This window comes from Tautonia marina (genome assembly GCF_009177065.1).
GTDB classification, from domain to species: Bacteria; Planctomycetota; Planctomycetia; order Isosphaerales; family Isosphaeraceae; genus Tautonia; species Tautonia marina.
Window position 1 is genome coordinate 115,344 of sequence record NZ_WEZF01000011.1, and the last position, 57,671, is coordinate 173,014.

Below are 57,671 nucleotides of genomic sequence, written 5' to 3' on the forward strand. Positions count from 1 at the left end.
CCCGGCGGTCGGGCCCAGGGCCACATCCGCCACCTCCAGGAGCTCGGCGACGAGGCGAACGTCAAGATCGCCGCCGTCTGCGACGTCTGGGACGGCAACAAGGACGTCGGCCGCGGCCTCTACCCCTCGGCCGAGAAGTGCGGCCTGAACGTCGACGACAAGAAGAACGTCACCAAGAACTACCGCACGCTGCTCGACCGCGACGACATCGACGTCGTCCTCGTCGCCACTCCCGACCACTGGCACGCCAAGCAGTGCATCGACTTCATGGAGGCCGGCAAGGACGTCTACTGCGAAAAGCCGATGACCCACACGATCGACGAAGCCCGTCGTGTGGCCGAGACCGTGAAGAAGACCGGCCAGGTCTTCACCGTCGGCGTCCAGTCCACCGCCCACCCGCAGTGGAAGATGGCCCACGACCGCATCACCGGCGGCCAGATCGGCAAGATCGTCCAGGCCCAGACCCAGTACTACCGCAACAGCGCCATGGGCCAGTGGCGGTACTACCCCCTGACCGAGGACATGAACCCGAACACGGTCGACTGGAAGATGTTCCTCGGCACCGAGTTCGGCCTCGCCAAGGACCAGCCGTTCAACCGCGCCCGCTACGCCCAGTGGCGCTGCTACTGGGACTTCGGCGGCGGCATGTACACCGACCTGTTCGTCCACCAGCTCACTCACATGCTGATTGCGCTGGGCCTGAAGTTCCCCCGCCGGGTCGTCGGCGGCGGCGGCCTGTACCTCGAATATGACGGCCGAGACGTGCCCGATGTCGCCACCGTCGTGGCCGACTACGATGAAGGCGCCCAGGTCATCATCACCGCCACCATGGTCAACGACACCCCGATCGACGAGGTGATCCGCGGCCACACCGGCACCATCAAGTTCACCTACAACGGCTTCGAGATCACCCCGCAGGTCCTCCGCGGCGCCCCGGCCCCGCCGACCCGCGAGGCCGCCGGCGAAGGCGGTGTCGAGGTTGTTGACGCCGGCTTCGACGCCCGCGGCGACGCCGACACCCGCGCCCTCTGGCGCCACTTCTTCGAGTGCGTCCGCTCGCGCAACCAGGACACCCTCTGCCCCGCCGACCTCGGCTACGCTGCCATCGCCACCGTCAACCTCGGCGTCGACAGCTACCGCAACGGCAAGGCCTACTTCTTCGACAAGGAGTCCGGCCAGGTCTCCGAGGCCGACGAATCCTGGGCCAAGAAGTGGGAAAAGGTCTCCCACCAGCGCGGCAAGCCCAACCACGTCGCCGGCTGGGAAGCCGGGGACGAAGGCTCCCTCCTCTACCCCCCCGACTACCAGAAGCTCGAAGGCGACTGGGTCAACGGCCAGGACCCCGCCAAGCGCTCCTGAGCCCCTCGGGTTCCACGGGCACTCTCTGCCGGGAGGCTGGGGTCATCCTCTTGACCCCAGCCGTTCCGCCTTAGCATTCCGGATTGCACTGAGGTCGACACGACCCAGCCCCTCCCTGACGTCACCACGCCTAGCCCGATCGACTACCTGCGGGGGGACCACTTGCTCTACTTCAGGGTCTCGCCCAGCCTGGAAGCGACTGTCATAACCTTGCACTAACGCTACTTGCCGAAGCCGCCACAATCCTAGTTATCTCAAAGATTTGCTGACAATCCACTGGAGGACAAACCATGCCAAATCTCATATGCCCGATTTGTGGTCGTCCCTCAAATAGATACGGGAATTCAACTTGCTGGCATCCTCCCGGTTCGGATCAACCGTCTTCGTTTTGCAAAGAAAAAAATCACCAATCTCGAAAAACTGACAAACAAACAAGCACAAATTACGCAGATATCGCCTACATGATAATGTTTCTAATTTGCACGCCTGCCGTTGTTTTCGCAGTTATTCATATTACTGATAACCATTTAACGAAACCGATGAATTTCTCTGGCGATTTTTACACGACAGAGAGGACAGTGAATGATAATCAAGAAACAAAAGATCAAAACATTAATTCCAAAGAAATTATAGAATACATTGCTGTTGGCGAAAGAGACTTAAATGGCGACCAAGTTTATTATACGAGACATAAGAGCAAGGAAGGATACACAGAGATGATCGTCATCATGAACAGAAATGGGACTGTAAAAAAAATGGAAGTCATAGATCAATATTAAAACTTCAATCCACCTTGGGTGACGCTTGCACACCTTCGTCATTGTCCCGTCCGCTCATCCCCAACCATCCCCTTCGATTCACCGGCTGATGTCACCACACCTGGCCCGATCGACTACTTGTGCGAGGACCGCTTGCTCCATCTCAGGACCACACCCAGCCTGGCAACTTCTGCCATTGCTTTTACTGGTGAAGTCGCCTATGCCACCCATCGTTCCAGGTTCACAATAGAGGACTTTTGAATTGTCGCAAAGAACACCTGAGTTTTTGCAAAAGTTACGTTCATGGATCAGCTGGTATGGATGGAGGATTAATCCCTTGACTGACAACGATTACAAAGAAATTGCGAACCAATTGAGTTCAATCAAAGACAGCGATTGGTCACTGAGCCAAGAGAGAGAATTCATGGAAAACCTTGTAAGCCAACGATTTTACTTTTATTTCGTAATCTATTCTTTTGTGATTATTGGCGCATTTGCAGCAGATACAAAATGGAAGGCCTTATCTATTCTGATTTCTGGATTTATCTTCACGTACTTCGTGCTCGTTACTATTGCTAGAGCGGACTATAAGTTGGACCAGATTTTAAGGCTGCTTCATCGCACTCCCAATCATCCTGTAAGAGTGTCGGGACTTCTTGCTGAAGGGATCAAGCCGAGCGCGGACAATTCTGAGCAACTTTCAGGTCATGTCTGTTCGAACGAGAATCGGAGCACGGGCAACTTTGACGTCCTTTCGCCTAAAGATTTTATCGGATGGCTCGTCCCCATGCTTGCATGGATCGTTCTTGGGCTTCTTTGCATGCTAGTCGTACAAGACGTGCTCAAATTCAAGGACGATTCGGATTGTCAAATTGATAGCACCTATTCCCCTGAGCAACCTTTAGGTGGACGACGGTTGGCCGGGGCAAGTTCAGTCCCAAATCTCGACCTTCATTGAGTGACGACGAGCAACGACAAACGCCGTGTGGCCGGGGCAAAGCGCAGCGTGCCCCGGTGTCGGACGCCCCTGATCCCGGGGCACGCTGCGCTTTGCCCCGACCACCCAAGCCGAGAAATCAGCCTTTGATGAGGCGGAGGCTTTGTCGGAATCCTTAATCTGCAATATTGGGGACATTCTACTTTTTCACGTCACCGTGAGCCCCTCGACCATGTTCACCATCGAATTCGCCGAAGGAGTCACCAGCGACCTGAAGGCCCTGAAACCGTTCGATCGGAAACAAATCCTGGACCGCATCGACGAGCAATTAACGCATCAGCCCACGCAGGAAACCCGGAACAAGAAGATCCTCGTCGGCCTGGTCCCACCCTGGGAACACATGGAACCCATCCGGGAATTGAGGATCGGCGAATACCGGGTGTTCTACGACGTCGACGAGGCACAGGCCCGAGTCATCGTCCGAGCCATCCGACACAAACCGCCCCACGCCACGACGGAGGACATCGTATGAAGACCATCCGCATCGAGCAGACCTCTCTCGACTCCTGCGTCCGAGACGCCCAGCACGAGCGGGTCATCCTCACGAAAGACGGGATCCCCATCGCCCTGGTCGTCGGCCTTGAAGGGTTCGACGCGGAACAGTTGGAACAAAGCAGCAGCGCAGCCTTCTGGAAACTCATCTCCGAGCGGCGAGCGCAACCGACGATGAGTCGGGCCGAACTGGAGCGATCGTTTGAGGACTGATCGAGGAATCATCGATCCGTCACCGTCGGCAGACACCCTCATCGTCGTGACGGCGTCTCCTCTCGATTGAGACCACCTCACTCATGGTCATTCCCCACCCATGTCCCAGCGATCCCTCGAAGTGACCTCCCGGCGTGGCAAGCCCCTGGCAGCCTACCTGTATCTTCCCCGGCGACCGGGAGACACCAGCGCTCGCGTCGAGCCTCACGGCCCCGGATACCTCGTCGATCGGGCTGAGGATGGTCGGCCCATCGGCATCGAGATGCCCTCGCCGTCGCTCGTCACCGTCGACGGCCTCAATCAGGTCCTCGACGCCTTGCACCTCGAACCCGTCGCCCCCGAGAAGGTCGCCCCCGTCGGCGCGGCCTGAGCGGGGTGTGGTGTTCGGGCAACGAAACCGCGGGGAAAGGCGATTCCGGGAAACATCCACTCACGGAGGGAGTGGGCCGCACGTAATCCTGGTGGCACCACCGCTCCTCGAAGGTTCGGGGAGCGGGGCCGCCGATGTGAGCAGAATCGACGGGCATCACAAGACGATGCGGGCCGATGATCGAGTGTCCGCTCCCTCGACCAATCACGGGGTCACTCCCCCCCGGGGTCGAGTGCGATACCGACGCAGGCGGAGCGGTCGGCGCGAGGGTGGACGGTGACTTGATCCCGTCGACACGTCGGCCGCAATCGCCGGGAGGTTGCCATGCGCTCCCTTCTCCTGGCCGTTGTGCTGGTTCCGGGGATTGCGATTTCCCCAGCTCAGGCGGGATTGATCACATCCTTCCGCACGACCAAAGATGGCATGAACGCCATCCGTTATCACGGTTCTACCTATACGTTCAATGACCTGACGGATCGACGCAACCTCAATCCCACACGTTTCGACCATAATCATCACCGGCTCGGATACGCGCTGTCCCTCGGTCGGGACGGGCTCCAGGCCCGTCGGGATCTGAACCCGCGCCGGTTCGACACGTATCATCCCATCCTCGCGTACTTGCTCGACGGCAGCGGTTTCACCGGGCGAGGCGACCCTGTCGACACGCTGCCCCCCTCGCTCCCTGGCCCGTCGCTTGATCCCATCCCGATCACCCCCATCGACCCGGTCCCTCCCATCACCCCCCCCGATCTGATTCCCCCCCCTGGGCCGACTCCGCCGCTCGACACGATCATCCCCCCCATCGACCCCCTCACGCCGCTTGACCCGGCCGTGCCGATCGACCCGGTCGACCCAACCGACTCCGAGGAGTCCATCGACTCGGACCCCTGGCCCGAACCCGATCTGGTGGCGGTTCCCGAGCCGTCGAGCCTGATTCTGGCCCTGACCAGTCTCCTGATTCTGGGAGGATCTGGCCTGATCTCCCGAGTCGTTCCACGCCTCCGCCGGAGAGCAGGAGGCGTCCCCCGAGTTCGATCTGCGTGACCCGGACAACGCTCCCCACTCCTTCGCCGACGCGACCAGACCGCGCGTGACGGTCTGGTTCGTCCCACCCAAGGGCAGGGGATGAACGTCACAAAACGCCCGAAACCTCATGAAATTCCAATGTTCCGGCGAGGTCGCCCAGGTCACCTGACATCGGGTTTTCCGGGCATCCAGTGATCCACCATCGCGGAATGGTCTGCGTTCATTCACGCATTCCAGGGCGATTGCCCGTTCCATCCAATCCATTCCTTCATTCACGAATCGACATTCTCAAATTTTTTATCATTCGGGTGTCCCAAAGCGACGGCGGATTCCGTAGGATCGGGCGACCGGGGGGGAACGCGTGGTGCGATCCGGTCCGGCGGCAGTCTTGAATGAGGCCAGGTGACCGCATCGCGTTCGCGAAACACGGATCGGACGGCCCGTTCTCTCCCGAGCAGGGTGTTGTGAGGAGTCCAGGGACGACGAGGGCCCGCTCCGGCGGTGGGACCGCCGAAGGGTGATCATCATGAGCAACGGCGTGAAGGGTCCGATCACCACACACCGTGTTCGCTGGGGAGAGCACGACGATCTCTTGAAATCCTGGCGGAAGCGGCCGCCCACCCATCCCGAGAACCCACGCTACCAGGCCTGCGAGTTCCGGGTTGATGGCCGCTACTCGCTCTTCGAAACCATCGTCAACATCTTCCGCGACCGCGGTTGGCTCGACCCCCCGCCCCCCGAATACAAGTGGGCGGTCGTCACCGTCGCCTACCGCGCCGAGGAAGACTCGATGGACCGGTTCGCCCTGGAGGAGGAGGAGGAAGAGGAGGAGGACTCCCTCGACCCGGCTCACTCCCCTCTGAGCGGGCGTGCCAGCCCCCTGCCGGGTTGATTGCCCAGCGTCGCGCAGCAACCATCACGCAATTTCCGGGAGCGTTTGTGACTGGCGCGGGGGATTTTCTCGATGGTAAAGGATGAAGGCCCGTCGCCGCTCCCGATCGCTTCCCGTCCGTGCTTCGGAGGAGGAGGAGGCCGGAACGCGGGCCCGCAGCGCTCTTTGACAACCCGATCCGAATGAAACCGGTCACACGACACGACACAACACGATCCGGCCCCACGCCTCGCCTTGCTTCCCATGACACCAACACTTCCGCGCGAAACGAACCCAATCGCTCTCGGCCTCCGAAACCTGCATCACGGGGATGACGGCCCTCTCGATCGCGTCTCGCTGACGAAACGAAGGGGAGGCTTTCGCTCCAAGTCCTTGCAGTGAATCGCTCAACGTCGAATCCCTCTCCCAACGGAGGGCGCACCAAGAGCGCACCGCAAGGCGCACCAGGAGGCGCACCGGATCGCCCCTGACCGCCCGGCTCGTTCGACTCCCCACCTCTGCCGGCCCCCATCATCTCCCGACGAAACGAACCCAATCGGGGCAGATCGTTCCGACGAAACGAACTGCCCCGATCATCGGAAGTCATGACTTCATCTCAGGTTACACCCCACCCTCCCAGCGCACCGACCGGCGCACCGGGAGACACGGCCAGCGCCTCCCGCACGCCTTACGAGGCATCGTCCTCCTGCGCTTCGATCGCCTGGGTGAGCCGGTACAGGTGGACCTGATACCCCTCGAAGCGGTCGTTCCAGGTCCCCTCGGGAGCGTCAATCGAGCGATCCTCGCCGAGGACCTCGACCCGGACATCGCCGGCGTCGGGCAGGGTGAAGGTGCCGGTCGTGCCACCATCTCGCATCGAGACGGCGAAGAGGTAGGTCGCCCCGTCGTGCTGCTTGACGGAAACGGCAATCGGCACGGCGTCGTTGGAGGAGGAGACGCGGGCCAGCTCGGGCCGATCGGGGGAGTGGAGCACGGGGGCAAGGTCCTGAATCTGCCGGTTCAGGGCGGCGACCTCCCGGCTCATGGCGTCGTCGGCGAGGAGCCCGGCCTCAATGAAGTTCGGCTCGAACTGGTGGCAGAAGTAGATGATCCCCCGGGCGCCCTGGATCAGGGCCATCCAGACCTCAACCCGAGTGTCGCGCGGCGAGGGGGTGTAGTCCGCGTTGTTGATTCGAGTCGTCTCGATGCAGCACCAGACCGGCTTGCGGTCCTCGGTCCACTGGCGGAGCCGCTCGACCCCCAGAGGCACGTACCAGAGGTTCCCCGCGATGTCCGGGTGCTCGTGGCAGGCCGGATAGATGTCGAACGAGGCGATGTCGCAGCCTTCGACATAGTCGGGGTAATCCTCGGGGTGGTTCGTGCGGACCCCTCGACCCCGCCAACCGTCCCAGGCAACCCCCTGGCCGAGGTTCAGCAGCACGGGACGGTCGGGGTCGGCCTGCTTGATGGCCCGGTACTGATCCACAATCGTTTGCGGAGCGATCGGAGGACCGTAGCCACCCCCTTCAGGCAAGCGCTGGGCGTTGTCGGGCTCGTCGCCATGCATCCAGCCGATAATCGTCGCGCGATCCTTGAACTGAAGCGACCGCTCATTCTGCCCGCAGATCAGGCGCATCCTGGCGGCATCGAGGGCGTCAAGCTGCTCCTCGGTCGGTCCTCGCCAGAGCCCGACATACGTGTTGATCCCGATGCTTCGATACCGCTCCGCATTGCCGGGAGCCTGCAGCCAGACGGCAATCGGGAAGGTCTCGGGATCGTCGAGCGGGTTCGAGGCCGGCGCTTCTTTGGCCGACACACCCACCGTCAGAGCGAGCACCAGCGAGGCAACCCGGATATCTCGAAATCCAAGCATGACGATTCAACCCCACCCTGAAGGATCAATCACGAGTTCGAGGAAAACGAGCATGCCGCTTGAGCCGTCAACCGAACTCCGGTCCAGCATCCTCACGCTCCCCCTGATCGGCAGTTCCCAACCTGAGCGTCGGCCGGAGGAACGACCAGCCGAGCAGCACCAGAGCCAGGACCAGCCCGATCGTCGAGCCAAGCAGGCCGAGACGGAAGGAATCGGGCTCGTAGGTATACACAAGCTCATGGGTCCCGCTCGGCACGGCGGCCCCTCGCATCATGCGGTTGGTGCGGATGATGGGGGCGGGCTCGCCGTCGATGGTCAATTGCCAGCCGGGGTAAAACGTGTCGGCCAGCACGACCAGGCCGGGGCGTTCCAGCGTCGCTCTCAGCTCGACGCGCTGGGGCTCATGAGCGATCACCTCCACCCGCTCGCCCATCCCCGGAGGGCCGCCGGTCGCAAACCCCTGAAGCACGCTCGGGTCGTCCGGCTCAACCCAGGCGAGGCGTCGAGGGTCGAACACATTCAGGTCCGGATTCGACCAGAACGGATCGCCGGGGCCAGGATGCAGGATCTCGTTCATGACCCCGAGCCGAGCCTCGCGGTCAAGCCCCGTAATCGGTGTAAGAACCTTCAACTCATGCACGATCCAGGCCCGAGGATAAGCCGCTTCATTCCTCAGAATCTGCACATCATTCTCGAGCGTAATGCGATTCTGTTCCTCGATTGGCAAGGCCGCGAATGCCTCTCGGTCAGGGTCGATCGTCGTGGTTTCGGGCAGGAAGGCGGCATAGCTGCGGAACTCGCTCACCCAGTCGGCGGAGACCATCGGCACGACGAAGTATCGGGTATTCCAGAGATCGAACCCCCGGCGCGGGAAGACGACGATCTCCTTGCCCGCCTCGTCGTTCAGCATCCGGGCCGCCTCGGGCCGAAGCCGACGCTGAAAGGGAGCAAAGAAGAACATCATATCATAAAGTTCTGCTGTCCCTTCGGTGTGAGTGTATTCAACTCCCGAGAGCAGGCCGTACTTCGGCTGGATCGTGTCGCGTTCCCATCGCACCAGTTCCCGAACGCGGTTCGGGTCGCTCGTAACGGTCCAGTTCAGCGGGCTCCAGACGGGCATCCGGTGGATCCGGTAGGGGCCTTCGGTCGGCTGTTCAGCCTCGGCCTCGGCGATCAGGTCCAGCACCCTCGGCGTATTCTCGACGTCGAGCATCTCCTGCGGCACGGTGAGGACGAACCGGGAGTTGGCCACGATCAGATCGGCGGTCAGGGTGAGCAGCATCAAGGCCGCGCCCAGCTTTGGACGACGAGCGGCGAGGGGGGCGATGACGAGCATCAGCGTCATCACGACGGCGGCATGACCGAGCGCCCGGGCCGTCTCGAACCGGGCCGCTTCGGGCTGGATCGGGCCGAAAGTCCCGCCCTGCGTGGCCATCTGATCGGAGGCGATCCAGGCCACAAACCGCTCCGATCCGACCGCCAGCGCCGCTCCCGCAACGATCGTCGCCACCAGGGCCACCGCGGCCGTCACCACGACGCGACGGGTCCGACCGCCGACGAGCCGGTCCCATCCGAAACCGCTCAGCCCGGCAATCCCCAACGCGGCGAAGGTCATGAACTTCGCCGGATAGCGAAAGCCGTCGAACCCTGGCAACACAACGGCCAGGAACCAGTAGAAGCTGCCGTCGCCGTCGCGGAGCATCCCATCCAACCGCACCGGTCCGGTCATCGCGGGATCGTGCGGCCCGATCTGCTCGGCCAGGCCCGGCACGAACCGGGCGAACCAGAGCGGACTGGTATACATCCCCAATCCGGCCAGCACCCCGAGCAGCGCAACGGCCGACATCAACCCCCGGCCCGGCGTCCGACCTCGAAAGCCGAAGGCCGTCAGCGCCAGCACCAGCACCGGCCCGCCGAGGTAATGCGACGGCACCCAGACCTTCTGCGATCCCCCGGGCGGCAGCAAGTACATCCAGGTCGATTCCACCCCGAAGCTCATGCCGAAGACGTTCGGCCAGAGCAACTCGGCCAGGCGGTACGGCTCGACACTGAAGGCGTAGATCTCGTGCGAGCCCTCGCGGGCAACCCGGCTCGACAGGCTGTTGAACTCGCTCGATGGCAAGAGCTGCGCGGCCGCGAGCAAACCGGCCAAGGCCGCCGAGCCGAGCAGCAGGGCGAGCATCCCCATTCTGGCCCGACCTTTTGGGCTCCGCTTCCAGACGACGGCGATCAGGACCGCTGCGACCGCCCAGCCGCCCAGGACGAGCTTCGAGGCGAACGGCGTCCACGGGAAGACGGGCATCGGCTGGGTCTGCGTCGGCCTCGGGCGCAGTTCCGGCAGCCAGATCCCCGCCACGAGCGTCAGACCGACCCAGGCAATCAGCCCTCCGATCGCCACCAGCGACCAGACGAGCCATCGGGACGAGCGGGGCCGGTCGCCGTCGTTGGGCGATCGCCGGGCCGCGCCGACGATCGCCAAGGCATAGCCGGCGGCAATCAGGCCGGTGACGTAGGTCGCCTGTGGATCGCCGCCGAGGGTCTGCATTGTCAGGACGGCCGCCAGCTCGACAATCGCCCGACGCATACGGAGCCGGACCAGGCGATCCACCGCCAGCAAGCCGAGCGGCATCCAGGCCGCCCCGACAAGAAAGATGATGTTGCAGTATTGAAACAACACCGGCACGCCGAACCCGTAGCCGAGCGAGGCCAGCAGCGATCCCGTGCGGCTGACCTGCCAGTGCCTCATCAGCGCGAACATCGCGCCGAGGGCCAGCAGCACATGGGCGATGGTGTAGAGCCGCGCCCCCCAGGCATACGGGACGCCGGCATACAGCAGCTTCCCGGGATAGAGGACTGCCGAGGTCGGCTGCCCGAGCAAGGGCATGCCGCCGTTTTCCCAGGGGTTCCAAAGGGGCACCCGGCCGGCATCCCACTCTTCCTGCACGACCTTGTAGAGCGGGTAGTAGAAGTGCCCCGCGTCTCGATAGGCGAACTGCTCTCCCCGGAACAGCGCCGGGCCAAAGCAAACGAGCAGCAAGGTCAGCAGACAGGCCAAGCCGAGCAGCGGAACGAGGAATCGGCGATGGTTCATCTCAACCCAGGTCACCCCGCGGGCCGCTCGACTCGTCTCAATGGCACGACGAGGCAAGGTCCAGGCGATCGGCGGGAACAATACGCAAGGCCCGCGATCGTCACGCCCGCGACCCCCATTCTAGGGCAGAGCCGGGCCGGTGGGCAGGCTCGACCGTGGCGATTCGACCAATTCGGCCTTCGATCCATCGAGCAACGGGAGCCGAGCGATCCGATCGGGCCTCGGCTCCCGTCGCGTCAAGCATCAACGTCGTCGCAGAGGTTACTGAACCCGACGGGCCGCCTGGATCAGGACCGGCTCGACAGGAACGTCGTCGAAGGTGGCCCGCTCAAGCTGAGGGCCGCGGCCCTTGGCCATGGCCGGGGCTCGACCGGTTTCGACCCGGGCGATCTGGTCGACCACATCCATCCCCTCGACCACCTTGCCGAAGACGGCGTAGCCCCAGCCCTGCGGGGTCTTGCCGCGATGGTTCAGGAAGTCGTTATCGGACAGGTTGATGAAGAACTGGGCCGAGGCCGAGTCGGGGTCGGGCGTGCGGGCCATCGCGAGGGTGCCTCGCTCGTTCGTCAGGCCGTTGTCGGCCTCGTTCTTGATTGGGGCCCGGGTTTCCTTTTCCTGGATCGGCTGGCCGGCGGCGAAGCCTCCCCCCTGGATCATGAAGCCCTGCGGCTGCTGCGGGTTCGGGCCGATGACCCGGTGGAAGACCGTGTTGTTGTAGTGGCCGGCATCGACGTACTGGAGGAAGTTTTCGACCGTCTTGGGCGCTTCCTTTTGGAAAAGCTCCACGACGACCGTCCCCTTGCTCGTCTCCAGGGCGACGCGGGGGTTGGCGTCCTGGGCCTGGCCGGTGGCGGCCCCGGCGGCGAACGTGGCGAAGATCATGGAAACCATCAACCGGTGTGAGATGCTCATGGTAAGGTCGTTCATCCCTTGGGCCAGGCCCCACTTCCACCCTTGGAACAGCAGCCGGCGCGGCCCGACCGAATCCGGTCGGAGGCATCGGCCATCGAAGGGTTCGGGGCAAGCGCGAATCGATCCGTCGGGTCGAAGGCCCGCCGCGGCGACGGGCCACGGGGGTTCCAGTGTAGTGACTCGGCCCTCGATGTTCGAGGCCGAGCCCTCCCGATCCGCCCCGGCCCCTCCCTCGGCCACCGCGCTTCGTCCGAGGCTCGCCGACAGCCCCCTCCTTCGGCTATGCTGTTCCCTGCTGGCAAAGGAGCCGGGGCCGAGCCGACCGACCGGACCTGGCATGGTCCGATCTCGCACCGGCTCCGCCTGATGCGAGCTCCGATGATCCCAACCCAAAGGTGAGTGGACCTGATGACTCGTCGCACCGTGCCTGCGATCGTCTGGACCGTGGTGATCGTGGTCATCTGCCTGACCCCGGCCTCGTGGCTCGGCTCGGGGTCAGGGGGGGACGGCCCGTCGTTCCTGGCTCGCCTGCTTGGCGCGATCTTCGGTCCGCTGCCGTACGACAAGGCCATTCACTTCGGCATGTTTTTTGTCTTCGGACTGCTCTGGCGATGGGCCGGAGCGGGCCTCGTGCCGACCTTCCTCGGGGGGGCCGTGCTCGCCATGGCGACCGAACTGGGCCAGTCGATCCCGTTCCTGGAGCGCACGACCGACCTGGACGACCTGTTCGCCAACGTGGCGGGAATCGCCGCGGCCTTCGTCGTCGTTCAGTTCTGGAAACCTCGGGCCTTCAACCCTGCGCCAGCCCCGCACCAGGACCCGGACCCGACGGTTTGACGCTCCTCCTTCGCCACGGAACCGACGCCATGAATGGGTCTTCTCCGGAGAACTCGGTGACGATCCGAGCCGAGCCGATCGACGCCATCCGCTGCCGGTTCCTCGTCAACCGGGCACTCGATCCCGGCCGATGGGCCTATTTCGGCGATCGCGGGGCGGCGGCAGGCTCGCCGCTGGCCGAGCGCTTGCTGGCGATCGAAGGGGTGACGGCGGTCCTGATCGCGCACGACAGCGCGACCATCACCCGAGAGCGTCCGAGCGGCATTCCCGTGATCGGCCCGGCACTGTTCCGGCTCCGCCGCCTGATGGGAGATGCTCGGGCCGGTGCCGATTCCTGGCCGAGGCTCGGCAAACAGGTGGGCGAAGCGATCCGGGCCCACCTGGCCACCGGCGATCCCGCCGTTTCCGAGGCCGCTCATGCCGCGATGCCCTCATCGAGCGTTCTGGCCGATCGGGTCCGCCAGGTGCTCGACGAGCACGTCAACCCGGTCGTCGCCGGGCACGGCGGTAGGGTCGAGCTGCTTGAGATGAAGGACAACGTCGCCTACCTTCGCATGGGAGGCGGCTGCCAGGGGTGCGGCCTGGCCGATGTGACCCTGCGGCACGGCGTCGAGGCGATCCTCCGCGACCTCGTGCCCGAGCTTGGCCCCATCTTCGACCTGACCAATCACGCCGCCGGCACCGCTCCCTATGCGCCGGGCCGCTCGGGCCGGTCGCCGCTGGCGAATCGGGGATAACCGAACCGGCCAGGCGTCCTTGCTCCCGTCGCTCACCCCCAACGAGAGGGAACCGCATCATGACGTTCACCCCCTGGCTTGCCGCCCCGTTGATCCTTGCCGCGAGCCTCAACCCCGGGGCCGAAACGCGCCAGGCGACCGGCGTGAAGGTGGGGGAAGTGACGCCGCACTCGGCGATTGTCTGGATGCGCCTGACCGAACGCTCGGCCCGCAACCCCGAAGGTGCCGAACTCGTCGGCCGACCGACCGACGACGATCCGACCCCGACCGACGACGAGGTGCCCACCCTCCGCCACGCCAGCCCCGGCGCTCCGGGACGGGTGCGTCTGCGCTTCGGCACCGATCCCGACCTGAGCAACGCCCGATCGACCGATTGGGTCGAGGTGGACGCCTCGACCGACTTCACCCATCAGTTTCCGCTCGACGGCCTTGAGGCGGACACCGTCTACCACTACGCCGCCGAGACGACCGGCCCCGGAGGCGAACCGAAGCACGCCCCCCTGATCGGGCGGTTCCGCACGGCCCCCCTGGCCGACCAACCAAGCCCCGTCACCTTCACCGTTGTCACCGGAATGATGTACAAAGATCTGGATCATCCCGATGGCTTCACCATCTACGAGTCGATGGGCAGGCTCGAACCCCATTTCCTCGTCCCGACCGGCGACACGGTGTACTACGACAACGAACGGCCCCGGGCAAAGACCATTCCGCTGGCTCGCTACCACTGGCAGCGGATGTACGGCTGCCCGCGTCATATCGACTTCCACCGGCATGTGCCCGCCTACTGGGAGAAGGACGATCACGACACCCTGAGCGACGACTGCTGGCCCGGCATGACCCCCGAGTTCATGCTCCCGATGACCTTCGCCGACGGCCTTCGCCTGTTCCGCGAACAGGTGCCGATGGGCGACGGCCCGACCTACCGGACCTATCGCTGGGGTAAGGATCTGCAGGTCTGGCTCGTCGAGGGGCGTGACTTCCGAACCCCCAACCCCGAGCCCGACGGCCCCGACAAATCGATCTGGGGCGCCGAGCAAAAGGCCTGGCTCAAGAGGTCGATGCTCGAAAGCGATGCCACCTGGAAAGTCCTCGTCAGCCCGATCCCCATCGTCGGCCCCGACCGCGCCCGCAAGCGAGACAATCACGCCAACGAGGCCTTCGCCACCGAAGGGCGCGAAATCCGTCAGTGGCTCGCCAAAAACCTGCCCGACACCGCCTTCATCGCCTGCGGCGACCGACACTGGCAATATCACTCGATCGACCCGGAGACCGGTGTCCACGAGTTCTCCTGCGGCCCGGCCAGCGATGAGCACGCCGGCGGCTCTCCCGGCTTTGAGCCCGACTATCACCGCTTTCACCGCATGCTCGGCGGGTTTCTCTCCGTCTCCGTCGATCGTCCCGACGGCAAGCCGACGATCGCCTTCCGCTTCCACGACGTTGATGGCGCCGTCCAGCACGAGTATGTTCGGACGATCAACGAGTGACCGATTCCGCGCGATCAGGACCGTTTCCCATGATGTCGTCCCTTGCCTCGTCCTTTGGTTCCCCCCGCCGACAATCCGCCCTCGCGGCGGCCTTGCTGGCCCTGTTTGCAATCGGCGCTGGACCGGATCGACCTCAGGCGGTCTGGGCCGTCAAGGATCGTGAGGCCCGACAGCCTCAGGTAACGATCGGGGCCGACGGCCGAGTCTATCTCGCCTTTGGCGCGGGGAATGAGGTCCGCGTGGCCTCCTCCGACGACGGCGGGCGGTCGTTCTCAGAGCCGGTACCGGTCGGCTCTCCCGGCATGCTGGCGCTGGGGATGCGGCGAGGCCCCCGCATCGCGGTCGGGCAGGGGGCGGTGGTGATTTCGGCGATTGGCGGGGCAGGGGGAGGCCCGTACGGCGGCCTGAGCGCCGGCGATCTCTGGTCGTGGCGATCGACCGATGGGGGCACGACCTGGTCGGAGCCGATCCGGCTCAACCAGGTCGAAGGCTCGGCCCGCGAGGGGCTGCACGCAATGGCCGCCGGGCCCGAGGGTCAGATCGCCTGCGTCTGGACCGATCTCCGCGACAATCGCGCTCACATCCGGGGCGTGATCTCAACCGACGGCGGCGCGACCTGGGGGCCAGAGGTCCTCATCCACCAGTCTCCCGAGGGGCCCATCTGCCCCTGCTGCCATCCCTCGGTGGCTTTCGGCCCCGATGGCACCTTGTACGTCATGTGGCGCGACGCCATTTCCGGCGCCCGAGACATGTATCTTTGCCGATCGCTCGACGGCGGCAAGACGTTCGAACTGGCCCGCAAGCTCGGTGAAGGCACCTGGCCGCTCGAGGTCTGCCCGATGGACGGCGGCGCCATTGCGGCCGGTCCCGACGGGCAGGCGACGACGGTCTGGATGCGCGATGGCCGCCTCTATTCCGCCGAGCCCGGCCATCCCGAGCGTCTCCTCGGGCCCGGCGTGCAAGGCTGGGCTGCGTGGGGTCCGGAAGGCCCGTTCCTCGCCTGGCTCGATCGCCGCCCCGGCCAACTGCTTGCCCTCCGACCGGGAGACGCCGAGCCGATCGTCCTGTTCCGCTCGGCCAACGACCCGAGCATCGCCTCCTCGATCAACGGCCGAGGGCCGGTCGTCGCGGCCTGGGAAGCCGGCCCCGGAGGCTCGGGGATCTTCGTCGCTCGGCTCGATCGGACCGGTTCGGGGGAGTGAGGCCGCGCCGAGGAGTTGACCGAGCCGGGGCGCCGAACCGCACTGGTCCGGCCGATCCCCCGGCTCGGCTTGGATCAGGCGAGGGGCCGACGGCGACCTCGACGACGGTGGCAGATCAGCCCGACGACACCGAGGGCGCCGATGCCGGCCAGGACCAAGGCCGAGGGCTCGGGCACAACGGTCAGCGAGCCGGAAACCCGCCCGACCAGAACATCGACCGACGAGTCGGGGGAGGCTCCGACCTGCAGATAGAGACCCACCGGGATCATCGCCATCTTCACCATGCCCGGGGCAAAGGGCAGGGCGTCAGGAGTCGCGGTGAAGACCGAGGGATCGCTCAGATCGGTGTAGAAGGTCGCGCCGGTGTCGGGGACGAACATGCTGTAGTAGGTTTCCGCTCGGTAGTTTCCCGAGACGAAGCTCGAAGCGGCCCCGGAGCTGAAGCCGGGGTCGCCCGGGTCCTGGACGACGTCGGTGATGGTGCCCGAGGAGGTCGTGCCGGGGGTGTTCGTAAGCTGGAAGGCGTTTCCGCCGAGGAAGGCGGGCAAGACTCCGTGGAAGAGGGCGTCGGTGATCGTGAAGTCGATGCTGGTGCCGACCTGGGCCGAGCGGTTCATCCGGTAGGAGCCGGTCAGTTTGGTCGTGAACGAGACGTCATCGTTCAGGCCCAGCGGCGTGCCGGCAAACAACGTCGTCTGGAGCTCACCGATGGCAAAGATGTGGTCCGTCCCCGCGACAATCGGGTCGGCGTCGGCCCGAGAGCCGAGGACAAGGACGAGGGCTGCAATCGCTGCCGTGCGGAATCGGTTCCTGCGCATGATGTCGTGTCTTCCGATCAAAGGGGGGGCAGATGTTTGGCAAGGAGGAACGTCCCCTGCCTCGGATCCATCCGCGAGCCCGGGGCGGGAGGTTACAGGACACGCCGAGGTTTCCGCGTTTCGTTGAAAAATCACAACACGAAGGGCGGTTGGGGCCGTAACCTATCTCTTGACCGGTGGCCTGTGGGATGGCAGGGTAACGGAGGTTCTTCTCCGCGATGACGAATGGAGACGATCCCGAGACCGAGGCTCTGCTCCGACGCGCCGGCTCGGGCGATGACACGGCCCGGCAGGACCTGCTGGAGCGGCACCGGAACCGGCTGAGACAGATGATCTCCGTGCGGCTGGACCCGAGGATCGCCGCCCGGCTCGACCCTTCGGACGTGGTCCAGGAGACGTTGGCCGAAGCCTCCCGGAGACTCGACGACTTTCTGGCCGAGCGCCCGTTGCCGTTCTTCCCCTGGCTGAGGAGGCTGGCCGGTGACCGTCTGGTCGAGGCCTACCGGGCACACGTTGTGGCCAGGAAGCGGGCCGTCGACCGGGAGATTCCGCTCGGCCAGGTGTTTGCCGACGCCTCGACCGCCTGTCTGGCCCACCGGCTCGTCGACGCCGGGGGCAGCCCCAGTGCCCTGGTTCGCCGGGAGGAGCAAATTCGGCTGCTCTGCGAGGTCCTCTCCCAGCTCACCGAGAACGACCGCGAGGTGCTGGTGATGCGCTACCTGGAGCACCTGAGGTTCGGCGAGATCGCCGCCGTGCTGGGCATCACCGAGAACGCCGTGAAGGTCCGCCACTTTCGAGCCGTCGAGCGGCTCCGGGCGTCGATGGCCCGGCTTGGCAGCGGGGAGCACTCCCAATGAGCCAGAACCGCCAGGAGTCCTCAGGAACGGACCGGCCCACCGACCAGGTCCTGGCCGATCGGGTCGCCGAGGTCGCCGATCGCATCAAGGCCGGCGAGCCGGTCGATCTCGATGCCATCAGGAAGGAGGAGCCGGAGTTGGCCGACCACCTGCTCGACCTGCTGCCGGCGCTGAACCTGCTGGCCCGGCTCGGTCAGTCGGCCTCGACCGCCGGCCTGGCCTCAGTCGGCACCCTGCCGCCGGACGACTCGGGAGAGGGGATCGGCCGGCTCGGGGAATTCATCCTGCTCCGGCAGATCGCTCGGGGGGGGATGGGGGTGGTCTTCGAGGCCCGTCAGCAATGGATCGGCCGCCGGGTCGCTCTGAAGATTCTCCCGGCCGTGGCCGCGTTGGACCCCCAGCAATTGCGTCGGTTCGAGGTCGAGGTCCGGGCCGCCGGTGCCCTTCACCACGAGCACATCGTGCCGATCTACTCCGTCGGCTGCGAGGCCGGCGTGCATTATTACGCCATGCAATTGATCGAGGGCTGGAGCCTGGCCGAGGTCATCGCCAAGCTTCGACAAGGGGCCGGGAGGACGTTCGAGCCGGCTGAGCCTCAGACCACAGAGAAGGCCGACCCCGCCGCCGTCACCGCCGCCGACGACGACGACGGGGAGACCCAACCCGACCGGTCGGACCTCGCCCCCACCCAGGTCGACCCGACGGCGCTCGGGCCCTCGCATCCGGGCTTCGTGGCTCGGCTCGGCCTGCAGGCGGCCGAGGCGCTGGAGCATGCCCACCGGGAGGAAGTGATCCATCGAGACATCAAGCCGGGGAATCTGCTGCTGGACAACGACGGCCGGCTCTGGATCGCCGACTTCGGCCTGGCCCGTCTCCAGGGAGACTCCAGCCTGACGGCCACCGGCGTTCTCGTGGGAACGTTCCGCTACATGAGCCCCGAACAGGCGGTCGCCGGCCGGGGGATCCCGGTCGACCACCGGACGGATCTCTACAGTCTGGGGGCCACCCTGTACGAGTTGCTCACGCTGCGGCCCCCCTTCGACGACGCCGATGGCCGGGTCGCGCTGAGCCGGATCAGTGAGGAAACACCCCCCTCGATCCGGAAGCTCAACCCCGCCGTGCCGATCGACCTGGAGACGGTCGTTCTCAAGGCAATGGCAAAGGATCCGAACGACCGCTACGCCACGGCCGCCGAACTGGCCGACGACCTGAGACGGTTCCTCGAAGGCCGGCACGTTCTCGCCCGCCGCCCCTCGCCGCTCGACCTGGCTTCGCGATGGGCCTATCGCCATCGCCTGGCGGTGGCCTCGGCCGTGGTGCTGCTGATGCTGGTGACCGCGGCGCTGGGTGTGGCGGTCGTGCTGATCGCCCGGGAACAGTCTCGGACGGCCGATGCGCTGGCCAAGGTCGAGACCGCCCAGAGCGATCTGATCACCGCCAAGAACCGGGCCGACGAGAACGCCCGGCTTGCCCGTCAGAGCGAACGGATGGCCCGAGAGCTACTCTACGTCGCCGACCTGAAGCTCGCCGCCACCGCCCTGGACGACCGCGACCCGCTGCTGATGAAGGAGTACCTCGACCGCCAACTCCCCGAAGCCGGCAAGCCCGACCTCCGAGACTTCGCCTGGTGGTTCCTCCGCAAGCAGGGAGAGTTGCCTCTCGACGAGTGGACCGGTCCAGGCCCGGCCCTCTACTTCATTGCCTTCTCGCCCGATGATCGTCTGATGGCCACCTGCGGCGAGGAGGCCGTGATCCGCCTCTACCGCCGGCCCGGAGACCGCCTGGTCCGGGAGATCCCGACCGGGCAGATCGAGGTCAATGGCGTCGCCTTCAGCCCCGACGGCCAATCCCTTGCCTCGGCGGGGGACGACGGCACTGTGCGCCTCTGGGACCTGGAGACGGGGGAGCAGATCCGGCAGATCCAGGCGGTTGACGGGGGCAAGGCGTATCAGGTCGCCTTCGCGATGGGGGGCTCCATGCTCATCTCCTGCGGTCAGGAGCCGATCATCCGGCTGTGGGACGCGGCGACCGGCGACTCGATCGGCGAGCTCCGAGGGCCGGAGGCCGACGAAACGAGCCGGGCCGTCCAGTCGATCGCCGTCTCCCCCGACGGCCGATCCCTCGCCGCGGCCGGCCCCGAGTTCGTCGCCCGAGTCTGGGACCTGGAATCCCGGTCGGTGGCCTGGGAACGGATCGTCGAGTCAGTGCGGTCCGGCTGGATCAGCTTCTCCCCCGACGGCGACCGGGTGGCCGTCAGCCGCAAGCGGGGCTTCTTCGCCGTGTCGGACTGGAAGTCCGGCGAGGTCGTCTTCGAGTGGCAGCTCCGCGACGATGCCGAGTCGCTGGCCATGCTCCGGGGAGGCACCGTCCTGGCCATCGCCGACCGGGCCGGCATGATCCACCTCCTCCCGCTGCCGACCCCCGACGGTTCGGAGCCCTCCCCCGGGCCTCCCGAGCTGCACCTCCCCTGGCTGGCCCACGACGACCGCATCTATGCCCTGGCCGCCTCCCCCGACGGCGAAACCCTGTTCTCGGCCGGCTCGGACGGCCGGCTCCGACGCTGGCACCCGTTCGACCCCGACGGCTCCCGAGAACGGTTCGCCCGGCTCGAACCCTTCGGGTGCGCCCTGCACCCCGACGGCCGAACGGTCCTGCTCGCCGAGCGGGGAGGGGTCCGCATCCTCGACCCCGGGGCCGACGACCCCGACCAGTTCCTCCGCCTGGGAGACGCCGACTTCTCCCAGCTCATGCTCGATCGGGAAGGCCGGCTGCTGGCCGTCGACGGCAGGCCAACCGGACACGAGGGCGGACGCTCGCTGATCGTGGTCCGGGACCTTGACGCCGGGAACGACCTGCTGCAATGGCAGACCCCCGAGGGAAGCCATATTGGTGCCATCGACCTGTCTGCCGACGGCCGACGGCTGGCGGCCTACGTCGGCCGAGCCCCGGAGGTGCCGGTCGGCGATCGTGTCTCGGTCCTGCTGTTCGACCTCCAGAAGGGGGGGCCGCCTCGGATCGTGCCAATGCCAAACGCCCAGTCGTTCGGCCACGCGATGATGGTCGCCTTCTCCCCCGACGGTAAACTGCTGGCGGCCTCGGACGGTCATGACGTCCGACTCCTCGACCCTCAAACTGGCCAGACATTCCAGATACTGACCGGGGAGCACTCGGGCACCGCGCACACCCTGGCCTTCGGTCCCAACGGCCGCCTGCTCGCCTCGGCCGGAGACGACCGTCGCCTCGTGATCTGGGACCTGGAAGCCGGTACGACGATCCTCTCGACCCTCTCTCAGGGCACCGACATTCGGTCCCTGTCCTTCAGCCCTGACGGCCGCCTGCTCGCCTCGGCCGGGACAGACCGGAAGGTGCTGCTCTGGCACGTACCGACCCGGCAAGTGCTGCTGGAAGTGCCTCTTTCAGACCCGTTCCCCGACAACCCCCTGGGCTGGTACGGCGCCCTGGCCACGTTCGGCCCGGCGAACCGCCGGCTCGCCATCGAGCGGCCAGGCGATCTCCTGGTGCTCGACGCCTCCCCGAACGCTTCGGGCCCTTGACATGGGGCCGCCGGCCGGGAATCCTACAGGCTCCCCGAGCCCCGATCGCGGGGCCGGCACCCGCTCGGCATCGACTCGACAACACCCCGGCCCACCATGCCTGCGATCGACTCAAAGACCCTGGATGTCCTCTGGCACGACCCCGACGCCCGCGAGATGGCCCTCCGCCGGGTCGTCGAGGAGCGGCTGGCCGAGAATCCGCCCCCGAGGTCCGACGATCACATCGTCGCCACCTACTTCTTTGCGTTTCGGACCGAATCGCTGGGCGACGCGGTCAAGGAAATCGCCTACCACGCCACGAGCGGCATCAAGGACCCGCCCCCCGGGTCGTTGCTGGCCGAGTGCACCGCCACCGCCGCAGGGGTCGATCCCTTCGACTCGACCGGGCGCATGGGCCTTCTGCACATCGCCTTCCCGCTGAAGATGATGCTCCAGGAAGACGGCCACCTGACCTCCGTCGACCTCCTGCACACGACCGCCGCGGCCATCATCTTCGACGTTTATGAGAACCAGGACGCGCGGCTCGTCAGCCTCCAGATCCCCGACAAGGTCCTCGCCACCTTCCCCGGCCCGGCCTACGGACCCTTCGGCCTGCGGAAGATGACCGGCTTCGACGACGGCCGCCCCGCCTTCGGCACCATCCTCAAGCCGACCGCCGGTGTCACCCCCGACGACATCGACCGCATCGTCGGCGAGGTGGCCGGGTGCGACCTGCTCATGTTCATCAAGGAAGACGAGGATCTGTATCCCAACCTTCCCTACTCTCCCGTGGCCGAACGCATGAAGCGGGCCAAAGCCGCGCTCGAACGAGTGAAGGACCAGCGAGGCGGGCTGGGCATGGTCTTCGCTCCTCATGTGACCGGGGCGCCGAACGAGATCCTGGAGACGGTCCTCGCCGTGCTCGAAGCCGGGGCCACCGGTGTGATGTTCAGCGAAACCTTCTGCGGCGGAGCCGTACGGATGGTCCGCGAGGCCACCCGGCACCTGAGCAACCCTCCCGCGATCTACGGCCACAACGCCGGCATCGGCACCCGCACTCGGGCCATCTGGCGCGACGTGATCGACCTGCTCGCCCGGCTCGACGGCATCGACTTCCGCCAGACTGCCCCGGTGAAGCCCGGCACCCCCTTCCTGCGACCGTACGGGGCCGAGTGGCACGCCTCCGAAACCGCCCTCTCCCGCCCCTTACCCGGCGGCCTGAACCCAACGATGATCGCCCGGGCCGGCGCGCTCGACCAGGGGAACGTCATCCTCAACCTTCAGGACGCCGAACGCCGCGGCCTGACCGACCACATCCTGTTCCTTGCCGGTTCGGCCATCAACTCCATCAAGGACGACTCCGGCAAGTACGAGCCGAAGCTCGGCGCCGAGGCCATGCGCGAAGCCCTTGAGGTTCACCGCTCCGGCGCGATGGCCGGCGTCCCGGCCGAGAAGCACCTCGACGAACTGTCTGCCCTGGCCGACCGTCAAAAGCTCGTCGCGCTCAAGCGGGCTCTCCGCCAGCGCTATCCGGACCGGGTGAACTAAATCGTCCCTCCGATCAAACGCTTCTCCCACATCCAGCTCGGCTCCGATCCTCTCCCCGATCGCGGGGAGAGGGGGATGAGCATGTCTCCCGATCGCGATCGAACCGATCAGGAGTGATCCGCGTTCACATAGAAGGATTCGTCGGGAACGGTGTAGCGGACCTCCATCTCGGGGGTCTCGACCACCTGGCCCTCGCGGAACAGGGAGGTCACACCGGCCAGCGTCATTCCCGAAGTCAACAGGGTTCGCTCGGCGGGGTAGGGGGCCTGGTTCTCGATGACCATGCGCTCGATATGGTGCACGAGCGGGTTGAAGAAGTCGGCCGTTGTGGCCGATCGGCCGGGCATGGGCAGGTGCATCTGGCAGGAGACGACCCGGTCCTCGTCGCCGATCAGTCCGGCATAGGTGAAATCCTGCACCGGGCACATGAACAGGGTGGTCTTGAAGCCGTCTCGGTGTTCGATGAAGTAGGCGAAGGCGTTCGGGAAAACCCGTCGCGCCCACTCGATCGAGGGGGGATCGGTCGGATACCCATTGACGACCGGCAAGGTGTGGCTTCGGCTCAAGGCCGCCAGGAACAGGCGAGCGGTCGTCTCGCTCTGCTCGACCCGATCCCAGATCGCCTTGCCGCGCAGGGCCTGAACGCGGGCGATACCCACCTCCCCACCTTTGCGACGCTCCGACATGCACTGCGCCGTTTCGAGACCGTGGAAGTCGTAACTGTCGGCCCCACCGTAACCGACGCAAACGCTCTCGGTCAGGTCGGCCCCGTGCGGCACGTCCACGGCAGGCAATCGCCAGGTGACCGGTAACGACGACCCGGCCAGGAAGGGGAAGTCGAGCCGCTTCGCGTCCTCGATCATCTCGACGCACTCGGCCCATTCCGTCGACAGGTGCTTGTCATTGAAGACCGGCACGCTTCGGCCCGATTGCTCAAAAACCGAGACAATTTGCTTGAAGAAATCATAACGCGGGTAGCGTGTCTGCCCCATCTCGTTGCGTGGGTAGCGGCCATGCTCGCCGATGACCACCACGCCATCGACGGCCAGCGATCCGGTCCCCATCGTCAGCGATTCGGCGATCGTCGGATAAATCGGCACGTCGAATCGAGCGGCCTGTGCCCGAGCAAGATCCCCCTCGGGATACTGGTCGACGTAAAGGGAAACCAGGTCCACCTCGGGCTTCCGCCACTCCCCTTGCCAGGCATAGCCGAGAAGAAATCGATCGATGAAGTGTTGCGCATGAGAATGCGTGCGCACCTCGGTGCCGATCAGGGCGATTTTCTTCCGCTCTTGCTTCGGAGCGCGGGCGATCGGGGCGGCTCCCATCGAGGTTCCGGCAGCCACGGCGGCAGTCGAGGCCAGGAAGGTTCGGCGCGAAAGGGAGTTTGATCTTGGTCCGGTCATCAACTCGGCTCCGGGGATAGGTGGGTGGGACAGTGGGGGGAGGGTCCCCTCGCGCTCGACACGAGGAGGGTGGGATCAGCGGTTCCAAACAAACAGAACGCAAATGGAGCCACGGATGAAACACGGATCAGGCAGTAGGCAGTAGGCAGTAGGCAGTAGAGATGAAAGAGGATGAGGGCAGCCGCAACGCGGACATTTCCCCTCATCCGTGTTTCATCGATGTTTCATCCGTGGCTCAATCTTCGTTGCCTTGCTCGCTTGACGCTCCTGGACTCAGGAGCCGAGCGACCAGCCTTCGCGGTACTCGCGGGTGAGGAACGGTTCGGCCTCGGGGGCGTTGGTGGCGCGCATGGCGTCGGCGTCCCACTCGATCTTGCGACCGACGCGGTAGGCGACATTCCCGAGGTGGTTCGCCTCGGTCAGCCAGCCGCCGTACTCGAAGTTCGACCCGGTCGGCGAGCCGGTCTTGCAGGCGTCAATCCATTCGGCGTGGTGGCTCGCCGGGCGGGTGAGGAAGGGCTCGGGAGGGGTGAAGCCTTCGAACCGGTCCTCGGGAAGGAGGAGGTACTTCCCATAATCGGCGAGCAGCATCCCCTTATCGCCGACGAACAGGACACCGCTATTCCACTGCGGGATGGTGCCGTCGGTCCAGGCCTGGGGCTTCTCATCCCCTTGATACCAGGTGAGCTGGACGGGGGGCTGATCCCCTCGGGCGCCGTATTCGTAGACCGCTCGCATCGACGCCGGGGCAATCTCCGGATGCGGCGACGGGCCGAACGCCTCGATCGTCAACGGGGCCTTCAGGTCGAGCGCCCAGAAGGGCAGGTCGTTCCAGTGGCTGCCGAGGTCGCTCATGGTGCCGTTGCCGAAGTCCCACCAGCGATACCACTTCGGACCCGGCCAGTAGACCTCGTGGAACGGACGCTCGGGCGCGGGTCCGAGCCAGAGATCCCAGTCAAGCCCTTCGGGAATCGGCGAGGAATCGGTCGGCCGATCCGTCACGTACACGATGTCGCGGTTTCGCTCGGCGGCCTCGGCTGATTGAAGGCCCCAGGCACGGCCAACCCAGACGTGCGCCTCACGGACCGGGCCAATCGCGCCGGTCTGGATCATCTCAACAACACGTCGGTAATTTTCTCCGGCGTGAATCTGCGTGCCCATCTGGGTGGCGACCTTGGCCTTCGCGGCGGCCTCGCGCAGGATGCGGGCCTCGGCCACGTTATAGGACAATGGTTTTTCCAGATACACATGCTTGCCCAGCAACAAGGCCGGCAAGGTGGCCGCGGCGTGGGTGTGCTCGGGGGTGCTGACGACCACGGCATCGAAGCCGTTCGCGTCGTCGTACACGCGGCGGAAATCGGTGTATCGCTTCGCCTTCGGGTGTTCGCTCGCCGCGCGATCGACCGCGGGCTCATAAACATCACACAGGGCAACGATGTTCTCGGAGGCCACCTGGCTGAGGTTATGCCCTCCTCGTCCTCCGGTGGCGATCACCGCGATGTTGAGCTTCTCGTTCAGGTTCCGGCCTCGAACGATCGCCGGCGCGGCGATCACGCCGAGCGAGGCCCCCGCCGCCGTTCGCAAAAAACGGCGTCGCGAGGGCTTCGACGAGGTCAACCGATTGGCCGGGGGGGGCGTCGCGTCGATCATGGCGGGGCTCCTTGGTTCGGTCCATCCACGAATCCGGTCCCATGCGGTCCGGTGATCCGAGCGATGCGACGTCCGAGCCTAACGCCTCCCGAGCCGATTCCCAAGGGCCTACCGCGAGGGTTCGGGAGGTGAAGGGGGCACCTCCGGCGACGACCCGATCGGCCTTCGAAGCTGCTCCCAGAGCCGGGGCAATGCCCGGAGCAGCCGTCTCCAGAGCCTCCGAACGAGCGGGAAGACCGCGATCAACGCAAGCAAGACGATCAGGGTCGGGAGCGCCCGCTCTGACACGAAGACGACGAAGTTCTCGGCCGAGGTCCGAAGGTCGGTAACCGAACCGCTCCAGGCCCGTGCGACTCTCGTCCGAAAGTCCGGAACCACGGGAGCCGCCGGCGTGTAGCCTTCCCGCTCGCGGAGGTTCACCGTCACGGTGGCCAGGCTCGACAGGTTTTGCAGAACGCGGAGCCGACCCTCCATCTGCTCGATTTCCCCCCGAACGCGACTCAGCTCAACCTGAACCTTCAACACATCTTCGAGCTTCCCACTCCGTTCTTCGAGAATCTTGAGAATGGTTTCTTCCTCGACCCGCTTGTTCCGAATGCGGGCCTCGATGTCGTAAAACTGCTCGGTCACGTCCTGCGAGGTCCGCAGGTTGCGCTTCAGTTCCCCGAGGCTGAGCAACTCCTGCACGAACGCCTCGAAGTGATCGACCGGCACGCGCAGCTTCCACTTGGCCGATCGCTTCGAACCGGGAGAGCCGGTCAAATCCTGCTCGGCAATGTACCCCCGATGCTGCTGCACCAAGGCCACCAGCCGATCGGCCGCCGGGTCGAGATCCTCAACTTCGAGGTCGATCTGCGCATCGTAGATGATCTTGCGATTGAAGGCCGCCTCACCCGGAGGCGGGGCGTCTTGCGCTTGCAGCGGATTGGCCTCGCCCACCACCCCCATCATTCCCATCATCGCGGCAGGGGCAGCGCGATCCGACGACGGCTCGGCCGCGTAGCTCATGACCGAGTCTTCCATCGGGAACTCGGATTCGACACTCGCCGCCGTCCGCGACATGGCCCGAGGATCGGCGGCTCCGCAACCCGAGTGAACCAGGATGAGCAACGTCAGCAGACCGGGAATTGAGCGCATGGGAATCGACGCCTCACTCTCGAAGGGATTCAGAAGGGAAGGGAAGGGAAGGGCAGGGGGAAGCCGCGGTTCGAGGGACAGAAATCCTCCCTCGGAAACGTGCCTCTCACTGGAAGATCCTTACGAGCGATCGAGGGCCCATCGTTGAACCGATTTGCCCGCTCGACGAGCAATTCGTTGCACCAACGGCTCGGTGCTCCTCTGTGTTGACGATCCAACCTCCCAGATCCTTAGACGATTCCCGAACGTTGTGAACCGGTGGCAAGCGCCGATCGAGTGTTGGTCCCTCGCGCCTGAGGTGGTTAGACTGAAATCCTGAGCGACGCGAGAACGACGACCACCGATTCCCTTTTTTTCTTCCAGAGGCGATCGTGTCGAAGGCACCGAAGTCCAGGCCAAAACCAAAAGTGAAGGTGAAGGCAACCAATCAGAGCCAAGGCTCGGAACCTCGCGCTCTCTCGAAGTCATGGTCGATTCCTCTCGTGATGACCCTGCTCATTGTGGCGGCGGCCGTGGGAGGACTGTTCGTCTGGAATCGAGGATTGGCCGAGGAACGAGCCGCGGAAGAACGGGTCGCCGCGTTCTTCGAGGCCGAGCGAGCCAGAACCGAGAAGCCGAAGGCATCCTCCCCCCGCTCGCAAACCAAGCCCGAAGCCCAGCGCTCGGCCCACCGCATCAACGAGACCTCGCCCCCGGGGCCTCCTCCCGACGAAGGAATGGTCTGGGTTCCCGGCGGCACCTACTGGATGGGGACCGACGACGGCCAGTTCCCCGATGCCCAGCCGGTCCACCTCGTCACGGTCGACGGCTTCTGGATGGACAAAACCGAGGTGACGAATGCCCAGTTCCAGGCATTTGTCGATGCCACCGGCTACGTCACCGTGGCCGAGCGTCCGATCGACCCGGCCGATTATCCTGGTGTCGCCCCTGAGAACCTCGCCCCCGGCTCCATCGTCTTCAGCCCACCCGATCACCCCGTCCGGCTCGACAACCACCTGCAATGGTGGGCCTGGAAGCCCGGAGCCGACTGGAAGCACCCGGACGGCCCCGAGTCGAGCATCGACGATCGCATGAATCACCCTGTCATTCATCTCGCATTTGAAGACGTGCTTGCCTATGCCGAGTGGGCCGGCAAGCGCCTGCCGACCGAGGCCGAATGGGAATTCGCCGCCCGAGGAGGGCTCGACCGCGCCACCTACACCTGGGGCGACGAACGCCATCCCGACGGCCAGCCGATGGTCAACAACTGGCAAGGGCAGTTCCCGATCGAGGACACCGCCGACGACGGCTTCGCCGGCATCGCCCCCGTCGCCCAGTTCCCGCCCAACGGCTTCGGGCTGTATGACATGGCCGGCAATGTCTGGGAATGGTGCGCCGACTGGTATCGGCACGATTACTATCAAACCAGTCCCGAGTCCAACCCGACCGGCCCCAGCGAGTCGTTCGACCCGATGGAGCCCGGCATCCCCAAGCGCGTGCAACGAGGAGGATCGTTCATGTGCAGCGATCTCTACTGCGTGCGCTACCGTGTCGGCACCCGAGGCCAGGGGGCCATCGACACCGGCAACCCCCACGTCGGTTTCCGCTGTGTCGTCGATGCGACCCAATAAGCCAGGGGCCTCCCTTCGACGGCTGGAACGAACCTGCGACCTCTTGTTGGACCTGACAAGCGTTTCAGCGGACTGGCGACCCCGTGCACACACCGCACGGTCGCCTCGCGTCCCGCACCCGAGCATAATGGCGAGGCGATCAGGCCAAGCCGTTCCGAACTTCTCTCCCTTCTCTCCAACACCGCGAGGATCGCCCTGATGACGGTTCGAAGCGTGCCCCTGCGTTGCGTATTGCTCGTATTCCTATGCCTGACCGGCATCGCCCAGGCTCGGCAGGCGGAGCCGGATCTGGAACTGCCTCGCATCGACGGTTCGAAACCGCGCAACGTGGTGTTCATTCTTGCGGATGACCACCGGTTCGACGCGATGAGTTTTCTCGGTCACCCGTTCGTCGAAACGCCGAACATGGACCGCATCGCCGCCAACGGCGTCCACCTGAAAAACGCCTTCGTCACGACCTCGCTTTGCTCACCGAGCCGCGCCTCCATTCTGACCGGTCAGTACGCCCACAATCACAAGGTTGTCGATAACAACAACCCCGTTGCCGAGGGCACGATCTTCTTCGCCCAGTACCTTCAAGCCGCCGGCTACGACACCGCCTTCATCGGCAAGTGGCACATGGGGGGCGGCTCCGATGACCCCCGCCCCGGCTTCGATCGCTGGGTCAGCTTCCGGGGGCAGGGGACCTATCTCCCCAGCCGCAACGGCCTGAACGTCGACGGCGAGCGCGTGCCCCAGAACGGCTACATCACCGACGAGTTGACCGATTACGCCCTCGACTGGCTCGACGACCGAACGGACGACACCCCCTTTTGCCTCTACCTTTCGCATAAAGGGGTCCACGCCGAGTTCATTCCCGCCGAGCGCCACGCCGGCCGCTACGACGACGCCCCCTTCGACGCCCCCGAAACCATGGACCCTTCCCCCGAGCGGACGAAGCACCGCCCGATGTGGGTCAAGAACCAGCGCAATAGCTGGCACGGTGTCGAGTTCCCCTACCACAGCACGCTCGACGTGGCCGAGTTCTACCGCGACTATTGCGAAACCCTGCTCGGGGTCGATGACAGCATCGGCCGGGTCCTTGACGCGCTGGACGCAAAGGGAGTCCTTGACGAAACGCTCGTCATCTACATGGGCGATAACGGCTTCGGCTTCGGCGAACACGGCCTGATCGACAAACGCGTTGCCTACGAATGGTCCATGCGCGTACCGATGATCATGCAATGCCCCGACCTCTTCCCGGCCGGAACCACGGTCGAACAGGTCGTTGCCAACATCGACATTGCCCCCACCATCCTCGAAGCCGCCGGCCTGCAACCCCCCGAGCACATGGACGGCCAAAGCTTCCTGAAGCTCGGCGCCGGCGAAGATATCCCCTGGCGCGACGCCCTGCTTTACGAATACTATTGGGAACGCAACTTCCCCCACACGCCAACGATCTTCGCCCTCCGAACCGATCAGTACAAATTCATCAGACCTCACGGCCTCTGGGATCTCGACGAGCTGTACGACATCCAGGCCGACCCGAACGAAACCACCAACCTGATCTTCAGTGAGGATCATCAACAGGTCATTACCCAAATCAAGCAGCAACTCTTCGAAACCCTCGAACAGACCGGCGGCATGGCCATTCCCATTTATGCCGACCGTGGCGGATCGCAGAACCTCCGGAACGCCGACGGCTCCCCCGCCGCCGAATTCCCCGACGAACTGCTTCGAGAGCTTCCACCCGGCACCGATCGCCGCTGACCGCACCAGGACGCACCGGAGCGGAAGCGGAGTTCCGGATCTCGGCACGGAGGAGCATCTCACCTCAACCGTTGGAGACCACGACCATGTCCGATCCCATCGTTCCCGGTTCCTCTCCCCTGCGCACGATCATTCGCAACGAGCTGAGCGAGATCCGGGCCAACTGGGTCGGCTTCCTCGTCCTCGGTGTGGTGCTGATCGTGCTCGGCTCGCTCCTGATCGGCGTCCCGTGGATCGGCACGCTGGCGGCGGTCTGGATGCTCAGCATCCTGTTGATCCTGAGCGGCATCACCCAGTTCGTCGCGGCCTTCTGGGTCCGCCGCTGGAGCGGCTTTTTCCTGGCCCTGCTCGCCGGAGTCCTCTACGCGGTGGTCGGCATCCTCATTGTGGACCACCCGACCGAGACGGCCGAGTTCCTGACGCTGATCATCGCCGCCTTCCTGATCATCGGCGGGGTCTTTCGAATCGCCGTGGCCCTGAGCTTGAAATTCGAAGGCTGGGGCTGGACCCTTGCCGGCGGCGTTCTCTCCACACTTCTCGGCCTGCTCATCTGGAGGCAATGGCCCGAGGCGAGCCTCTGGGTCATCGGTCTGTTCGTGGGGCTGGAAGTCCTGTTCACCGGCTGGACCTGGGTCATGCTCGCCCTGCTCCTGCGGCGTTTGCCGAAGGCCTCCTGACGTGCCAGCCGAACCGAATCCCCTCTCCTCGATCGCTTCGGAGTGATGCGTCATGAGTTCGTCGCTTCCCCTGATGCTCGCCGCCTTGCTGGCCACTTCGGCCATCGAGCCTGACGACTCGAAACCGGAACGGCCCAACGTGCTGTTCCTCGCCATCGACGACCTGAACGACTGGGTGGGATGCCTGCAAGGCCACCCGCAGATCCAGACCCCCAACATCGACCGCCTCGCCCGTCGCGGCACGCTGTTCACCAATGCTCACACCCAGTCGCCCCTCTGCAACCCCTCGCGCACCAGCATCCTGACCGGCCTGCGCCCCTCGACCACCGGCATCTACGGGCTCGCCCCCTGGTTCCGCACCGTCGAGGAGTTCGCCGATGTCGTTTCCCTGCCTCAACATTTCCGAAACCACGGATACACCGCCCTCTCGACCGGAAAGATCTACCACGGCGGCTATCCCCCCGCGCCCGATCGCCCCCGAGAGTTCGACACCTACGGCACTCCCTCCGCAGTCGGGGCCCGGCCTGCCCAGAAGCTCATCAGCCCCACTCCCGTCGGCAACCACCCCTTGATGGACTGGGGCACCTTCCCCCACCGCGACGAGGACAAGGGGGATTATCAGGTCGCCTCCTGGGCCGTCGAGCAGCTTGAATCCGGCATCGACGATCCCTTTTTCCTCGCCGTTGGCTTCTTCCTGCCTCACGTTCCTTGCTACGCAACCCAGCAATGGTTCGACCTGTATCCCGATGAATCGCTGATCATGCCTCGGGTCTTCCGCGGTGATCGGCTCGATACTCCCGAATTCTCCTGGTACCTTCACTGGTCCTTGCCCGAGCCTCGCCTCTCGTGGATGGAGGCCAACGGCCATTGGCGATCCCTGGTCCAGTCCTATCTTGCCTCCATCAGCTTCGTCGATTCCCAGGTCGGCCGCGTCCTCGACGCCCTGGATGCCTCCGGCCACGGCGACGACACGGTGATCGTCCTTTGGTCCGATCACGGCTACCACCTCGGCGAGAAGGAAATCAGCGGCAAGAACACTCTCTGGGAACCCTCGACCCGCGTTCCCTTGATCGTTGCCGGCCCCGGAGTTCCCGAAGACCAGCGCTGCGATCGACCGGTCGAACTGCTCGACCTTTTCCCGACCCTCATCGACCTCTGCGACCTTTCCCCTCGGCCCGGTCTGCCACTCGAAGGCCACAGCCTCGTACCGTTGATCAACGACCCCGCCGCCGATCGCGCCTGGCCCGCCATCACCACCCACAACCAGGGAAACCACGGCATCCGCACCGATCGCTGGCGGTTTATTCGTTACGCCGACGGCTCCGAGGAACTCTACGACCTTGAGGTCGATCCCGAGGAGTGGACCAACCTCGCCCTCGACCCGACCTACGAACCGATCCTCGCCGAGCATCGCCGCTGGCTCCCCACCGTCGATCGCCCCCCCGCGCCCGGCAGCCAGCATCGCGTGCTCACCTTCGACGGCACGACCGCCATCTGGGAAGGCGCGCCGATTCTCCCCTCCGAGAAGATGCCCTGACCCTCTCGACGACCGAGGCAAATCATGCTCATCCGTTTGATTGCAGCGCTTGCACTCGTGTTCCCTCCGCTTGCCGCCTCGGCCGCCACCGAGGACCGCCCTCCAAACGTCGTCGTCATCTTCACCGACGACCAGGGGTACGCCGACGTCGGCGTCTTCGGCGCCGAGGGGTTCGAAACCCCTCAACTCGACCGCATGGCCGCCGAGGGTCGCACCTTCACCAACTTCTACGCCGCTCAGGCCGTCTGCTCCGCCTCCCGAGCCGCCCTGCTCACCGGCTGCTACCCGAACCGCATCGGCATCATCGGCGCGCTCGGCCCCGGAGCCAAAACCGGCCTGAACTCCAATGAAGTCACGATGGCCGAAATGCTCAAGCCCCTCGGCTACGCCACCGCCATCTTCGGCAAGTGGCACCTCGGCGACGATCCCCAATTCCTGCCCACCCGCCACGGCTTCGATGAATATTTCGGCCTGCCCTACTCGAACGACATGTGGCCGAACCATCCGACGGCCGGCGACCGCTATCCTCCTCTCCCCTTGATCGAAGGCGAGGAGGTGATCGCCCTCAACCCCGACCAGCGCAACCTCACCACCTGGTACACCGAGCGTGCCGTCTCGTTCATCGAACGGAATCAGGACCAACCCTTCTTCCTCTATGTCCCCCACAGCATGCCGCACGTCCCCCTGTTTGTCTCCGACAAGTTCGAAGGCAAGTCGGAGCAGGGGCTCTACGGCGACGTGATCATGGAAATCGACTGGTCCGTCGGTCAGATTCTTGACACCCTCCGCCGCCTCGACCTGAGCGAGAACACCCTCGTCGTCTTCACCTCCGATAACGGCCCTTGGCTCTCGTACGGCAATCATGCCGGTTCCGCCGGACCCTTGCGCGAGGGCAAGGGGACCACCTTCGACGGCGGTCAGCGCGAGCCGACGATCGCCTGGTGGCCCGGCCGCGTTCCCGCCGGAACCTCGACCGACGAGCCCGCCATGACCATCGACCTCTTGCCCACCATCGCCGCCCAGACCGGCGCCTCGCTCCCCGACCACCCGATCGACGGCCTCGACATCTCTCCACTCTTGCTCGGCGAGCCCGACGCCCAATCCCCGCACGACGCCCTCTATTTCTACTGGGGACGCGAGCTCCAGGCCGTCCGCTCCGGCCCCTGGAAACTCCACCTGCCGCACGAATTCCGCAGCCTTGAAGGGCAGGGGGGCTCCCACGGCCAGCCCGCCCCGTACATCATGAGATCGATCGGCCTGGCCCTGTTCAACCTCGATGACGACCTCGGCGAATCGACCGACGTGAAGGCCGATCACCCCGAGGTCGTCGAGCGTCTCCAGGCCCTCGTCGATCGTGCCCGGGCCGATCTGGGCGACTCGTCCACCCAGCAGCAAGGCTCCGGAGTTCGCCCTCCGGGGCGGTTGTGAGTTGCATCGGAGCGACCGGCAGGGCATCCTCAGAGTCGACCGCCAACCGAGGAGGCCCTTGCCCATGCGTCGCCTGGCATTCGCAATCGTGTCGACGTGGATGATCGCCGCCCTGCCAGGCGCTCCGGCCGCTGCCGGAGTGCCCGAGCAGCACCGTCTCCCCAGCATCCTCGTCTTCCTGGCCGACGACGTCTCCAGGAAGGACTTCGGTTGCTACGGCCATCCCACCATCCGCACACCCAACATCGATGCCCTCGCCGCTGGCGGCCTGACCTTCGCCAACGCCTTTCTCACCACCTCCTCGTGCAGCCCGACCCGCATCAGCGTCCTCACCGGGAAATATCCCCACGCGACCGGCGCGGAAGACCTGCACATGCCGCTTCCTGAGCATCAACCGTTCCTGCCCACCCTGCTCAAACGCGCCGGCTATCACACCGGACACATGCTCAAAACCCATTACGGCCCCGCCGGCGATGCCCAGTTCGACTGGTACGGTCGCCAGGTTGACCACTTCCCCGCGTTTCTCGACGAGGCCGGGGACCAGCCCTTCTTCCTCTGGGTCGGTTTCCGAGACGCCCACCGCCCCTACCAACCCGGAGCGATTGACAATCCCCACACCCCGGCCGACGCCGTCGTCCCCCCTTACCTCGCCGACACCCCCGAAACCCGCGCCGATCTCGCCCTTTATTACGACGAGATCGCCCGCATGGACGGCGACATCGGCACCATGCTCGCCGAACTCGATCGCCGAGGCCGCACCAACGACACCCTCGTCGTCTTCTTCTCCGACAACGGCATGCCCTTCCCCCGCGCCAAGGGAACCCTTTATGATTCCGGCATCGGCACCCCGTTGATCGTCTCCTGGCCCGGTCGCATTGCCCCCGGCACCGTCCACGACGGCCTCGCCAGCGTGATCGACCTCGCCCCCACCTTCCTTGAACTCGCCGGCCTTCCCGTTCCCGCCGACATGCAAGGGCGAAGCCTGACCCCCGTGCTCGACGACCCCAGCCGCCCCGGCCTCGACGCCGTCTTCAGCGAACGGAACTGGCACAACTGCGATCAGCACATGCGCAGCATTCGCACCGATCGCTACAAGCTCATCCGCAACGCCTACACCGACCTCCCCTACGGCAACCCCTCCGACGTCAGCAGTTGCCCCTCCTGGGACGCGCTCCAGGCCCTCAAGAGCCGCGGCACCCTTACGCCCGCCCAGGCGCAGCAATTCCAGGTTCCCCGACCCGAAATCGAGCTATTCGACCTCCAGTCCGATCCCGACGAGCTGGAGAACCTTGCGGGCCGCCCCGAGTACGCCCATCTCGTCGCCGAGCTAAGCGGTCGGCTCGACGACTGGATCGCCAGTACGGGCGACTTCCCCTCGACCTACCGCCGCCGCCTCGACAACACCAACCGCGTCACCGGCGAGAAGTTCACCACCGAAATTGCCCCAATGACCGACCCCCTCCCCCCCGGCTTCGGCCGCCGTTGAGAACGTCCACCCATGTTCATTGGATACGTCAGCGACGAACGCTACGTCGCCCTGCCCGAAGTCTCGATCACCTTCGAAGGCCCCTCCGGATCGGTCGCCACCCGCTCTCAGGCCGATGGCTCGGTCCATGCCGCGCTCATGCCCGGCCCCTACGTCGTCACTTTGGCGGCCTCGGGGTTCGGGTCGAAGCGGGTCCGGATCACCCTTCCCACCACGCGCCCGCACCATTTCCGCCTCCTCTCTGATCGCCTGCTCGGCTACGCCTGGCCCAAGTGGGTCCGCTCGGGAGAGGAGTCCGAATTCCGCGTCCACTCGCCGGAGCTCTACCGCCTCGACCTCTACCGTTACGGCCGAGAGGTCGAACATATCCGCAACCTTGGCTGGCACGACGAGCACGGCCCCCGAGCCACCGCGCAGATCACTCCCGACGGCGACTACACCCAGACCGGCGTCGCCTGGAACCGGGAAGGCTACGCCAGCCCCGTCCATCGCCAGTACGCCACCGCCCCCGACCGCTCCGGACTCTATTACTTTCACGCCCGAACCAATTCCGGCCAGCATTTCGCCTTCCCCTGGGTCGTCGCCCCGGCCCAGCCGACGGCCCCCATCGCCTTCCTCGCCGCCACGATGACCTGGAACGCCTACAACGCCTTCGGCGGCCGGAGCAACTACATCAGCCCCGACCGCCTCCCCCTTCAGCCCACCGTCAACGCCCGCCAGGAACTCCGCCGCTACACCGACCCCAACCACGTCACCTACGACGCCGACTCGTATGACCCTCTGTCGTTCGACCGCCCCGAACTGGTCAACGACATCGACCTGAACGAACGCCCCGAAGATCCCATCCAGGGCCGCGCCTCCTGCCACCTCGCCCCGAGCGAGTGGCGCATCCTCTCCTGGCTCGAACGCGAAGGCTTCGCCCACGACGTCTACGCCGACAACCAGCTCGACGACGGCACCCTCGACCTCGACGCCTACCGCGTCCTCGTCCTCGCCCCTCATCCGGAATACTGGACGAAGGGAATGTATGATCGCGTGAAAGACTGGGTTGACCACCGCGGCGGCCGGGTCGTCTACCTCGGCGGCAACGGTGTGAACTGCGAGGTCACCCTCCCCGACCCCGACACCATGATCGTCCACAACGGCCGAGAATCTCAGGTCTACCCCTGCGGCCTCGACAGCCGATTCCACCTCACCACCGGTGTCTCCGAGGCCACCCTCCTCGGCGTCGCCTTCACCTACTCCGGCGCCATGACCGCCGCCCCCTTCCGCGCCACCGAGGCCGATCACTGGGCCTTCGGCGGCACGGGCCTCGCAAACGGCGACCGCTTCGGGCTCAAAAGCTTGCACATGCGTTGCGACGGCGGCGCCTCGGGCCACGAAACCGACAAGGTTACGCCTCAATCCCCTGCCGGCGTTCGTGTGATTGCCCGTGGTGAGAACATCGACGACGGCGGCGCCCATCTCGCCCTCTACGCCACCCCGTCCGGCGGAGCCGTCTTCGCCGCCTCCTCGATCACGTACCCTGCCTGCTTGCTCGTGGATGACGCGATTTCCACCATCACGAGCAACGTCTTCCGCCGGTTCCTCGATGAGGGGCCGGTCACGCCCTGAAGGATGTTCGCATGAAAATTGAAAAAATCGAAGCCATCCCTGTCTCTGTCCCGCTCAAGGCGGGCCTCACCACCAAGACCGCGCACGGTGACCACATCACCTCCGACTACGCCATCATTCGCGTCATCACCGATGACGGAATCGTCGGCCTGGGCGAGGCCACCGTCTCCGCCATCTGGAGCGGCGAGACGAGCCAGTCCACCGTTGCCGCGGTCGATGCCTTCCTTTCTCCCGCCCTCCGCGGCATGGACCCGACCCGCCTGCACTCCTGCCGAGCCGTCATGGACCGCGCCCTCAAGGCAAACCCCTTCACCAAGGCCGCCGTCGAGATGGCCCTCTGGGACGTGGCCGGCAAGGCCGCGGGCGTGCCCGTCCACCAGCTCCTCGGCGGCAAGGTCCGCGACCGCATCCGCACCAAGATGATGATCGGCGCCTTCGAGCCTCCCCAGGCGGTCAAGCTGGCCGAGACCTTCCTCGGCTGGGGCGTCACCTGCCTGAAGGTCAAGGTCGGCATCGACCCGATCGGCGATTTCGCCCGCGTCAAGGCCGTCCGAGAGGTCGCTGGCCCCGACATTCCCATGACCGTTGATGCCAACTGCGGCTGGGACGTTCCCGCCGCTCGCCTCGCCCTCCGCCTGCTCACGCCGCTCGACCTGCTCGTCGCCGAGCAGCCGCTCACCCCCGCCCTCGACGACGCCACCCGAGAACTGCGGACCATCGGCCCCGCCATCATGGCCGACGAGAGTGTCTGGACCGCCATCGACGCCATGCGAGTCTGCCGAACTCAGGCCGCCGATGTCATCAGCCTTTACCCCGGTAAAAACGGCGGCCTGCTCGCCTCGATCGAGATCGCCCACATCGCCGCCGCCGCCGGCCTGCCGTGCCACATGGGCAGCAACCTCGAACTCGGCATCGCCAGCGCCGCCATGATCCACCTCGCCGCCGCCGTGCCCAACATCAAGAGCGAGCGCTTCCCGGCCGACATCCTCGGCCCCAAGTACCACGAGTCCGACCTCCTCACCTCCCCCCTCGACCTCGGCCCCGAATCCGCGGGCGTGCCCGATACCCCCGGACTCGGAATCGATCTGGATGAAGCAGCGCTTGCGCGCTTCCGCGTTGATCGCTGAGCCGAGTCTCTACCCGATCCCTTCCATCCCCCTCTCCCCGCTCGCGGGGAGAGGGCCGGGGTGAGGGGTCCGAGCGTTCAACGCCACGCTCATCCCTCTGTTCGCCCTCCTCACCCGACTCGGGAGCGAGGAAGAACGACGACAACCAGGAATGGATACCGTGCGAACGACAAAGCGACAAGCATGAACATGCTTATGATCCGGCGTCGCTGGAGTCGTGCCGACCCCAGCAGGCACGCCCCAACTCACCCAAAATCACTCATCTCCTGATCCGATCGCCCGATCGAACAGATTCTTCGTGATTCGTTGCACCCGCTCGTCCGGCCCATGCGGGCGGCTCCAGTGCGACCAGGGCAACACATGCCCCGGAGGAGTCGACAGCCCCTGCGCCCAGAAGATCGTCGATGCGTTGAACACAAAATTCTCCTTCGGCCCCGGATAGATCGTCGCCGTCCATTGCTGGGGGCGCTCACCACCGACCCAGGCGGTCCCTTCGGCGACCACTTCAAGTCCCGGAATGTCCGCCGGATCACCGTGATATTCCCAGCCAATCAGACCGGGAATCCGCTCCCCCGCCTTCACGCCGGTCCCTTCGAAGATCCAGTGATCCGGCTTTGTGATCACCCAGTCGCCGCCGCCGTTCACCGGCTCGACGTTGCGGGCACCCATGAGCAAACCTTCATCCGGACCTCGCTCGGGGAAGGGGCCGTGATCGCGCTCTCGATTGACGGCGTAGTCATTGTCCGCGCCGTACGGCCCACCTCGGAAGATGATCCGATTCGCTCGGCCGTCCGAACTGGGCATGAATGGCGTCACCCAGCAGACACTGTTCCCCGAGAAGAACAACAGCGATACCCCCGCGTCTCGCATCGCTTCCACGCTGCGAAACTGACGAATGTCCCAGTATTCATCATGCCCAACACTCACGAACGTCTTGCACTTCAACCCTCGATCGGGCGTAATCATATCGCTGTTGGAACAATACGTCACATCGTACCCATGCTGTTCCAACCAGTAGGCCAGGGGAAACTCGAACGGCAGGAATTCTCCCGACCCGAAGGTCAACGGGTCATTCACAACCCCATTGAACTGCGCTTCTCTCCCATACGGCCGGTCGAAACTGACGTTGGCCCAGGGCCCTTGATTGCCTTTCGGATGCGTGTAGACCGAATAATTGTTCGGCCATGTGTTGTACGCCTGCCAGGTGTTGTCGGAGCACTGAAAGAGAATGTCGGCCGGCCGATCATCCGTCACGATGAACACGACATAGCTCTGCCAGTAAGGCCGATCCTCCGCCTCCGGAATCGTCGTCAGGCGGCCAAGATACACCCCGCTCACCCAGTCATCGGGAATCGTCAACGTTGCCGACGGCTCCCACTTGCACTCATGAACACTTTTTTCCCCAGGCTCTGGAACAGGTTGAGCCGTTCCCTCGATCGGCCCGAGGGTGGTCATCAGGCGAGCCCCCCGTCCGCCGTAATAGCCCATCCGAAAGATCTCGACCGTGAAGGGGCGGGGCGGGTCGGTCGAGATCATTAGATCGATCGTCTCTCCCGCCTTCACGCTCTGCTTCGAGCAGTACCCCTCAATCCAGGGAGACCGGAAGCCCCCGCCATCCGGACGAACCCTCGTAAGCTGCCAGTCAGTCGTGCCTGGCTTGGCGTTCTCCTCCCGGATGATCGACGAGCGACCCTCGGGCAAGGTGCCCATCAGCACGGCTGCGGAGACAATCAAGAGACTTGCGTTCATTTGTGCGCTTCCTTATCTTGGTTCGTGGTCGGCGTCAGTTCAATGGCTCGGAGGTCCATCAACGGTCCCCGAGGTCGAGCCGCCGGGCGAATATCCAGTCGGTGCCGACCGGCCCCCAGCGTCACCGAGCCGATCCGGGCACGCTGGTAATCGTCCCAGCCCTCGGTTCCCGCCACGGTGCCGTCCAGACGGTCGGCCCCCACCTCAATCACGAAAGGCCCGCCCGCGCCGTCGTCCGGGCAGGCCCATTCCAGCCACACGTCGTACGTGCCTTCCTGGTCGAGCTCAAACGTCCAGGCGGCCCGGTCATTCTCCTGAATCCACCAGCCGAGGTTCCCGTGCGTGGGCTCAAACGTCAGGCGATTTCCATAGATCTCCGCCGCATCGGCCGGGAGTCGAACGCCTCCTTCGGGAGCCGCCGTGACTCGTCTCGGCCGATTGCCGGGCACCTCGTTCGGCCGCAATCCATGCTCACGAAGGAAGGCGATCAGGTGCGCAAGCTCTTGAAAGTTGATATCCTGCTCCATTCCTTCCGGCATCAACGACTGCCCCGCGGTCGCAATCTCCTCGATCTCCGACCGCAGCAAGGTATCACGCTCTCCCCCTTGACGAAGCAGCGCCAGTGCGTTCGAGGTTTCCTCGGCGATCAGGCCCGAAACCACCCGACCGTCGGTCGTGGCCAGCGTGTAGGCGGCATAGCGTGCCTCGACAGCCCGGTTCGGATCAAGAATCGCCACCAGCAACGCCTCGGGCGATCGGTCCGAAAGTACCGTCAGGTCCGGTCCCACGGCGAATCCTTCGCCGTCAAGCTGATGACAGGTCGAGCAGTGCTTCGCGAAGATCGCTCGCCCCTGCTCCGGCTCGCTCCCCAACGCCAGCGCCTGCCGAGCCCGCGCGACCACCGCCGCCCGTTCTCCGTCCGAGGTTCCGAACAGCCGCTCCGCGCGTTCCCGAACCGCCTCCTCTCGATGCGTCAACAACTGCCCCCGATGCGACGGCCCGACCTCCGCCGAGGGGATTCGCCCCTCCTCCAGAGCGTCAAGCAACGCATCGCGCCAGGCTTCTCGGCTCAGCAACGTGTCAAGAATCGCTGATCGAAGCGTCGGCCCGTGCCCCTTCCACCCTCCCAGAAGCACATCAGGCACCTCTGCGCTTCCCAGTCGGCTTACGGCATCCACCGCCGCCCGAGCAATGGCAACCGGCTCCTGAGGCCGAAGCAATCCAAGCAGGACCGCGCGGTCACGGTCGCCCCCCGCCGGCTCGCGGCCCAGCAGCCGAATTGCTGCAAGCCGATCCGCCTCGGTGCGCGACTCGTCGGCGGCCACCTGTCGAGCCTCCGAGATGAGCGACCCGATTCGATCGACTTCCGAGGTCAGCCCTGCCGAAGGCTCCGACCACCGCGTGAGCGGTAATCCCAGTCGGCCCGCCTCATCAAGCAGACTTGCCAGCATCCCCATCGCCGCCGGCCCGTCCCGCTCCGAGACCTGCTCGATGGCAGTCAGGAGCGACCGCACCAGGCCCGCCTGCCCTTCGGAACCCGTCTCTCGCGCCGCGGCAGCAAACAGCGGACCAATCCATACATTCGCAGAGGAACGATCGCCTTCAGGTTGTGCGAGTACCGCCGACAAGATTTCCGCCGCATGGAACCGTGCCGAGCTGAGGATCGCCACCCGAAACCAGGGATCTCCTCCGTCGTTCAGGGCGAGCTTCGCCAGTGCCTTTCCGGCGCTGGGATTGGTCCAGTCTCCCAGCGCCAGGGCCGCCGCAATCCGGACACGGGGCGAGGGGTCGTCTGTCCGGCCCACGATGGCCGCGCCCACCTCGTCGCGATCCCCGTCCCCCAGCCTCGCCGCCAGGATCGCCGCCCGGCGGACTTCGGGATGCTCGTCAGCCAATGCCGATCGGATCAGCTTCGCATCCAACCCTTCAAGACAGGCCAGCGTCCAGAGCGCCTGCACCCGAGCCTCGGGCCGACGGCTTGTGCTGATCAACTGGCGCAGAGGAATGATCGCATCCTGATCGATTTTGTGCATCAACAATCGTTGGCTTGTATCTCGTTGCCAGCCGTTCGGGCTGTCCATCGCGGCAACGAGCCCAGCCGTGTCGAGCTGGTCGAGCTTCGGGATGGCCCGAGGCGCACGATCCGAGGGCACCACGCGATAGATCCGCCCTCGGTTCTCGCCGGCCCGCAGGTCGATTCGGCGTTCCCAGTCATCGGGAATCCACTCGGGATGCTCGATGACCGCGCGTTGCATGTCGGCGATCCAGAGCGCCCCATCCGGCCCGGTCCGAATCGAGGCCGGCCGGAACCAGTGATCGGTCGAGGCGAGGAACTCGGAGGTCTCCTCCCCCTCGGCTCGATGCCCCGAGTACGTCGCCCCCTCAGGTTCAAGCACCATTCGGTGAACAAGATTATGAACAGGCTCACTAATAAACAGATTCGATGCAAAATCCGAACCGAACAGCGTATCCCGATACGGTTCCGGACTGCAGGCCGAGGTTGCTCGGTTGGCCGATCCAGGGTCGTTGAAACGAGCCAGGGTCCGGCTGATGGGATAAAGCCTCGTATCCGGTTCCAGCACCCGGGTCGTCACCGAGGCAGCAAACGCCTGGTTCCTGCGCAGGTCGGCATCACTCAGGACCACGTGCCAGGCCCAGAGGGAATTGTTGTTGATAAACCAATCCCCCCAGTCGTTGCGCCTCCTGCCGAACTGCGACCGACCGCTTTCGGGCTCAATCGCCCCGTCGTCGGGCCGGAAGCGGATATCGCGGCCTCGGACTTCGACCGCGGCCTCGCTCCGAGTCGATCGCACGGTGCCGCCATCCGCATCGGCCGCATGGACCCAACCATCGAGCGCCAGGGAGAAGCCGTTGACCCGATGCTGCGGGTTCGCCTCTGCCAGCCCCGTGTAAAGCACCTCGACCCGATCGGCCCGATTGTCGCCATCGGAGTCTCTTGCATAAATGATCTCTGGCGCACAAGAAATCAGAACTCCTTCACGCCAGGGCATAATACCATTGGGATAGGACAATTCATCGAGGAAAACGGTCGATGTGTCGTACGAGCCGTCACCGTTCGAGTCTTCCAGCACTCGGACCCGACCGCCCCCTTCGGTCCCGAGCGGATAGTCGGCCATCTCGACAACCCAGAGCCTCCCGTCGGCCGACCAGTCAAACGCGACTGGGTCCTGGACCAGCGGTTCGGCGGCCACCAGCTCGACGGTGAACCCCTCCCACACCTGGAAGCTTGCCAGTGCCTCGGCTGGCGACAGCCCTGTGCCGGAAATCAGCTCCGGCGCGGGTTCCGATTCCTGACCTCGGGCGTCCCCTGAGAGGACGAGGCCGAGCACGGTCAAACCAAAGGTGAGCCGACGGGGGGGCCAGAGCCTCATGGCAAGCGTCTCCTCAATCGGGCCATCGCGGGGGGAGGGGTCGGGGACTGGCGGGCAGCAATCTTCGGAGTATACCCGTCGCGCCAGGGCCGGAGCGACCCGCTACGCCCCTTTCCTGGCAGAATCTTCCTCGCGCCAGAACTCTGGTGTTCCGTGTTGATTCTGGGGTCGAGGCTGGAAATCCTCCACAAGACAAACAAACGCAAACCCAATACAGAAAATAAACTTGCGACAATCCTCTCCAAATTCGATCAAATTGGCACACCCTGTGTATTTGATTCAAGCCGAGTCGCGACCCTTCGAGACGCAACGGGTCGCAAGGTGAGGATACCGAGCCGGTCGAGCCACAGCGGGCGTTCGGGTCTGTTCGATCCGAGGCCAGACCGACCGACCGGCCCGATCTCCGTCCGGAGGACTGTCTGCCGCGATCGCATCGCAACAGGAGTGTGCACCATGTCGAGGATGATTGTTACCGCAACCGTTATGACAAGCCTGATGGTCGTCGGCCTCTCGGGAACCCAGGCGCAGGGGCAGGTGATTGACCGCAGGCTGCCGCCGATCGGGCTGGGATCGTCGGGCTTCGATCGGCACTCGGACCATCGTGCAGACCCCGGGATCGGCTGGGCTGGAGGTGTCGCGCCGACATCGGCCCATCGATACGGGTCGACGTTCCCCGGCCACCGGGGACCGATCGGCCATCGACCGGGCGCGGGCTTCATCCCGCAGATTCCGCGAGGGTTTCCGACCGACGTTTACCCTCCGGCCCCCGGTTTTGGTGGTCACGACCACGGCTTCGGCGCTCCATTGCCCGGCTATGGTGGGCATGGCGGCCGGGGTGGAGCCTGCCCTCCAGGGGGAGGTCACGCGCCGGTGATCGGAGTGGTCGATCAGTTGATTGGCGAGGTCGGGGCGTTCCTGGAGGTCTTCGGGCCGACGGCACACATCGTGCCGCAGGGGGAGCGGATGTACCGTGACGCGATCGACCTACACCAGGCGGCCGTCGGCTTCCGTCAGGCGGCCCTGAGCGGGGCTCCGCCGCACGAATTGAGACGGTTTCATGATCGGATGGAACGATCGTGCGGGCGGCTCGTGGCTCGGGTCAACTCGGTCGCTCGGGGCCGCTCCGGACCAAACATCGAACAGGTCCGATACATCGGCTCGCTCTGCCATCAGCTCCGGTCGTTCCTTTGACCGGCATCCACCGAGGAACCGGCGAGCAAAAGCCGGTTCCTCAACCCTTCCGCTGCGGGGGCGGGCCGATTCTCACGAGCGGCTCGCCCTTGCCGTGGGTCGAGGCAGCGCTCGGGCAGGAGCCGCATCCGGAGCCGCACCCGCCTCGGGACGAGACGGCCGCGAGGCCCAAACGGGCCAGGTAGACGACCGCGACCGCCACCACGGCCAGGGCCGACAGGTCTTGCCAGTCGAACGTCATCGTCTGCCGTCCTTTTCGGAAACCGGGCCTCTGGAATCCCCTCCCGTCATCCGAGCCTCAGGCTGCAATCCAGGTGCCAACCTGATAGACCAGCATCGCGCCAAAATACGCAAGGACAGTCATATAAGCAAAACAAAACAACGGCCAACCCCACGAGTTCGTCTCGCGACGGATGACGGCCAGGGTGGAAACGCACTGGGCGCAGAGGGCGAAGAAGACCATGATCGACAGGGCGACGGGGATCGTGAACAGGGGGCGTCCGTCGCGGTGCTCGGCCTCGCGCAGGGCGACCTGGAGGCGGCTGGCCCCTTCCTCCCCCTCAACGTCGGAGCCGACGTCGAAGATGACGCCGAGGGTGGCGACCACGACCTCTCGGGCCGGGAACGAGGCGATGGCGGCGGCGCCGATCCGCCAGTCCCAGCCGAGCGGGCGGACGACCGGCTCGATGACCCGACCGGCGCGGCCGAGCAGGCTCAATCGCTTCTGCTCACCGTCGGCTCGGGCTTCGAGGGTCGCGATCTGCGCATCGATCGCCTCAACGGCCTCGGCATCGTCGGCGGCCTCGCGCTGGTCTTCGAGGGCGGCGATCTGCTGGGCGAAGGCGGCCTCGGTCGATTCGGGCAGGCGAGGGAAGTAGAGCAAGGCCCACATGACGATCGAGACGGCGAAGATGATCGTCCCGGCCCTGCGGACGAACGACCAGCCGCGTTCGAACATCCGGTGGAGGACGACGCGAGGGGAGGGCCACTTGTACGCGGGGAGTTCCATGACGAACGGCGGGGTCGGCCCCTTGAAGGCGGTCTTCTTCAGGGCCCAGGCCACGGCGGCGGCGGTGATGACGCCGACGGCGTACATGGCGACCATCGTCATGGCCTGGAGACTGACGAACCCAGCCACGGCCACCGGCGGGATGAAGGCGGCGATCAAGAGGGTGTAGACCGGCAACCGGGCGCTACAGCTCATCAAGGGGGCAACGAGGATGGTGGTCATGCGGTCGCGGCGGTCCTCGATGACGCGGGTGGCCATGACCCCCGGAATCGCACAGGCGAAGGAGGAGAGCAGGGGAATGAACGACTTGCCGCTCAGGCCCAGACGGGTCATGAGGCGGTCCATCAGGTAGGCCGCGCGGGCGAGGTAGCCGCAGTCTTCCAGGATGCCGAGGAAGAAGAAGAGGATGAAGATCTGAGGCAGGAAGACAATGACCCCGCCGACGCCGGCGATCATGCCGTCGATGATCAGGCTGCGCAGGGCCCCCTCGGCCATCACCCCTTCGACCAGGGTGGCCAGGCCGCCGACCCCGGCGTCGATCAGATCCATCAAAGGGATCGACCAGGTGAAGACAGCCTGGAAGATCAGGGCCATGACGGCGACGAAGATCAGCGTACCCCAGACCCGGTGCGTCAGGACGCGGTCGACCCGGTCGCCGGAGGTGACGCGAGGCTCGTCGGGGCGGGTGACGACGCCGTCGAGCATGGACGCGGCCCAGCCGTAGCGGGCCATCGCCTCGACGGCCGGGACGGGGCAACCGGCCTCGGCCAGGCGTTGACGGGCAGCGAGGATTTCGGCGTGCAGGCCCTCGACGTTGCCATTCTTGAGTGCGACGTGGCCTTCGAGATAGCCGCTGGTGTCGAGCAAGAGCCGCTCGACGAGGTAGCGGGGCAAGGGGGGCAGGCCGGGCCTCGCGTCGGCCAGCCAGGCTTCGATGCGGGCGACCTCGCCTTGAAACGGTTCGGGGAAGGGGCTTTCGGGAGCAGAGGCGGGTTGCTCCTGAGTCGCCGTCTCGGCCAGGGCGGTCTTCAAGGCATCGAGGCCGATGCGCTTGTGGGCCCGGATGGGAACGACCGGAACGCCGAGCCGTTCGCGGAGTTTCGGCAGGTCGAGGGTCGTACCGCGGTCCTCGGCCAGGTCGGTCATCGTCAGGGCCACGACCGTCGGCCGACCGAGTTCGAGAACCTGGCTGACGAGGTAGAGGTTCCGCTCCAGGTTGTTGGCGTCGACGATGCAGAGGATGACGTCGGGCTTCGGCGTGTCGGGCCGTCGGCCGAGCATCACATCGACGGCCACCATCTCGTCGAGCGATCGGGGGGCGAGGCTGTAGGTGCCGGGCAGGTCGATGAGGGTCCAGCGCTTGCCGTCGACGGTCATCCGCCCGGTCTTCTTCTCGACGGTGACGCCGGGATAGTTGCCCACCCGCTGTTGCACACCGGACAGGGCGCCGAAGACGGTGGATTTGCCCGTGTTCGGGTTGCCGATCAGGGCCACGGTCCGGGTTTGGGGTTCAGCGGCAATGGACATGATGGAGGGCCACTCACTCGGCTGGTCGGTCAACAGGGGGAGAGGGTTGGCGCGAAGGGGAGGGGACCGTCTGCCGGGGATCGTCGTGTTGCTTCCAAGGCGTATTGAGAGGCGGTCGTCGGTTCGGCGATTGCGTCGCCTCGTGCGGGGTGGGAGCCGAGCGTTCCGCAGGACCGGGGGGGATCAGACGAGGCTTGCGACCTCGATGGCCGCGGCTTCCGAGCGCCGGAGACTCAAGCGATAGCCACGCAGTTCGAACACGAGCGGATCACCGAGGGGCGCGATGGCCACGAGTTTAACCACCGTGCCGGGGATGACCCCCATCTCCAGGGCCCGCATGCCGACATCGCCGGTTGCATCGACCTGGGTCACCGTGGCCGACTCGCCGAGGGAGAGTTCCGAGAGGCGCCGACTCATCAGGCCGGCCTCACCAGAATGCCCGACAGTTCGGTCGATCGGATGCCGAGGGTGTGGCCGTCGAGGCGAATCATGCAGGGGCTTCCCGGGCGGATCATTTCGATCATGGCTCCGCGTCGCAAGCCCATCTCTCGGAGCCGATGCACGAGATCTCCGGTGCCGAGCACCTGATCGACCGTCCCCGACTGCCCCGGCCGCAGCAAGGTCAGCGGAATCAATTCGGCAACGCTGGGCGGCAACTCGGCAACGCTCGACATCAACGATCGCTCCTTTGATTCTTCAGTCGGTGGGCAGGCAAGCGGGCAGCTCGAACTCGACGGAGGGATCGAGGCTCCTTCCCTCGAAGCGGAGGGACGGAATTGAGATTCAGTCTCAACACAATGAATTATAAAGGGGGGGACCGAGGGGCGTCAATGGCGCGGGGGTTCGGGGGTTTGGCCGGGGATCGGTTACACTGGGGGCGCAAGCCACGGTTAAACGCCCGGCCCGGCTCCTGCGTGTGAGTGGGGAGGAGACACATTGCAACCCTCGCCCCTCGCCCCCGCGTGCGGGGAAGCGGGTGGCCGAAGGCCGGGTGAGAGGGGCTGCGTCGGTATTGCGACGCGTGGCGTCCTGGAACGGGCCCGCTCACCCCGGCCCTCTCCCCCGACGTCGGGGGAGAGAGGGGCAGGAACGGCGGTCAGCCCGGGGTGGGGGAGGGTTCCCGGCCCTCGCCCCCGAGGTCGAGGGCCGATCGCTCGGCAATGAAACGGATCGCAAGGGTGGGAGGAGCGGATCGCGTGGACGAGTTCGAGCCGGATTCCCGATACGAGGGGCCCGAGACGGTTTCGACCCTGGAGATTGCCGGGAAGACGATCCGGCTGGCAAGACCGGCGGAGCCGGAGCGGTTGCTGGATGATCCGACGGTGCTGGCCTGGAACGCGAGGGATGATTACATGCCGTACTGGGCCTTTCTCTGGCCTGGGGCGTTCTTGCTGGCCGAGGCGGTCGCGGCCGAGGCGTGGGGAACCGGGGCCGAGGCGCTGGAGCTGGGGTGCGGGCTGGGGCTGACCGGACTGGTGGGCCTGGAGGCGGGGATCGAGCGGGTCGTGTTCACCGATTACGACCGGGCGCCGTTGCGGTTCGTCGAGCAGAGCGGCAGGGCCAATGGGTTCGGTCCGGAGCGGGTCGAGACGGCGTTGCTCGACTGGAGACGATTGCCCGAAACCACGTACCCGGTGATCCTGGGCGCGGATGTCTTGTATGAGCGGCCCTTGATCCCGCTGGTGGTGGGAGTGCTGCGGGCGATGCTCGCGCCGGGAGGGGTGGCCCTGATCTCCGGGCCGTACCGGGTGGCGACCGAGGACCTGGAGCCGGCCCTCAAGGGAGCGGGGCTGCGGTTCGAGTCGACGCAGATCAGGGCGGTGGATGAAACAGGGAAAGGGCTGAAGGGGAGGTTGCATCGGATCTGGAAAAGGGAGGTTTGAGCCACGGAGGAAACACGGATGAACCACGGAGCAAGACAAGGAAGAGGAGGGATCGGAAGGGAAGAACAGGTGAGAGCGGGGATCGAAAGGAACAAATCGAGGGGAGACAAGGGAGAGGGAGTCGAAGGAGGCCGGGGTCGGGAAGACTGGTGAGGGAACGGAGGAAGATGGGGGGCCGAGGCGAACCGGCCCCCGGGGACGGCGGGGCAAGGCGGATCAGTTCGGAGAGGGTTCGGGGGTGGCCGAGGTGCCGGATCGGAGGCCGAGGCGCGCCGAGGGGTACGATCGGCCGTTGAGGAAGCGGCCGATGACGCCCGGCCGGACGATCAGGTCGTAGCTGGCGTACAGGACGACGATGGAGACGCTCAGGATGATGCCGATCTTCACCAGGGCGGGGACCGGCAGGTCGAACAGCAAACCTTGCATCCAGTAGATCAAGGGGAGGTGGGCCAGGTAGACCCAGTAAGCCGAGTCGGACACGTAGCGCATGGCGGGACTCGGGCGGTTGAAGACGCGGAGGAACAGGCCGATGAAGCCGAAGACCGCCAGCCAGGCCACCGCCGAGGAGACGGCCGCCGTCTCCAGCCGCATCGTGTTCCGGCCGTCGGGCCCGATCGCCGAGGCCGTTACCCCGAAATAGACGACCAGCATGAGCGCCGCGGCCACCAAGGTCGGCACCGGCCAGCGGGCCATCGTCGGCAGCAGGTCGACGTTGCGATAGAGCAGCCAGCCGAAGGCGAAGAACGGCCCGAACTGGACCAGGGGCAAGGGGTTCGGCAGGAAGACCGGGAAGCTCTGGTCGAACAGGGCCGAGGGGCTGATCAAGAGGGTCAGGGTCGTGAAACCGATCCCGGCCGGAAGGAGCAGGTGCCAGGCCGTCAGGCGTCGGAAGAGGCTGTTGACGCCCCGGCCGACCGCGCCTTTGCCGATCTTCCCGATCTGCCGGAAGACGATCGCCCCCATGTAGAACCAGAGCAGGGCATAGAGGAACCAGAGGTGCAGCGGCGAGATGAGGAAGATGCTGTAGAACGGCTGCCAGTCCTCGACCCAGGGGATCTGCCCGGTCGTCCACCAGGCGAGGGTGGTTTCCCAGGCCGGCAGGCCCTCGCGTTTGGCGATGCCGAAGAGGAATGCCGAGATCGTGATCGGGAAGAGGATCAGCCAGCCGACGAGCAGGGGCAAGCCGACCCGCTTCATCCGGTTCGACCACATCCCCCGGACCCCTCGGCGGTCGCAGAGCAGGGCGGCGAAGAACCCGGCCATCACAAAGAAGGTTTGCATGCGAAAAGTGTGAATACCAAAGAAGGTCAATCCGGCCAGCCCCGACGTGCGGACATCGCGGAAATCGAACCCCGGAAACAAGGGGATCGGCACGTAATACTGGCAGGCGTGCAGGACCAGGCCCAGCAGCATCATGACCGCCCGGAGGGAGTCGAAGGCGTGGTATCGCGTGTGGGGAGCGGGGGCGTCGTTCATGTCAGGTTCCCTGGGCTGATCGCTCGTGGGATCGTGATCGGGAGCGGTCCTCGACGGAATTGAGGGACCTCGATGGCAAGGGGTTCGCCGACTCCCGGGCGAGATTGACTGAGAAGTCTTGACAATTACGTCGGCCAGCTCGGATCAGATCCCTCGAAGACGGGGATCGCTGCCTCGGATCGGATCGGATCGGGAGATGAGCCTCGGTGAAACCATGGATCGGAACGAACAAATGGGAAGATGCGAGCGGAAGCGGCATTGGGAGGTTCGGCGCGCACGAAGGGCCGGGATGGGGTGCGAGGGTCGAAGGGGGAGGGGAGCATCAGGGTTCAGGAGCGTCGGGCAGCGGCGGCTCGGGCCCGGCGGGCGCGGCGGTTCAGGGGGGCGGAGGCGCCGGGTAGGACGGGGCAGAGTGTGGGACGGGCGATCGAGGGGCGGGTGATGGGTTCGTTTCGCGCCGGGGTGGGTGGGGCGGTTGGAGCGGGGACGGGAGGCTCGGAGGAAGTGGGAGCAGGAGGAATGTCGGCGGCGGAGGGGTGCGGGCGGAAGCGATCGGGACGGGGGCCGGGAGGGAGGGACGGGGCGGCATCGGCAGGTCGAGGGGAGAGGGCCTGGAGGCGGCGCAACTCGTTGAGGCAGCGGGAGAACTGACGTCGGGCGTCGGCGGCGTAGCGTTCCAGGAGGCGGATCGCGGGGGGCTCGTCGGCGTCGAGGCCGAGGGCAGCGTCGGCCTGGGCGCGGTCGTCTCGGGCGTTGAGGAAGGCATCGAGCCGGGCGCGGAGGGCCGCGGTGGCCTGGGTCACGAGCGCGAGGCCGGGGGCTTCGCTCTTGTCTTCGGGGTCGAGATCCCAGGGGCCGGAGCCGTCTCGGGCGAAGGGGGCAACGCCGAGCAGGTCGAGGGCGAGGTTCCAGGTGTCTCGGGTCCAGCCCTCGTGACGGTTGAGGGAGTCGAGCACCTCGGCCCAGCGGTCGAGGAGCCAGAGGACGCCGTGCTTGCTCTGGAGCAACTGGGACTGGATGCGCTCGGGTTGCTGGGGCAAGCGAGCGGCGAGGGAGGCGACGGCGGCGGCGCGGTCGTCGTCCCAGGATTCGGAGGCGCGGGCGGCGTGTTCGGAGCGGGCGGCGCAGATGCGGGCCTCGCAGGCATCGAGGCGGACGGATTCGGCCACCAGGCGATCGAAGTGCCAGGTCTGGGCGGGGCCTTCGGGGCGGTAGTCGGGGAGCCACTCGGTTTTACGGGCTTCGATCGCCTCGGCCATGTCGGCGGGCAGGTGAGTGCCGAGCGTCGAGAGGCCGTGTGTCTGGGCGTTGCGGCTCGATCGGGCCTTGCCCTCGGTCGATTTCGGGCCGGTGGAGAGGAGGGCGTTCAGGCGGTTGGCGAGCGTTTGCTTCAAGGTGGTGGCGGCCATGAGGGTGCGCGTCCTTTGAGTTCCAGGAGAGCAGCAACAATGCAAGCTTCAGCGCGGACAGGGAACGGGGAGGCGTGGAACGGCCCCTGTCTGAAACAATCAGGAAATATGGGAGGCTTAATTGCGTTTTTTTGGAAGTTTGACCGGAAAGGGAGGTTTTGAGCCACGGATGGAACACGGATGAAACACGGATAGGGAAGAGCGAAGGGAAGAAGATGAGCGAGAAACGAGATGCGATCCGGGACGGCGGGTGGCCTCGGTGGCTCGTCAACCGGGATTGCGAAGCGACGAGAGGATCACGCGGGTGGCCAATGCCGCCTCTTGCGGCTGCGCCGCCCCGGTTGGCGAGCAACCGGGGCCACCCGCGAGCAATTGGGGCCACACACGTCGCTCACATCCATCTGTGTTTCATCCGTGGCTCGCCGAGTCTCCCGAGTATGGCCGCATCCGTAACCGTTTCTCGATCACTCCGCCCCAGTAGCCGGCGATGGCCCCGAAGACGATGGCGAGGCCCAGGGGCTCGTGCCGGGAGGAGATCAGGAATCCCATGAAGATGGCGACGTAGGCGAGGCAGCCGTTGACCAGATTCAGATTTGGGGCCGCGCAGCCGGCACCGATCCAGACGAAGGGCAGGGCGGCCGGCGCCCAGGGCGAGACGATGAAGGTTGCGGCGATCGCGACGACGGAAAGCACGACCGGGGCGACCACCGCCTGAGGCACGAGATACCAGCCGGGCTCGGACTTCGCCATCGAGAGCGCTCCGTTGCCTCAACGCATGTTCTGATTGAGGTGTCCCGTCGAAAGTTACCCAGGGCTCGCCGGGGCGACGGCAAGGAGCTTCGGTTCGTCCGAAGGCTGGACCTGGACGATGACGAAGCGAGACGCAGGATAAAGATAGTCCTCGCCCGAATCGTCGATCACGCGGAGAAACCCCTCCGAGCCGGCCGCTTCGTCGGGAAGCACCCGATAGAGCATCCCGGCCGAGAGATCGTCGCAGCCCGCCTGGTCGATGCAGACGGCGAAGAGGGATCTGGAGTCGTGAGTGGTCATTGGATCAGTCCAGAAAACGCTTGATCTTGAGTTTGCGCCGGCCGATGCCATGCGCTTCGTACCAGTGGAGTTCGGCGCGACGGGTGTTGCCACTGGGCAATCGTATCAGACCCACCCCCTTGAGCTTCCGCCACCGGCGACCACCATAACGCGCCTTGAGGTCCGTTTTTTCTCGAATCGAGAGATTGACCGCAATGGTCTCGATCTCTGACAACTCGCCGATCAGTTCGAAGTCCATTGCCTGATTGCGCCCTCAAGACGGCCTCAAAGCAAGTCTTCCGCGTTGATGATTCTCACACCCGGTCATCCCCTGGGGCCACTCATGCGGCCTCGTCTGGGGTTGAGACGATCCCAGCCACCCCTTGGAATACACGAGTGACTATTCCTTGTTGGATTGAAGCGTACCGATGAAGGCGTTGACGTCGGAGAGGCCGAGTTCGGAGAGTTTGGCGGGGAGGTCGTCGAGGAGGCGGTCGGAGAGGGAGGGATCGGCGAAGGTGGCGGTGCCGACCTGGACGGCGGAGGCGCCGGCGACGAGGAATTCGAGGGCGTCGTCGGCGGAGCAGATGCCGCCGATGCCGATGATGGGGAGATCGGGGAGGGCGCGGTGGACCTGCCAGACCATGCGCAGCGCGATGGGTTTGATGGCGGGGCCGCTGAGGCCGCCGATGTCGTTGGCGAGGATGGGGCGGCGGGCCCGCCAGTTGACGACGAGGCCGACGACGGTGTTGATGAGGCTGACGGCGTCGGCCCCGTTCTCGTGGGCGGCGCGGGCGACGGGGACGATGTTGGTGACGTTCGGGGTGAGCTTGGCGATGATCGGGTAGGGGCAGGCGGCGCGGCATCGAGAAACGACGCGGCCGACGGCAGCGGGATCGATGCCGAGGTCGAGGCCGTGGCTGACGTTGGGGCAGGAGAGGTTCAGCTCGATGGCGGCGAGGCCGGGTTCTTCACCCAGATCGGCGGCCATCTGGACGAACTGGTCCTCGTCCTCGCCGGCAATGTTGGCGATGACGGAGGTGCCGACGGTGCGAAGGTAGGGGAGGTGGTGGGTCCGGAAGTGGTCGATGCCGTCGTTGTCGAGGCCGATGGCGTTGAGCAGGCCTGAGGCGGTCTCGACGGTCCGAGGGGTCGGGTTGCCGGCGCGGGGTTTGGCAGTGACGGTCTTGGGGATGACCCCGCCAAGGCGGTCGAGTCGGACGAAGGCGGCCATTTCGCGGACGTAGCCGAAGGTTCCCGACGCCACAAGAACCGGGTTGGACAGCTCCAGGCGTCCCAGACGAACTCCCATCGACACCACGGTACATTCCTTCTTGTTCTGTGATTCCAAAAGGCGTCGGCCCCCGTTGTGCGCGATTGCCGGGAGACGCGTCTGAGACTAGGGTAACATTGAGTCACGCTCGCCGGAGCGCCGGAACCGAGACGGAGCACGACCTGGCTTGACCCGACAGGACCCTGCCACCATGCCCTTGCTGCTTGAAGATTATGCCCTGATCGGTGATTGTCAGACGGCCGCGCTGGTCGGCCGGGACGGCTCGATCGACTGGTTGTGTTTCCCGAGGTTCGACTCGGGGGCGGTGTTTGCGGCGTTGCTCGGCAACGAGGAGCATGGGCACTGGACGATTGCGCCGGAAGGGCCGATTCGGGCGGTGCGGCGGCAGTATCGGCCGGGAACTCTGGTGCTGGAAACGGAGTTCGACACCGACACAGGGACGGTTCGGATTACCGACTGCATGCCCCCGCGCGACGAGTTGCCCGACGTGCTTCGGTTGGTCGAGTGCCGCCGGGGAACGGTCCGGATGACGATGGACCTGGTGATCCGGTTCGACTACGGCTCGATCATCCCGTGGGTGCAGCACACGCCGCAAGGGATCTCGGCGGTGGCGGGGCCGGACATGGTCCGGTTGCGAACCGATGTGCCGGTGCATGGCGAGGATTTTCATACGGTTTCCTCCTTCGAACTGTCGACCGGTCAGACGGCCAGCTTCGACCTGACGTGGTATCCGTCGCACGAGAAGGAACCGAAGGAGGTCGATCACACCAACGCCATTCACGACACCGAGCGCTGGTGGCGTGAATGGATCGATCGGTCGTCGTACGGCGAGGGCTCGATCGATGAGACGATCGACCAGCCTCACTGGGCCGAGGCGGTCAAGCGGTCGTTGATCACGCTGAAGGCCCTGACCTACGCGCCGACCGGGGGGATTGTGGCCGCACCAACGACGAGCCTGCCGGAGCTGATCGGCGGGGTTCGGAACTGGGACTACCGCTATTGCTGGCTGCGCGACGCGACGTTCACGCTGTATGCGTTGATGAACGCCGGGTATCACGACGAGGCCCGAGCCTGGCGCGAGTGGCTCTTGCGTGCCGTGGCGGGAAAGCCGTCGCAGATGCAGATCATGTACGGCCTGGCCGGCGAGCATCGCCTGACCGAGCTGCAACTGCCGTGGTTGCCGGGGTATGAGAATTCGAGCCCGGTGCGGATCGGCAACGCGGCGTTCGACCAGTTCCAGCTCGACGTGCCGGGCGAGGTGATGGACGCCCTGCACCAGTGCCGCAAGGTGGGGCTGGAGCCGATCGCCGCGTCGTGGAACTTTCAGAAGGAACTGATGAATTACCTCGAAACGGCCTGGGATCAGCCGGACGAGGGGATCTGGGAAGTGCGGGGGCCTCGGCGGCACTTCACGCATTCGAAGATGATGGCCTGGGTCGCTGCCGATCGCGCCGTTAAAGGGGTGGAACAGTTCGACCGAGACGGCGCTGTCGATCGCTGGCGAAGCCTCCGCGATCGGATTCGGCATGAAATCCTGGAACGGGCCTTCGATCCCGAGGTCGGCGCGTTCATGCAATCGTACGGATCGAAATTTCTGGATGCCAGTGTGTTGATGATGCCGCTGGTCGGATTCCTGGAACCCAACGACCCCCGGATGGTCAGCACGGTGCGGGCGATCGAGGAGCGTTTGATGCACGACGGCTTCGTCGATCGGTACGAGACGGACCCGTCGGTCGATGGCCTGCCGCCGGGCGAGGGGTCGTTTTTGCTCTGCTCGTTCTGGATGGTGGACAATTACACCTTGATGGGCCGCCGAGCCGACGCGAAGCGGATGTTCGAACACTTGTTGTCGATTCGGAGCGACCTCGGCCTGCTATCGGAAGCGTACGACCTTACCAATCGCCGGCTCGTGGGCAATTTTCCGCAGGCGTTCAGCCACATCGGCCTGATCAACACGGCGTATAACCTCAGTACCGCCGCCGCCCACCCGGCCGAGCAGCGGCAGCATAGCTAGGAACCCGATCCGTTGATGGGTGCCCCAAGGGGCCCTCGGGAATGCCTGGGACCAGGATGGCCCCAGACACCCCAGGGATTCCGATTCCGGGCCATCAGAATCAGGGATCAATCCTGTGGAAGGGCCGCATCGGACTCGGCGGGCTGTTCGTCGAGGATGGCCTTGACGACGTCCTCGATGCGGCTGGGCATCAGGCCGATGGCGCGGACGATCCCCTTGCGGTCGACGACGGCGTAGGTGGGGTAGAAGGCGACGTTCCAGGCCTCGGCGGTTTCCTGGTCGGGGTCGCGGGCGACGGGGTACTGAATGTCGCGCTGCTCGACGACCTGCTCAAGCTTCTCCTGACCGCGAGAGGTGCAGATACCGAGCACGAGGACGCCTTGATCGGCGTAGCGCTTGGCCAGGTCGTTGTTCTTGGGGATGGCGGCGAGGCAGGGGCCGCACCAGGTGGCCCAGAGGTCGACGATCAGGATCTTGCCTTCGAGGTCGCCGGCGGAGAGATCGGCGTTGATCCAGTCGCCGATGGTGAACTCGGGCCGGGGCTGGCCGGTCATCTCGGCGTGAGCGGCCTGGAGTTCGGGCCTGTTGACGGTGAAGAAGTACGAATCGGGGAATTCTCGCTGGGCGTTTGCGGTTGAGGCCATCGCCAGGGCGAAGCAGGCGCCCAGGGTCGTCGCCGTTGCGAGTCTTCGAAGCCAGGACCGATCGAGTCGTGTCGTCATGTTCGCGTGCTCCATACGACGGGCCATCTCCGGACCCGGCGCCCGAGGCACAATCCGGGAGCGTCCGGGTCCGCAACTGATCATACCTTTGGTTATGAAGCTCTGCCAATGGGTAATACGCGTCCTTCGGATCAACCACACGGTCATCCGTCTTCCGGTTCGATGGGAGGGCCGAGCAGGCCGGCGACGACCGGGCGGAGATCGGCGGGGGCAATTGGGGGATCGGCGGCGAGGCGACGGGCAAGGGAAGCCCAGGAGGAGAGATCGAGGCCCAGGAGGCGCGGAACGCCGAGCGCGACGACGCCTTCGAACAGCTCGGCGGCGCGGAGGGCGTGGGTGGAGACGCCTCGGGGCTGCCCCTGGCGGACCTTGACGCCGGCGGCGGCGAGCTTGATGAGCGCCTTCAGAACGTCGGCGGTGGGGCCGCGGCGGTGGTGGGCATGCCAGAGGGATTCCCAGGCTTCGTGGGCCTCCCAGTAGTAGCCGGCGTTGTAGAGCCGAACCCCGCGCAGGTAGGCGGCCGAGCGGTGCCAGGCGTCGGCCTCGATGGGCGAAACCGGATGGCGGGGGGTATCGG

At 65.4% G+C, this 57,671-nt stretch carries 47 protein-coding genes (2 of these 47 cut by a window edge); 26 read left to right on the top strand and 21 right to left on the bottom strand.

Translation table 11 applies throughout. The features are described from left to right. The 8 genes from GA615_RS14695 to GA615_RS14730 form a co-directional block, all read left to right on the top strand. A protein-coding gene (locus tag GA615_RS14695) for a Gfo/Idh/MocA family protein (protein WP_152052062.1) crosses the window boundary here: on the top strand, positions 1–1,359 show its 3' portion. Its footprint begins 153 nt before the window's first position; 1,359 of the gene's 1,512 nt are visible here — the last part of the coding sequence; the start codon falls outside the window, past its left edge; it ends in the stop codon at positions 1,357–1,359. Between the two features lie 290 nt (positions 1,360–1,649). Next, on the top strand, positions 1,650–2,138 hold the full coding sequence (locus tag GA615_RS14700; RefSeq protein ID WP_152052063.1) for a hypothetical protein: 489 nt from the start codon (positions 1,650–1,652) through the stop codon (positions 2,136–2,138). Positions 2,139–2,454: 316 nt separating this feature from the next. After that, the gene (locus GA615_RS14705; protein WP_152052064.1) at positions 2,455–3,075 is read left to right on the top strand and encodes a hypothetical protein; all 621 of its coding nucleotides are present in this window, start codon (positions 2,455–2,457) and stop codon (positions 3,073–3,075) included. A 211-nt stretch (positions 3,076–3,286) separates the two neighbouring features. Beyond that, positions 3,287–3,586 carry a type II toxin-antitoxin system RelE family toxin gene (locus GA615_RS14710; protein WP_152052065.1) on the top strand — a complete coding sequence of 100 codons (300 nt, stop codon included), beginning with the start codon at positions 3,287–3,289 and terminating at the stop codon, positions 3,584–3,586. Then, complete coding sequence (locus GA615_RS14715) at positions 3,583–3,819, top strand: hypothetical protein (protein WP_152052066.1); 237 nt, start codon at positions 3,583–3,585, stop codon at positions 3,817–3,819. Before GA615_RS14710 ends, GA615_RS14715 begins: the two co-directional genes overlap by 4 nt. 100 nt (positions 3,820–3,919) lie before the next feature. Continuing rightward, positions 3,920–4,189: a DUF2283 domain-containing protein gene (locus GA615_RS14720; RefSeq protein ID WP_152052067.1), complete on the top strand. Its 270-nt coding sequence runs from the start codon at positions 3,920–3,922 to the stop codon at positions 4,187–4,189. 324 nt (positions 4,190–4,513) lie between these two features. After that, on the top strand, positions 4,514–5,233 hold the full coding sequence (locus tag GA615_RS14725; protein ID WP_152052068.1) for a hypothetical protein: 720 nt from the start codon (positions 4,514–4,516) through the stop codon (positions 5,231–5,233). A gap of 508 nt (positions 5,234–5,741) precedes the next feature. Next, positions 5,742–6,107, top strand: a complete 366-nt coding sequence (locus tag GA615_RS14730) for a hypothetical protein (protein ID WP_152052069.1) — start codon at positions 5,742–5,744, stop codon at positions 6,105–6,107. Between the two features lie 667 nt (positions 6,108–6,774). On the opposite strand, the gene GA615_RS14735 is transcribed toward GA615_RS14730, so the two are convergent. The 3 genes from GA615_RS14735 to GA615_RS14745 form a co-directional block, all read right to left on the bottom strand. Continuing rightward, a complete protein-coding gene (locus GA615_RS14735) occupies positions 6,775–7,959 on the bottom strand; it encodes a hypothetical protein (protein ID WP_152052070.1) in 1,185 nt (394 codons plus the stop codon). Positions 7,960–8,026: 67 nt separating this feature from the next. Further along, entirely contained in the window at positions 8,027–11,050 is a 3,024-nt protein-coding gene (locus GA615_RS14740) for a hypothetical protein (protein WP_152052071.1), read from the bottom strand. Between the two features lie 261 nt (positions 11,051–11,311). Beyond that, positions 11,312–11,962, bottom strand: a complete 651-nt coding sequence (locus tag GA615_RS14745) for a peptidylprolyl isomerase (protein ID WP_152052072.1) — start codon at positions 11,960–11,962, stop codon at positions 11,312–11,314. A gap of 408 nt (positions 11,963–12,370) precedes the next feature. Here GA615_RS14745 and GA615_RS14750 point away from each other — a divergent pair, with 408 nt between their 5' ends. From GA615_RS14750 to GA615_RS14765, 4 genes are read left to right on the top strand one after another with little or no spacing between them, the layout of a single operon-like run. Beyond that, positions 12,371–12,799, top strand: a complete 429-nt coding sequence (locus GA615_RS14750) for a VanZ family protein (RefSeq protein WP_152052073.1) — start codon at positions 12,371–12,373, stop codon at positions 12,797–12,799. Positions 12,800–12,828: 29 nt separating this feature from the next. After that, positions 12,829–13,536 carry a NifU family protein gene (locus GA615_RS14755; RefSeq protein WP_152052074.1) on the top strand — a complete coding sequence of 236 codons (708 nt, stop codon included), beginning with the start codon at positions 12,829–12,831 and terminating at the stop codon, positions 13,534–13,536. A 59-nt stretch (positions 13,537–13,595) separates the two neighbouring features. Next, complete coding sequence (locus GA615_RS14760) at positions 13,596–15,020, top strand: alkaline phosphatase D family protein (RefSeq protein ID WP_152052075.1); 1,425 nt, start codon at positions 13,596–13,598, stop codon at positions 15,018–15,020. Between the two features lie 29 nt (positions 15,021–15,049). Continuing rightward, positions 15,050–16,222, top strand: coding sequence for a sialidase family protein (locus GA615_RS14765; RefSeq protein WP_152052076.1), 1,173 nt, complete (start codon positions 15,050–15,052; stop codon positions 16,220–16,222). 74 nt (positions 16,223–16,296) lie between these two features. Here the strand turns inward: GA615_RS14765 and GA615_RS14770 are convergent, their stop codons facing one another. Continuing rightward, on the bottom strand, positions 16,297–17,040 hold the full coding sequence (locus tag GA615_RS14770; RefSeq protein ID WP_152052077.1) for a PEP-CTERM sorting domain-containing protein: 744 nt from the start codon (positions 17,038–17,040) through the stop codon (positions 16,297–16,299). Positions 17,041–17,258: 218 nt separating this feature from the next. Between GA615_RS14770 and GA615_RS14775 the strand changes: the two genes are divergently transcribed. From GA615_RS14775 to GA615_RS14785, 3 genes are all read left to right on the top strand, one after another. After that, positions 17,259–17,897 carry a sigma-70 family RNA polymerase sigma factor gene (locus GA615_RS14775; RefSeq protein WP_152052078.1) on the top strand — a complete coding sequence of 213 codons (639 nt, stop codon included), beginning with the start codon at positions 17,259–17,261 and terminating at the stop codon, positions 17,895–17,897. Further along, positions 17,894–21,451 (top strand): serine/threonine-protein kinase, encoded by a 3,558-nt coding sequence (locus GA615_RS14780; protein WP_152052079.1) that lies wholly within the window; start codon positions 17,894–17,896, stop codon positions 21,449–21,451. Before GA615_RS14775 ends, GA615_RS14780 begins: the two co-directional genes overlap by 4 nt. Positions 21,452–21,547: 96 nt before the next feature. Continuing rightward, entirely contained in the window at positions 21,548–22,978 is a 1,431-nt protein-coding gene (locus GA615_RS14785) for a RuBisCO large subunit C-terminal-like domain-containing protein (RefSeq protein ID WP_152052080.1), read from the top strand. Between the two features lie 107 nt (positions 22,979–23,085). Here the strand turns inward: GA615_RS14785 and GA615_RS14790 are convergent, their stop codons facing one another. The 3 genes from GA615_RS14790 to GA615_RS14800 all read right to left on the bottom strand — a co-directional run bounded on the left by GA615_RS14790 (position 23,086) and on the right by GA615_RS14800 (position 27,171). After that, a complete protein-coding gene (locus GA615_RS14790) occupies positions 23,086–24,384 on the bottom strand; it encodes a twin-arginine translocation signal domain-containing protein (protein WP_201750194.1) in 1,299 nt (432 codons plus the stop codon). A gap of 273 nt (positions 24,385–24,657) precedes the next feature. Continuing rightward, entirely contained in the window at positions 24,658–26,034 is a 1,377-nt protein-coding gene (locus GA615_RS14795) for a Gfo/Idh/MocA family protein (RefSeq protein WP_152052081.1), read from the bottom strand. 108 nt (positions 26,035–26,142) lie between these two features. Continuing rightward, entirely contained in the window at positions 26,143–27,171 is a 1,029-nt protein-coding gene (locus tag GA615_RS14800) for a DUF4349 domain-containing protein (protein WP_152052082.1), read from the bottom strand. Positions 27,172–27,656: 485 nt separating this feature from the next. Here GA615_RS14800 and GA615_RS14805 point away from each other — a divergent pair, with 485 nt between their 5' ends. The 8 genes from GA615_RS14805 (at position 27,657) to GA615_RS14840 (ending at position 38,399) form a co-directional block, all read left to right on the top strand. After that, complete coding sequence (locus GA615_RS14805; protein ID WP_235905440.1) at positions 27,657–28,781, top strand: formylglycine-generating enzyme family protein; 1,125 nt, start codon at positions 27,657–27,659, stop codon at positions 28,779–28,781. Between the two features lie 198 nt (positions 28,782–28,979). Then, positions 28,980–30,530, top strand: coding sequence for a sulfatase family protein (locus GA615_RS14810; RefSeq protein WP_152052083.1), 1,551 nt, complete (start codon positions 28,980–28,982; stop codon positions 30,528–30,530). An 86-nt stretch (positions 30,531–30,616) separates the two neighbouring features. Next, a complete protein-coding gene (locus tag GA615_RS14815; protein WP_152052084.1) occupies positions 30,617–31,207 on the top strand; it encodes an HdeD family acid-resistance protein in 591 nt (196 codons plus the stop codon). A gap of 52 nt (positions 31,208–31,259) precedes the next feature. Continuing rightward, a complete protein-coding gene (locus GA615_RS14820) occupies positions 31,260–32,744 on the top strand; it encodes a sulfatase (protein WP_152052085.1) in 1,485 nt (494 codons plus the stop codon). Between the two features lie 24 nt (positions 32,745–32,768). Then, positions 32,769–34,172, top strand: coding sequence for a sulfatase family protein (locus tag GA615_RS14825; RefSeq protein ID WP_152052086.1), 1,404 nt, complete (start codon positions 32,769–32,771; stop codon positions 34,170–34,172). 64 nt (positions 34,173–34,236) lie between these two features. Further along, complete coding sequence (locus GA615_RS14830) at positions 34,237–35,658, top strand: sulfatase family protein (protein ID WP_152052087.1); 1,422 nt, start codon at positions 34,237–34,239, stop codon at positions 35,656–35,658. Between the two features lie 12 nt (positions 35,659–35,670). After that, entirely contained in the window at positions 35,671–37,272 is a 1,602-nt protein-coding gene (locus GA615_RS14835; RefSeq protein WP_152052088.1) for a N,N-dimethylformamidase beta subunit family domain-containing protein, read from the top strand. An 11-nt stretch (positions 37,273–37,283) separates the two neighbouring features. After that, positions 37,284–38,399, top strand: a complete 1,116-nt coding sequence (locus tag GA615_RS14840) for a mandelate racemase/muconate lactonizing enzyme family protein (RefSeq protein ID WP_152052089.1) — start codon at positions 37,284–37,286, stop codon at positions 38,397–38,399. Positions 38,400–38,654: 255 nt separating this feature from the next. Here GA615_RS14840 and GA615_RS14845 read toward each other — a convergent pair whose 3' ends face one another. Beyond that, positions 38,655–40,109 (bottom strand): N,N-dimethylformamidase beta subunit family domain-containing protein, encoded by a 1,455-nt coding sequence (locus GA615_RS14845; RefSeq protein WP_390622236.1) that lies wholly within the window; start codon positions 40,107–40,109, stop codon positions 38,655–38,657. A 35-nt stretch (positions 40,110–40,144) separates the two neighbouring features. Continuing rightward, positions 40,145–43,540 (bottom strand): PVC-type heme-binding CxxCH protein, encoded by a 3,396-nt coding sequence (locus GA615_RS14850; protein WP_152052091.1) that lies wholly within the window; start codon positions 43,538–43,540, stop codon positions 40,145–40,147. 453 nt (positions 43,541–43,993) lie between these two features. On the opposite strand from GA615_RS14850, the gene GA615_RS14855 reads away from it, so the two are divergent. Continuing rightward, positions 43,994–44,731 (top strand): hypothetical protein, encoded by a 738-nt coding sequence (locus GA615_RS14855; RefSeq protein ID WP_152052092.1) that lies wholly within the window; start codon positions 43,994–43,996, stop codon positions 44,729–44,731. A 40-nt stretch (positions 44,732–44,771) separates the two neighbouring features. On the opposite strand, the gene GA615_RS14860 is transcribed toward GA615_RS14855, so the two are convergent. The 4 genes from GA615_RS14860 to GA615_RS14875 all read right to left on the bottom strand — a co-directional run bounded on the left by GA615_RS14860 (position 44,772) and on the right by GA615_RS14875 (position 47,941). Next, the gene (locus GA615_RS14860; protein WP_152052093.1) at positions 44,772–44,972 is read right to left on the bottom strand and encodes a hypothetical protein; all 201 of its coding nucleotides are present in this window, start codon (positions 44,970–44,972) and stop codon (positions 44,772–44,774) included. Positions 44,973–45,029: 57 nt separating this feature from the next. Next, a complete protein-coding gene (gene feoB, locus GA615_RS14865; RefSeq protein WP_152052094.1) occupies positions 45,030–47,267 on the bottom strand; it encodes a ferrous iron transport protein B in 2,238 nt (745 codons plus the stop codon). A gap of 183 nt (positions 47,268–47,450) precedes the next feature. Then, entirely contained in the window at positions 47,451–47,684 is a 234-nt protein-coding gene (locus GA615_RS14870; protein ID WP_152052095.1) for a FeoA family protein, read from the bottom strand. Beyond that, complete coding sequence (locus GA615_RS14875) at positions 47,684–47,941, bottom strand: FeoA family protein (RefSeq protein WP_152052096.1); 258 nt, start codon at positions 47,939–47,941, stop codon at positions 47,684–47,686. Before GA615_RS14875 ends, GA615_RS14870 begins: the two co-directional genes overlap by 1 nt. A gap of 522 nt (positions 47,942–48,463) precedes the next feature. Here GA615_RS14875 and GA615_RS14880 point away from each other — a divergent pair. Further along, entirely contained in the window at positions 48,464–49,150 is a 687-nt protein-coding gene (locus tag GA615_RS14880) for a class I SAM-dependent methyltransferase (RefSeq protein WP_235905441.1), read from the top strand. A gap of 216 nt (positions 49,151–49,366) precedes the next feature. On the opposite strand, the gene GA615_RS14885 is transcribed toward GA615_RS14880, so the two are convergent. The 6 genes from GA615_RS14885 to GA615_RS14910 all read right to left on the bottom strand — a co-directional run bounded on the left by GA615_RS14885 (position 49,367) and on the right by GA615_RS14910 (position 54,385). Beyond that, complete coding sequence (locus tag GA615_RS14885) at positions 49,367–50,626, bottom strand: acyltransferase family protein (RefSeq protein ID WP_152052098.1); 1,260 nt, start codon at positions 50,624–50,626, stop codon at positions 49,367–49,369. Between the two features lie 329 nt (positions 50,627–50,955). Beyond that, positions 50,956–52,035, bottom strand: coding sequence for a hypothetical protein (locus GA615_RS27520; RefSeq protein ID WP_161602348.1), 1,080 nt, complete (start codon positions 52,033–52,035; stop codon positions 50,956–50,958). Positions 52,036–52,443: 408 nt separating this feature from the next. Then, positions 52,444–52,785: a hypothetical protein gene (locus GA615_RS14895; protein ID WP_152052099.1), complete on the bottom strand. Its 342-nt coding sequence runs from the start codon at positions 52,783–52,785 to the stop codon at positions 52,444–52,446. A 54-nt stretch (positions 52,786–52,839) separates the two neighbouring features. After that, on the bottom strand, positions 52,840–53,085 hold the full coding sequence (locus GA615_RS14900) for a hypothetical protein (RefSeq protein ID WP_152052100.1): 246 nt from the start codon (positions 53,083–53,085) through the stop codon (positions 52,840–52,842). Between the two features lie 4 nt (positions 53,086–53,089). Beyond that, positions 53,090–53,323 carry a hypothetical protein gene (locus tag GA615_RS14905; RefSeq protein ID WP_152052101.1) on the bottom strand — a complete coding sequence of 78 codons (234 nt, stop codon included), beginning with the start codon at positions 53,321–53,323 and terminating at the stop codon, positions 53,090–53,092. 141 nt (positions 53,324–53,464) lie between these two features. Further along, positions 53,465–54,385, bottom strand: coding sequence for a dihydroorotate dehydrogenase (locus GA615_RS14910; protein ID WP_152052102.1), 921 nt, complete (start codon positions 54,383–54,385; stop codon positions 53,465–53,467). Positions 54,386–54,548: 163 nt separating this feature from the next. Here GA615_RS14910 and GA615_RS14915 point away from each other — a divergent pair, with 163 nt between their 5' ends. Next, a complete protein-coding gene (locus GA615_RS14915; RefSeq protein ID WP_152052160.1) occupies positions 54,549–56,372 on the top strand; it encodes a glycoside hydrolase family 15 protein in 1,824 nt (607 codons plus the stop codon). A gap of 107 nt (positions 56,373–56,479) precedes the next feature. On the opposite strand, the gene GA615_RS14920 is transcribed toward GA615_RS14915, so the two are convergent. Both GA615_RS14920 and GA615_RS14925 read right to left on the bottom strand, forming a co-directional pair. Further along, complete coding sequence (locus GA615_RS14920) at positions 56,480–57,094, bottom strand: TlpA family protein disulfide reductase (protein ID WP_161602349.1); 615 nt, start codon at positions 57,092–57,094, stop codon at positions 56,480–56,482. Positions 57,095–57,237: 143 nt separating this feature from the next. Further along, a protein-coding gene (locus tag GA615_RS14925) for a DUF309 domain-containing protein (RefSeq protein WP_152052104.1) crosses the window boundary here: on the bottom strand, positions 57,238–57,671 show its 3' portion. The gene runs 88 nt beyond the window's last position; the window shows 434 of its 522 coding nt (coding positions 89–522); its start codon lies off the right edge, out of view; the stop codon is at positions 57,238–57,240.

What these genes read in the sequence shown, in the direction of transcription:
- GA615_RS14885 (WP_152052098.1), bottom strand. Translation starts at nt 50,626, where the DNA reads ATGAACGACGCCCCCGCTCCCCACACGCGATACCACGCCTTCGACTCC.
- GA615_RS14870 (WP_152052095.1), bottom strand. Translation starts at nt 47,684, where the DNA reads ATGAGTCGGCGCCTCTCGGAACTCTCCCTCGGCGAGTCGGCCACGGTG.
- GA615_RS14730 (WP_152052069.1), top strand. Translation starts at nt 5,742, where the DNA reads ATGAGCAACGGCGTGAAGGGTCCGATCACCACACACCGTGTTCGCTGG.
- GA615_RS14785 (WP_152052080.1), top strand. Translation starts at nt 21,548, where the DNA reads ATGCCTGCGATCGACTCAAAGACCCTGGATGTCCTCTGGCACGACCCC.
- GA615_RS27520 (WP_161602348.1), bottom strand. Translation starts at nt 52,035, where the DNA reads ATGGCCGCCACCACCTTGAAGCAAACGCTCGCCAACCGCCTGAACGCC.
- GA615_RS14850 (WP_152052091.1), bottom strand. Translation starts at nt 43,540, where the DNA reads ATGAGGCTCTGGCCCCCCCGTCGGCTCACCTTTGGTTTGACCGTGCTC.
- GA615_RS14920 (WP_161602349.1), bottom strand. Translation starts at nt 57,094, where the DNA reads ATGACGACACGACTCGATCGGTCCTGGCTTCGAAGACTCGCAACGGCG.
- GA615_RS14790 (WP_201750194.1), bottom strand. Translation starts at nt 24,384, where the DNA reads ATGACCGGACCAAGATCAAACTCCCTTTCGCGCCGAACCTTCCTGGCC.
- GA615_RS14905 (WP_152052101.1), bottom strand. Translation starts at nt 53,323, where the DNA reads ATGGACTTCGAACTGATCGGCGAGTTGTCAGAGATCGAGACCATTGCG.
- GA615_RS14915 (WP_152052160.1), top strand. Translation starts at nt 54,549, where the DNA reads ATGCCCTTGCTGCTTGAAGATTATGCCCTGATCGGTGATTGTCAGACG.
- GA615_RS14720 (WP_152052067.1), top strand. Translation starts at nt 3,920, where the DNA reads ATGTCCCAGCGATCCCTCGAAGTGACCTCCCGGCGTGGCAAGCCCCTG.
- GA615_RS14875 (WP_152052096.1), bottom strand. Translation starts at nt 47,941, where the DNA reads ATGTCGAGCGTTGCCGAGTTGCCGCCCAGCGTTGCCGAATTGATTCCG.
- GA615_RS14795 (WP_152052081.1), bottom strand. Translation starts at nt 26,034, where the DNA reads ATGATCGACGCGACGCCCCCCCCGGCCAATCGGTTGACCTCGTCGAAG.
- GA615_RS14860 (WP_152052093.1), bottom strand. Translation starts at nt 44,972, where the DNA reads ATGACGTTCGACTGGCAAGACCTGTCGGCCCTGGCCGTGGTGGCGGTC.
- GA615_RS14760 (WP_152052075.1), top strand. Translation starts at nt 13,596, where the DNA reads ATGACGTTCACCCCCTGGCTTGCCGCCCCGTTGATCCTTGCCGCGAGC.
- GA615_RS14810 (WP_152052083.1), top strand. Translation starts at nt 28,980, where the DNA reads ATGACGGTTCGAAGCGTGCCCCTGCGTTGCGTATTGCTCGTATTCCTA.
- feoB (WP_152052094.1), bottom strand. Translation starts at nt 47,267, where the DNA reads ATGTCCATTGCCGCTGAACCCCAAACCCGGACCGTGGCCCTGATCGGC.
- GA615_RS14830 (WP_152052087.1), top strand. Translation starts at nt 34,237, where the DNA reads ATGCGTCGCCTGGCATTCGCAATCGTGTCGACGTGGATGATCGCCGCC.
- GA615_RS14700 (WP_152052063.1), top strand. Translation starts at nt 1,650, where the DNA reads ATGCCAAATCTCATATGCCCGATTTGTGGTCGTCCCTCAAATAGATAC.
- GA615_RS14780 (WP_152052079.1), top strand. Translation starts at nt 17,894, where the DNA reads ATGAGCCAGAACCGCCAGGAGTCCTCAGGAACGGACCGGCCCACCGAC.
- GA615_RS14805 (WP_235905440.1), top strand. Translation starts at nt 27,657, where the DNA reads ATGACCCTGCTCATTGTGGCGGCGGCCGTGGGAGGACTGTTCGTCTGG.
- GA615_RS14740 (WP_152052071.1), bottom strand. Translation starts at nt 11,050, where the DNA reads ATGAACCATCGCCGATTCCTCGTTCCGCTGCTCGGCTTGGCCTGTCTG.
- GA615_RS14775 (WP_152052078.1), top strand. Translation starts at nt 17,259, where the DNA reads ATGACGAATGGAGACGATCCCGAGACCGAGGCTCTGCTCCGACGCGCC.
- GA615_RS14855 (WP_152052092.1), top strand. Translation starts at nt 43,994, where the DNA reads ATGTCGAGGATGATTGTTACCGCAACCGTTATGACAAGCCTGATGGTC.
- GA615_RS14800 (WP_152052082.1), bottom strand. Translation starts at nt 27,171, where the DNA reads ATGCGCTCAATTCCCGGTCTGCTGACGTTGCTCATCCTGGTTCACTCG.
- GA615_RS14815 (WP_152052084.1), top strand. Translation starts at nt 30,617, where the DNA reads ATGTCCGATCCCATCGTTCCCGGTTCCTCTCCCCTGCGCACGATCATT.
- GA615_RS14745 (WP_152052072.1), bottom strand. Translation starts at nt 11,962, where the DNA reads ATGAGCATCTCACACCGGTTGATGGTTTCCATGATCTTCGCCACGTTC.
- GA615_RS14845 (WP_390622236.1), bottom strand. Translation starts at nt 40,109, where the DNA reads ATGGGCACCTTGCCCGAGGGTCGCTCGTCGATCATCCGGGAGGAGAAC.
- GA615_RS14835 (WP_152052088.1), top strand. Translation starts at nt 35,671, where the DNA reads ATGTTCATTGGATACGTCAGCGACGAACGCTACGTCGCCCTGCCCGAA.
- GA615_RS14825 (WP_152052086.1), top strand. Translation starts at nt 32,769, where the DNA reads ATGCTCATCCGTTTGATTGCAGCGCTTGCACTCGTGTTCCCTCCGCTT.
- GA615_RS14900 (WP_152052100.1), bottom strand. Translation starts at nt 53,085, where the DNA reads ATGACCACTCACGACTCCAGATCCCTCTTCGCCGTCTGCATCGACCAG.
- GA615_RS14725 (WP_152052068.1), top strand. Translation starts at nt 4,514, where the DNA reads ATGCGCTCCCTTCTCCTGGCCGTTGTGCTGGTTCCGGGGATTGCGATT.
- GA615_RS14755 (WP_152052074.1), top strand. Translation starts at nt 12,829, where the DNA reads ATGAATGGGTCTTCTCCGGAGAACTCGGTGACGATCCGAGCCGAGCCG.
- GA615_RS14715 (WP_152052066.1), top strand. Translation starts at nt 3,583, where the DNA reads ATGAAGACCATCCGCATCGAGCAGACCTCTCTCGACTCCTGCGTCCGA.
- GA615_RS14710 (WP_152052065.1), top strand. Translation starts at nt 3,287, where the DNA reads ATGTTCACCATCGAATTCGCCGAAGGAGTCACCAGCGACCTGAAGGCC.
- GA615_RS14820 (WP_152052085.1), top strand. Translation starts at nt 31,260, where the DNA reads ATGAGTTCGTCGCTTCCCCTGATGCTCGCCGCCTTGCTGGCCACTTCG.
- GA615_RS14840 (WP_152052089.1), top strand. Translation starts at nt 37,284, where the DNA reads ATGAAAATTGAAAAAATCGAAGCCATCCCTGTCTCTGTCCCGCTCAAG.
- GA615_RS14770 (WP_152052077.1), bottom strand. Translation starts at nt 17,040, where the DNA reads ATGCGCAGGAACCGATTCCGCACGGCAGCGATTGCAGCCCTCGTCCTT.
- GA615_RS14765 (WP_152052076.1), top strand. Translation starts at nt 15,050, where the DNA reads ATGATGTCGTCCCTTGCCTCGTCCTTTGGTTCCCCCCGCCGACAATCC.
- GA615_RS14895 (WP_152052099.1), bottom strand. Translation starts at nt 52,785, where the DNA reads ATGGCGAAGTCCGAGCCCGGCTGGTATCTCGTGCCTCAGGCGGTGGTC.
- GA615_RS14735 (WP_152052070.1), bottom strand. Translation starts at nt 7,959, where the DNA reads ATGCTTGGATTTCGAGATATCCGGGTTGCCTCGCTGGTGCTCGCTCTG.
- GA615_RS14750 (WP_152052073.1), top strand. Translation starts at nt 12,371, where the DNA reads ATGACTCGTCGCACCGTGCCTGCGATCGTCTGGACCGTGGTGATCGTG.